General features: G+C 52.4%; 54 protein-coding genes and 3 pseudogenes (1 of these 57 only partly in view). 37 read left to right on the forward strand and 20 right to left on the reverse strand.

The window, feature by feature from the left end; translation table 11 throughout:
• Positions 1-133: 133 nt before the first annotated feature.
• Both ABD796_RS01705 and ABD796_RS01710 read right to left on the reverse strand, forming a co-directional pair.
• Complete coding sequence (locus tag ABD796_RS01705) at positions 134-487, reverse strand: DUF2834 domain-containing protein (RefSeq protein WP_344901869.1); 354 nt, start codon at positions 485-487, stop codon at positions 134-136.
• Positions 488-669: 182 nt separating this feature from the next.
• Positions 670-1,350, reverse strand: coding sequence for a stalk domain-containing protein (locus ABD796_RS01710; protein WP_344901872.1), 681 nt, complete (start codon positions 1,348-1,350; stop codon positions 670-672).
• Positions 1,351-1,491: 141 nt separating this feature from the next.
• Here ABD796_RS01710 and ABD796_RS35585 point away from each other — a divergent pair.
• Positions 1,492-1,623: pseudogene (locus ABD796_RS35585) on the forward strand (Tn3 family transposase); the annotation flags it as partial.
• Positions 1,624-1,833: 210 nt separating this feature from the next.
• On the opposite strand, the gene ABD796_RS01715 reads toward ABD796_RS35585, so the two are convergent.
• Together ABD796_RS01715 and ABD796_RS01720 are read right to left on the reverse strand one after the other, a co-directional pair.
• The gene (locus tag ABD796_RS01715; protein ID WP_344901875.1) at positions 1,834-2,091 is read right to left on the reverse strand and encodes a hypothetical protein; all 258 of its coding nucleotides are present in this window, start codon (positions 2,089-2,091) and stop codon (positions 1,834-1,836) included.
• A gap of 155 nt (positions 2,092-2,246) precedes the next feature.
• Complete coding sequence (locus tag ABD796_RS01720; protein WP_344901878.1) at positions 2,247-6,011, reverse strand: LAGLIDADG family homing endonuclease; 3,765 nt, start codon at positions 6,009-6,011, stop codon at positions 2,247-2,249.
• Positions 6,012-6,480: 469 nt separating this feature from the next.
• Between ABD796_RS01720 and dat the strand changes: the two genes are divergently transcribed.
• Entirely contained in the window at positions 6,481-7,311 is an 831-nt protein-coding gene (dat, locus tag ABD796_RS01725; RefSeq protein ID WP_344904139.1) for a D-amino-acid transaminase, read from the forward strand.
• 46 nt (positions 7,312-7,357) lie between these two features.
• The gene (locus tag ABD796_RS01730) at positions 7,358-7,708 is read left to right on the forward strand and encodes an MmcQ/YjbR family DNA-binding protein (RefSeq protein ID WP_344901881.1); all 351 of its coding nucleotides are present in this window, start codon (positions 7,358-7,360) and stop codon (positions 7,706-7,708) included.
• A gap of 171 nt (positions 7,709-7,879) precedes the next feature.
• Here the strand turns inward: ABD796_RS01730 and ABD796_RS01735 are convergent, their stop codons facing one another.
• Positions 7,880-8,731 (reverse strand): lipoate--protein ligase family protein, encoded by an 852-nt coding sequence (locus ABD796_RS01735; RefSeq protein WP_344904142.1) that lies wholly within the window; start codon positions 8,729-8,731, stop codon positions 7,880-7,882.
• 286 nt (positions 8,732-9,017) lie between these two features.
• On the opposite strand from ABD796_RS01735, the gene ABD796_RS01740 reads away from it, so the two are divergent.
• Genes ABD796_RS01740 through ABD796_RS01750 form a run of 3 tightly spaced genes read left to right on the forward strand, consistent with a single transcriptional unit; the run spans position 9,018 to position 12,045 of the window.
• The gene (locus ABD796_RS01740; protein ID WP_344901884.1) at positions 9,018-10,055 is read left to right on the forward strand and encodes a tripartite tricarboxylate transporter substrate binding protein; all 1,038 of its coding nucleotides are present in this window, start codon (positions 9,018-9,020) and stop codon (positions 10,053-10,055) included.
• Positions 10,056-10,077: 22 nt separating this feature from the next.
• Complete coding sequence (locus ABD796_RS01745; RefSeq protein ID WP_344901887.1) at positions 10,078-10,539, forward strand: tripartite tricarboxylate transporter TctB family protein; 462 nt, start codon at positions 10,078-10,080, stop codon at positions 10,537-10,539.
• A 9-nt stretch (positions 10,540-10,548) separates the two neighbouring features.
• The gene (locus tag ABD796_RS01750; protein ID WP_344901890.1) at positions 10,549-12,045 is read left to right on the forward strand and encodes a tripartite tricarboxylate transporter permease; all 1,497 of its coding nucleotides are present in this window, start codon (positions 10,549-10,551) and stop codon (positions 12,043-12,045) included.
• Positions 12,046-12,055: 10 nt separating this feature from the next.
• Here the strand turns inward: ABD796_RS01750 and ABD796_RS01755 are convergent, their stop codons facing one another.
• Positions 12,056-12,940, reverse strand: a complete 885-nt coding sequence (locus ABD796_RS01755) for a LysR family transcriptional regulator (protein WP_344901893.1) — start codon at positions 12,938-12,940, stop codon at positions 12,056-12,058.
• A 163-nt stretch (positions 12,941-13,103) separates the two neighbouring features.
• Between ABD796_RS01755 and ABD796_RS01760 the strand changes: the two genes are divergently transcribed.
• The 6 genes and pseudogenes from ABD796_RS01760 (at position 13,104) to ABD796_RS01785 (ending at position 17,532) form a co-directional block, all read left to right on the forward strand.
• On the forward strand, positions 13,104-13,790 hold the full coding sequence (locus ABD796_RS01760) for a carboxymuconolactone decarboxylase family protein (protein ID WP_344901896.1): 687 nt from the start codon (positions 13,104-13,106) through the stop codon (positions 13,788-13,790).
• A 24-nt stretch (positions 13,791-13,814) separates the two neighbouring features.
• Complete coding sequence (locus tag ABD796_RS01765) at positions 13,815-15,188, forward strand: LLM class flavin-dependent oxidoreductase (RefSeq protein WP_344901899.1); 1,374 nt, start codon at positions 13,815-13,817, stop codon at positions 15,186-15,188.
• A gap of 7 nt (positions 15,189-15,195) precedes the next feature.
• Positions 15,196-16,041 (forward strand): sulfurtransferase, encoded by an 846-nt coding sequence (locus ABD796_RS01770; RefSeq protein WP_344901902.1) that lies wholly within the window; start codon positions 15,196-15,198, stop codon positions 16,039-16,041.
• Between the two features lie 302 nt (positions 16,042-16,343).
• Positions 16,344-16,679 (forward strand): DUF1801 domain-containing protein, encoded by a 336-nt coding sequence (locus ABD796_RS01775; RefSeq protein WP_344904147.1) that lies wholly within the window; start codon positions 16,344-16,346, stop codon positions 16,677-16,679.
• Between the two features lie 28 nt (positions 16,680-16,707).
• Positions 16,708-17,019, forward strand: a pseudogene (locus ABD796_RS01780) (ArsR/SmtB family transcription factor); the annotation flags it as partial.
• Positions 17,020-17,037: 18 nt separating this feature from the next.
• On the forward strand, positions 17,038-17,532 hold the full coding sequence (locus tag ABD796_RS01785; protein ID WP_344904150.1) for an SRPBCC family protein: 495 nt from the start codon (positions 17,038-17,040) through the stop codon (positions 17,530-17,532).
• Between the two features lie 210 nt (positions 17,533-17,742).
• On the opposite strand, the gene ABD796_RS01790 is transcribed toward ABD796_RS01785, so the two are convergent.
• Positions 17,743-18,822, reverse strand: a complete 1,080-nt coding sequence (locus tag ABD796_RS01790; protein ID WP_344901905.1) for an NAD(P)/FAD-dependent oxidoreductase — start codon at positions 18,820-18,822, stop codon at positions 17,743-17,745.
• A 316-nt stretch (positions 18,823-19,138) separates the two neighbouring features.
• Between ABD796_RS01790 and ABD796_RS01795 the strand changes: the two genes are divergently transcribed.
• Complete coding sequence (locus tag ABD796_RS01795; RefSeq protein ID WP_344901908.1) at positions 19,139-20,080, forward strand: NAD-dependent epimerase/dehydratase family protein; 942 nt, start codon at positions 19,139-19,141, stop codon at positions 20,078-20,080.
• Positions 20,081-20,317: 237 nt separating this feature from the next.
• On the opposite strand, the gene ABD796_RS01800 is transcribed toward ABD796_RS01795, so the two are convergent.
• Complete coding sequence (locus ABD796_RS01800; RefSeq protein WP_344901911.1) at positions 20,318-21,082, reverse strand: SDR family oxidoreductase; 765 nt, start codon at positions 21,080-21,082, stop codon at positions 20,318-20,320.
• A 188-nt stretch (positions 21,083-21,270) separates the two neighbouring features.
• Between ABD796_RS01800 and ABD796_RS01805 the strand changes: the two genes are divergently transcribed.
• Positions 21,271-21,732, forward strand: a complete 462-nt coding sequence (locus ABD796_RS01805) for a MarR family winged helix-turn-helix transcriptional regulator (protein WP_344901914.1) — start codon at positions 21,271-21,273, stop codon at positions 21,730-21,732.
• 199 nt (positions 21,733-21,931) lie between these two features.
• Entirely contained in the window at positions 21,932-22,810 is an 879-nt protein-coding gene (locus tag ABD796_RS01815; protein ID WP_344901917.1) for a haloalkane dehalogenase, read from the forward strand.
• Positions 22,811-23,033: 223 nt separating this feature from the next.
• Here ABD796_RS01815 and ABD796_RS01820 read toward each other — a convergent pair whose 3' ends face one another.
• Positions 23,034-24,308, reverse strand: a complete 1,275-nt coding sequence (locus ABD796_RS01820; protein WP_344901921.1) for an MDR family MFS transporter — start codon at positions 24,306-24,308, stop codon at positions 23,034-23,036.
• A gap of 136 nt (positions 24,309-24,444) precedes the next feature.
• On the opposite strand from ABD796_RS01820, the gene ABD796_RS01825 reads away from it, so the two are divergent.
• Together ABD796_RS01825 and ABD796_RS01830 are read left to right on the forward strand one after the other, a co-directional pair.
• The gene (locus tag ABD796_RS01825; RefSeq protein WP_344901924.1) at positions 24,445-24,933 is read left to right on the forward strand and encodes a GNAT family N-acetyltransferase; all 489 of its coding nucleotides are present in this window, start codon (positions 24,445-24,447) and stop codon (positions 24,931-24,933) included.
• 80 nt (positions 24,934-25,013) lie between these two features.
• Complete coding sequence (locus ABD796_RS01830; RefSeq protein ID WP_344901927.1) at positions 25,014-25,421, forward strand: GNAT family N-acetyltransferase; 408 nt, start codon at positions 25,014-25,016, stop codon at positions 25,419-25,421.
• 125 nt (positions 25,422-25,546) lie between these two features.
• Here ABD796_RS01830 and ABD796_RS01835 read toward each other — a convergent pair whose 3' ends face one another.
• Positions 25,547-26,185, reverse strand: coding sequence for an NADPH-dependent F420 reductase (locus ABD796_RS01835; RefSeq protein ID WP_344901930.1), 639 nt, complete (start codon positions 26,183-26,185; stop codon positions 25,547-25,549).
• A 119-nt stretch (positions 26,186-26,304) separates the two neighbouring features.
• On the opposite strand from ABD796_RS01835, the gene ABD796_RS01840 reads away from it, so the two are divergent.
• Complete coding sequence (locus tag ABD796_RS01840; RefSeq protein ID WP_344901933.1) at positions 26,305-26,640, forward strand: winged helix-turn-helix transcriptional regulator; 336 nt, start codon at positions 26,305-26,307, stop codon at positions 26,638-26,640.
• Between the two features lie 28 nt (positions 26,641-26,668).
• A complete protein-coding gene (locus ABD796_RS01845) occupies positions 26,669-26,908 on the forward strand; it encodes a hypothetical protein (protein WP_344901936.1) in 240 nt (79 codons plus the stop codon).
• Positions 26,909-26,971: 63 nt separating this feature from the next.
• Here ABD796_RS01845 and ABD796_RS01850 read toward each other — a convergent pair whose 3' ends face one another.
• The gene (locus ABD796_RS01850; RefSeq protein ID WP_344901939.1) at positions 26,972-27,523 is read right to left on the reverse strand and encodes a TetR/AcrR family transcriptional regulator; all 552 of its coding nucleotides are present in this window, start codon (positions 27,521-27,523) and stop codon (positions 26,972-26,974) included.
• Positions 27,492-27,917 carry a DUF5360 family protein gene (locus tag ABD796_RS01855; RefSeq protein WP_344901942.1) on the reverse strand — a complete coding sequence of 142 codons (426 nt, stop codon included), beginning with the start codon at positions 27,915-27,917 and terminating at the stop codon, positions 27,492-27,494. The genes ABD796_RS01850 and ABD796_RS01855 overlap by 32 nt, the downstream gene beginning before the upstream one ends.
• A 129-nt stretch (positions 27,918-28,046) precedes the next feature.
• Between ABD796_RS01855 and ABD796_RS01860 the strand changes: the two genes are divergently transcribed.
• From ABD796_RS01860 to lgt, 14 genes and pseudogenes are all read left to right on the forward strand, one after another.
• Positions 28,047-28,523 (forward strand): DsbA family oxidoreductase, encoded by a 477-nt coding sequence (locus ABD796_RS01860; protein ID WP_344901945.1) that lies wholly within the window; start codon positions 28,047-28,049, stop codon positions 28,521-28,523.
• 443 nt (positions 28,524-28,966) lie between these two features.
• The gene (locus ABD796_RS01865; protein ID WP_344901948.1) at positions 28,967-29,938 is read left to right on the forward strand and encodes an ABC transporter substrate-binding protein; all 972 of its coding nucleotides are present in this window, start codon (positions 28,967-28,969) and stop codon (positions 29,936-29,938) included.
• A gap of 303 nt (positions 29,939-30,241) precedes the next feature.
• Complete coding sequence (locus ABD796_RS01870; RefSeq protein ID WP_344901951.1) at positions 30,242-31,525, forward strand: helix-turn-helix domain-containing protein; 1,284 nt, start codon at positions 30,242-30,244, stop codon at positions 31,523-31,525.
• An 80-nt stretch (positions 31,526-31,605) separates the two neighbouring features.
• Positions 31,606-33,510, forward strand: coding sequence for a squalene--hopene cyclase (gene shc / locus ABD796_RS01875; protein WP_344901954.1), 1,905 nt, complete (start codon positions 31,606-31,608; stop codon positions 33,508-33,510).
• A gap of 95 nt (positions 33,511-33,605) precedes the next feature.
• A complete protein-coding gene (locus tag ABD796_RS01880) occupies positions 33,606-34,178 on the forward strand; it encodes an isochorismatase family protein (protein ID WP_344901957.1) in 573 nt (190 codons plus the stop codon).
• Positions 34,179-34,486: 308 nt separating this feature from the next.
• Positions 34,487-34,825, forward strand: a pseudogene (locus tag ABD796_RS35590) (ribonuclease domain-containing protein); the annotation flags it as partial.
• Entirely contained in the window at positions 34,822-35,106 is a 285-nt protein-coding gene (locus tag ABD796_RS01890; protein ID WP_344901962.1) for a barstar family protein, read from the forward strand. The pseudogene ABD796_RS35590 and the gene ABD796_RS01890, both read left to right, overlap by 4 nt.
• A 125-nt stretch (positions 35,107-35,231) precedes the next feature.
• Positions 35,232-35,918, forward strand: a complete 687-nt coding sequence (locus ABD796_RS01895; RefSeq protein WP_344901965.1) for a winged helix-turn-helix domain-containing protein — start codon at positions 35,232-35,234, stop codon at positions 35,916-35,918.
• A 1-nt stretch (position 35,919) separates the two neighbouring features.
• Positions 35,920-37,236 (forward strand): sensor histidine kinase, encoded by a 1,317-nt coding sequence (locus ABD796_RS01900; protein WP_344901968.1) that lies wholly within the window; start codon positions 35,920-35,922, stop codon positions 37,234-37,236.
• 91 nt (positions 37,237-37,327) lie between these two features.
• Positions 37,328-38,014 (forward strand): ABC transporter ATP-binding protein, encoded by a 687-nt coding sequence (locus ABD796_RS01905; protein WP_344901971.1) that lies wholly within the window; start codon positions 37,328-37,330, stop codon positions 38,012-38,014.
• Positions 38,011-40,839, forward strand: a complete 2,829-nt coding sequence (locus ABD796_RS01910) for an ABC transporter permease (RefSeq protein WP_344901974.1) — start codon at positions 38,011-38,013, stop codon at positions 40,837-40,839. Before ABD796_RS01905 ends, ABD796_RS01910 begins: the two co-directional genes overlap by 4 nt.
• Positions 40,840-40,901: 62 nt before the next feature.
• Complete coding sequence (locus tag ABD796_RS01915; RefSeq protein WP_344901977.1) at positions 40,902-41,333, forward strand: BlaI/MecI/CopY family transcriptional regulator; 432 nt, start codon at positions 40,902-40,904, stop codon at positions 41,331-41,333.
• A complete protein-coding gene (locus ABD796_RS01920; RefSeq protein WP_344901980.1) occupies positions 41,330-42,130 on the forward strand; it encodes a M56 family metallopeptidase in 801 nt (266 codons plus the stop codon). The genes ABD796_RS01915 and ABD796_RS01920 overlap by 4 nt, the downstream gene beginning before the upstream one ends.
• Before the next feature lie 59 nt (positions 42,131-42,189).
• Positions 42,190-42,975, forward strand: coding sequence for a prolipoprotein diacylglyceryl transferase (gene lgt, locus ABD796_RS01925; protein WP_344901982.1), 786 nt, complete (start codon positions 42,190-42,192; stop codon positions 42,973-42,975).
• A gap of 38 nt (positions 42,976-43,013) precedes the next feature.
• Here lgt and ABD796_RS01930 read toward each other — a convergent pair whose 3' ends face one another.
• On the reverse strand, positions 43,014-43,781 hold the full coding sequence (locus ABD796_RS01930) for a class I SAM-dependent methyltransferase (RefSeq protein ID WP_344901985.1): 768 nt from the start codon (positions 43,779-43,781) through the stop codon (positions 43,014-43,016).
• A 234-nt stretch (positions 43,782-44,015) separates the two neighbouring features.
• Complete coding sequence (locus ABD796_RS01935) at positions 44,016-44,612, reverse strand: TetR/AcrR family transcriptional regulator (RefSeq protein WP_344901987.1); 597 nt, start codon at positions 44,610-44,612, stop codon at positions 44,016-44,018.
• A 177-nt stretch (positions 44,613-44,789) separates the two neighbouring features.
• Between ABD796_RS01935 and ABD796_RS01940 the strand changes: the two genes are divergently transcribed.
• The gene (locus tag ABD796_RS01940; RefSeq protein ID WP_344901990.1) at positions 44,790-45,194 is read left to right on the forward strand and encodes a VOC family protein; all 405 of its coding nucleotides are present in this window, start codon (positions 44,790-44,792) and stop codon (positions 45,192-45,194) included.
• Between the two features lie 158 nt (positions 45,195-45,352).
• On the opposite strand, the gene ABD796_RS01945 is transcribed toward ABD796_RS01940, so the two are convergent.
• Both ABD796_RS01945 and ABD796_RS01950 read right to left on the reverse strand, forming a co-directional pair.
• The gene (locus tag ABD796_RS01945) at positions 45,353-46,252 is read right to left on the reverse strand and encodes an AraC family transcriptional regulator (RefSeq protein WP_344901993.1); all 900 of its coding nucleotides are present in this window, start codon (positions 46,250-46,252) and stop codon (positions 45,353-45,355) included.
• Positions 46,253-46,376: 124 nt separating this feature from the next.
• Positions 46,377-47,447, reverse strand: coding sequence for a 2,3-butanediol dehydrogenase (locus ABD796_RS01950; RefSeq protein WP_344901996.1), 1,071 nt, complete (start codon positions 47,445-47,447; stop codon positions 46,377-46,379).
• Between the two features lie 295 nt (positions 47,448-47,742).
• On the opposite strand from ABD796_RS01950, the gene ABD796_RS01955 reads away from it, so the two are divergent.
• Complete coding sequence (locus ABD796_RS01955; protein ID WP_344902000.1) at positions 47,743-48,768, forward strand: LacI family DNA-binding transcriptional regulator; 1,026 nt, start codon at positions 47,743-47,745, stop codon at positions 48,766-48,768.
• A gap of 100 nt (positions 48,769-48,868) precedes the next feature.
• Here the strand turns inward: ABD796_RS01955 and ABD796_RS01960 are convergent, their stop codons facing one another.
• The 4 genes from ABD796_RS01960 to ABD796_RS01975 all read right to left on the reverse strand — a co-directional run bounded on the left by ABD796_RS01960 (position 48,869) and on the right by ABD796_RS01975 (position 54,075).
• Positions 48,869-50,701 (reverse strand): glycerophosphoryl diester phosphodiesterase membrane domain-containing protein, encoded by a 1,833-nt coding sequence (locus ABD796_RS01960; RefSeq protein ID WP_344902003.1) that lies wholly within the window; start codon positions 50,699-50,701, stop codon positions 48,869-48,871.
• Between the two features lie 96 nt (positions 50,702-50,797).
• Positions 50,798-52,702, reverse strand: a complete 1,905-nt coding sequence (locus ABD796_RS01965; RefSeq protein WP_344902006.1) for a M56 family metallopeptidase — start codon at positions 52,700-52,702, stop codon at positions 50,798-50,800.
• On the reverse strand, positions 52,695-53,066 hold the full coding sequence (locus tag ABD796_RS01970) for a BlaI/MecI/CopY family transcriptional regulator (protein WP_344902010.1): 372 nt from the start codon (positions 53,064-53,066) through the stop codon (positions 52,695-52,697). The genes ABD796_RS01965 and ABD796_RS01970 overlap by 8 nt, the downstream gene beginning before the upstream one ends.
• A 229-nt stretch (positions 53,067-53,295) precedes the next feature.
• Complete coding sequence (locus ABD796_RS01975) at positions 53,296-54,075, reverse strand: YheC/YheD family protein (protein ID WP_344902014.1); 780 nt, start codon at positions 54,073-54,075, stop codon at positions 53,296-53,298.
• A 324-nt stretch (positions 54,076-54,399) separates the two neighbouring features.
• Between ABD796_RS01975 and ABD796_RS01980 the strand changes: the two genes are divergently transcribed.
• Together ABD796_RS01980 and ABD796_RS01985 are read left to right on the forward strand one after the other, a co-directional pair.
• On the forward strand, positions 54,400-56,688 hold the full coding sequence (locus ABD796_RS01980) for an AraC family transcriptional regulator (protein WP_344902017.1): 2,289 nt from the start codon (positions 54,400-54,402) through the stop codon (positions 56,686-56,688).
• Positions 56,689-56,925: 237 nt separating this feature from the next.
• Positions 56,926-57,671 carry the 5' portion of a type 2 periplasmic-binding domain-containing protein gene (locus ABD796_RS01985; protein WP_344902020.1) on the forward strand. The gene runs 853 nt beyond the window's last position, so the window shows 746 of its 1,599 coding nt (coding positions 1-746); the start codon lies at positions 56,926-56,928; its stop codon lies off the right edge, out of view.

Consider the following 57,671-nt stretch of genomic DNA (forward strand, 5'->3'; position numbering starts at 1 on the left):
GTTATTAGATACGAGTCAAACGATTCCTCTTTCAACCAATTTATCGGCGTAATAAAATGACTTAACCATTACGCTATGCTGCCCGTTAGCACAGCGAGGCCACCGAATCGTCCCGGCAGCCCCGCCATATCAATTATTTCGTTAGCTCAAAAGTGCTGAAATTCAGCCTTTGTAATTTCTTTTCGATGTGTATTTCACGAAGTAATAAAAATAAAGGAAGGCCTAATGAAACACCTGCTACAAGAGTACCTATAATCGGCAACCATAACGACCTCATACCCTTTCTTTTGCCTTCGAAGAGAATGAACCCAATAAGTACAATTGCTGATACTAAAACATCCATCCATGCAAATGATCCAATGCGCGTCTGAGTTATTTCTTCAACTAATTGAGACATATCCAGGCCATTCTGAATGATCCATGGAAGAAATTGCGAATACGGTAACACAACTCCCAAAACCGCTAATATTCCATAAAAGTATTTCAACGAAAAGCCCTCCGCAACTACTTTAAATATAAAATATATCCCTTTAGTATTTCTCATATCTTATCTATTTTCCTTTATTTTCAACTAAATTAACCTGCCAGTTAGTTGTACGAAAAACAAAAAGGCCGCATCAGCAGCCCCCATTGCACCAAACTTGTATTAGCTTCCATTCCTTTCGAACTTTATTTGTAGTACGACGTCGTCAAAGGAATGACAAATCCGCCGCCGGACCCTTTGATCTCAATATACACATCGGAGATGCCTCCGATATTGGCTTCAATCGTTTTCATCTTGTCTTCGACAGTTACCGTATCCTGCTTGAGCAGTTTGAGCGTGCCGCTTTCATAAATGCTGATCTCGAACTCTTTGTTTATAGCGGCTGCCTGCAGGTACAACTTCTGATATTTTTTATCCGGGGTAAGCATAAAAGAACCGCTGCCATTGCTGCTGTTATCCTCTACATTGTTATAAAGCACTTCTTTATAGTCTTTGTTCTGATAGATCGTGCGCTTCGGATCGGACGTAAGGTAGCTGCCGCCGTCATACTCTTCGCCTGTAATGGAGATACCGTCGACTTTCTCGCCCAGAAGCACGGTTGTTGTAGCCACGTCGTAATCAACAGCAACTCCTAACGCATTTGCAATTGCTCTCACAGGCAAGTATGTACTGCCTTGATATGTAATTGGTACAATGGCGTTCCCTTGTTCGTCGTTCAATTGTGCCGGCACTCCGTTCACCTTAACGGTCAAAGTATGATTCAAATAAGCTTGAATCGTCTCAAGATTGGCGCCTGCATAAACGCCAGCGCTAGCTCCCAGCAGCAAAGATATCCCTGCGACTGAAGCGATTAGTTTCTTTCTCATGAATGCTCTCCTCCCGATATCAAATGATGAAACTATAATTATATACGTCTCTGAAATAAACAAGGTTGCAAAACTAAAATTTTTTACGGAGTTTGCAACACAATATTAATTGTGTTGTGCTAGACTCTATCGAATGGTACGCGACTTCATGAAGATGCCATGAACAAGGCGCAAGCTATTCTTGTCAATTACCACCATAAGCTGTCGCTGCCTTCTTATTGGGGCGATGGCACTACGTCCTCATCAGACGGGATGCGCGTTCAGATCGGAATGCCTCGCGAAGCAACTTGCCTATTTGAAGAGAATGGAACACGGAAGAAAAACGAGACTGGTCAGATAGAAAGATGGTGTACCATTGAGATTACACACCTTTCTTTGTTTGCATGGTTGCTCGACACTTCCATGATATCAAACAAAGAGGGTGTTTTTTTGTCAATCAATAGAAAAAGAGGTCTTGGCTCTTAGAACTACAAGGGATTCGACCTATTTTGTTACTGCGAAAGTTGAGTTAGTTATGCTAGATAGTTTAGTGGTATCTATGTTCATATTTTGATTTTTATTTATAACTCGTTCAGCTTGCCAAGATATTTCATGATGATTTGCAAGTGAAAATCTATATAGGTAACTAACTAAACTTTCATCCTCAATGACCTCTGGAACAAAGGGCGTTTTTAGTTCTCCTTTCAGTAGTATCATTAAATATTGCTCGATAATATAGAAAGGCAGACGATTAGATTTCACCGTCTGCCTCGTTGTATAATATTTATGCACTTTGTTGAATAACACCACGATCTAATCAAATCTGCAACAAAATTTCTAACGAATTATGAAACAATTCTAATTAATTATGGAATTTCACAGTTATAGTATGACAAAACAAAAGGATCATCCCCCGCTCAACACTTGCTATACCCGCAATTGGCGCATGTTTTGCAGCCCTCGGTGTTGATCAGCGAGGCGCTGCCGCAAGACGGGCATAGATCGGTGGAGACGTGGCTGCCGGGGTATACCGGCGGCTTCGCTGCGCCTGCGCCGGAGCCGATCGTTTCCACAGTTGCCGTGACTTCCTGCGTAGCGGTGACGTACGGCTCCGACTCGTCGCCGCTGTGCATCTCGAGCGCCTTGGCGACCGCGTCGGCGATCGATTCGACCCGATTGGCGCCAAACCCGATCGCCCCGGAGCCGCCGATGCCTTTCAAATGCTTGATAAGCAGCTGCACCTTGTCGCCATGGTCGCCATAACGCAGGAATAACGAGCACACGCGGCCAAGCGCCTCGGACATCGCGAATACGTCGGAGCCGGCTTTGCCGACGTTCAGGAAGATTTCGCTCGGCGTGTCGTTCATGTCGTTGATCGTAATGTAGGCCATGCCGAACGGCGTATTGAATTTGTAAGTGGCGCCGCGCAGCGTCTGCGGCCGCTTCTTGTACTGCTTGTCGAACACCTGCTTCGTTTGCGGATCGATGCCGACGGTCAGCGTGTCGGACAGCTTCGTCAACGACGGGTCATCCCCGGACTGTGCGGCAGGCTGCTCGGTCGCCGGCTGCGGAGCCGGTTCGACAGACGCCGTCTGCGCTCCGCTCGCTTCCTTCTTGTCTTCCTTCTTCTCGGTCGACAGCACCTGCACGTCGCGGCTGCCGTCGCGGTAGATGGTCACGCCTTTGCAGCCGAGATCGAAAGCCAGCTCGTACAGCTTCTTCGTCTCCTCGACCGTAAAGTCCGACGGACAGTTGGCCGTCTTCGAGATCGAGCTGTCCACCCACGTCTGGATCGCCGCCTGCACGCGAATATGGTCCTCAGCGGACAAGCTCATCGCCGTAACGAAGTAGTCCGGCAGCTCCTCGTCCGGATGACGGTCCTTGTATTCCTGCGCGATCGGCACGTATTGCTTGTCGAAGCCGAGACGGCTTTGGCGGTAATATTCGAAGGCAAAGTAAGGCTCGATGCCGGTCGACGTGCCGACCATCGTTCCCGTGCTCCCCGTCGGCGCCTGCGTAATGACGGTGACGTTGCGCATGCCATTGTCGCGAATCGCCGCGCCCACCTCCGGAAACGTGTCCGTCATTCGTTTCATAAACCCGCTTTGCAAAAACTTCTCGGTATCGAAATGAACGAACGATCCTTTCTCGCCGGCGATATCCGCAGAAGCCAGATACGCCTCTCTGGCCATAAAGCCGTACAGCTTGTCGAGAAACTCGAGCGATTCCGGGCTGCCGTAACGCACCTTCAGCTTGATCATCAGCTCGGCCAGCCCCATGGTGCCCATGCCGATCCGGCGCTCGCCCTTCTGGTTGATTTCGTTCTCCTCGAAATGATAGGGCGTCCGGTCGATGACGTTGTCCAGAAAACGGACGGAATAGCGGACGGTCGTACCGAGCTCGTCCCAAGCCACATCCTGTTTGTCCTCATCGTAAAACTTGGACAAATTGATGGCCGACAAGTTGCACACGCCCCAAGCGGGAAGTCCTTGTTCTCCGCAGTTATGAGCAACGAATCCGTTCGCTACGAGCGAGTGCGTGACCGGCTCGGTCACATCGTATACCGTGACGATCTCCCCCGCCTCGACGCTTTCCACGGCCGACTGGAATTTCTCCGCTTTGCGGGAAGGACGCGCAATACGTTCGAGCGCCTGCTGCTTGCGTGCGATTAACCCAAAACCGATATTTTCCTTAAAAGCAACGATATTGTTGCCGCTCAGGATCAGCTCGTAGAACATGCTGCCGGCATACTCCCGCTCTTCTCCCGCTATGGTCGTATAGGTAAATGCGCGTTGGTTCGCTTTCGGACGGGCATATATATGACCATGTACGCCAAAGTTCAGAAGCAGCAGCTGCACGTCCTGAAGCAGCTTGCGGGATGCGGATGTCAAACGAACGCTTCGGTGCATGTCGTCGTTCTCGTATACGCATCCGTCCGCGCTGAACAAGGCGCGCAAATAAGCCACAACGGTCGTTCGCGATGCCGTAAACAAGGCGGAAGGAACGGCCTTTTCCGGCGCCTTTACCCGTTTCACGCCCAGCTCTTCCAGACGATCGACCAGTTCCTTTCTCCACCAAAATACTTGCGAGGTTCCATTCGCTCGCGTGTACACCTTCGCATCAACTCCCGAGACGGATTGCCCCGCAGCCAACAGCGTCTCAAGCGCTTCCCGGTCATCCCGCCCGAACACCATGCCAATGTCGCCGCGCGCTGCCAGCCAGCCATCGCCCGTCAGCCAGCCAAGGAACGTCCCCCATGCTTCGCCAAGTTCATCGCGTTCGGCAAACGATCCTTCGCCGGATTGGATGTACACCCTGTCATGCGCCGTCAAATGCTGCGCTTCCTTCCAGCCCTTGTCCGTATACAGGCGATGCTCCGGCGTCACCTTCAGCTCCATCCCGTTGCGCAGCTTGACGATCAGGGTTTGTTTGGTCCCCGTCGGAAAGACAGTGGCGCTCCGCATCGTGACGCCATTCCGCTCGTAGGAACGCCCGTTCACCACTGCTGCCATATGGACAAGACGATCATCCGTAGCGGTCATGAACGACGCGCTGCCCGCTTTGCGGTACAACTCCTCAATGGTGATCAGTCCGAACTCGGTCGAAATGCGCGTTTCCGGATGAAAGCATGGATTCGTACAAATAATCGGGTTGAAATACCAGCTGTTGGACATCTGGTTGTAATATTCCATAAACACGACGCCCGGCTCGGCCGAACGCCAGGCGGATTCGATGATGGTATGCCACACTTCGCGCGCCTTGACGGTGCGGTACGGCTTAACCGCCTTGCCAAGCGCTTTCCATTTGGCCAGGTCTCCGTCCCACTTCTCGTTGTACTCGGGATCGGTCGTATCCGGGAACGCGAGCTCCCAGTCGAGATCCTCCTTGACAGCCTGCATGAAGCCGTTGCTGACGCATACGGACAAGTTGGCGTTCGTAATCTGCCCCATGGTGGATTTGACGGTAATGAAATCGACGAGATCGGGATGCCAGTCGTTGATCATGAGCATTAACGCCCCACGGCGGCTGCCTCCCTGCTCGATCAAACCGGTCGTATAGCTAAACAGCCCGCCCCACGATACGGCGCCGCTCGACGAGCCGTTGACGCCTCTCACCACCGAGCGGCGCGGACGCAGCGAAGACAGGTTGATCCCGACGCCGCCCCCGCGGGACATAATCTCGGTCATCTCCGATAGCGTGGCCATGATCCCTCCCCGGCTGTCGTGCGGAGACGGAATGACGTAACAGTTGAACAGCGTCAGCTCATCGCTCGCTCCCGCTCCGGCGGCAATCCGCCCGCCTGGAACCAGCTTCCAGTCGTCGAGAATGGTCCGGAACTTGTCCTGCCATTCGCGCTGCTTCTCCTCGGTGCGCTCCACCGAAGCCATCGCCGCCGCCAGACGGTCCCAAAGCTGCTCCGGCGTCTTCTCCTTCGTGAGCGTCAGCCGGTCCACGGTCGATTCGAACAGCTCGCCGCTGCGCAGCCGAATGGTCACCTGACGTCCGTTGCGGGCGACCACCTCGCCGACTTCCTTGGACGGAAATTTCGGATCGTCCTTGGTCAGGACGAGCACGACGTCGCCGACGACGGTATGATCCGTATCCGCATCCTTCCACGCGTAACGATCGAGAAATATTTTTTCGCTGAGCCCTTCCAGCCGCTTGGTTTGTACCGTTTCCAATGGATAGCCCTCCCGGAATAAAAATAGATCCGCCGGGCATGCAAAGCCTCTCCTTTGCAGAAGCCCAAACTCGGATCAAGCACAATATATTGGTTAGAATTCCATTATACAATACTACATATTGTGTATCCATCGCATAAACTGCGGAAATGGGCGGGAATATCGCCCCTGCTTGACCCAAGCTGCGATTTCCTCCGTCCACCTCGCTTTTTCGCCCCTAAACATGTTGCCGAACCGTCGACAAATTCCGCTATTTCGGCGAATTCCTGCGCTGTTTCGTCCTGAAAAAACCGTCCTTCCGACAGATGCGGAAAACGTTTTCAGCATATTATACAACGCTGCATTTTTATACTGCCTTCCGCCATTTGAATTTTGGCTCATTTTGACTTCCGTCCCATTGGTTTGCTAGTATATTTCGTAGCATGCCTGAATGCAACCGATGTTATTCCGTGAGGCGAGGTGCTTGCCCTTGATATGGATCGACGATCGTTTGGTGCCCGAATCCGAAGCCTCCGTGTCTTATCTGGATCGCGGCTACTATTTCGGAGATGGCATTTATGAAGTGTTTCGCGTCTATGGCGGTCAACTGTACGAAGCCGAAGCGCATTACGACCGTCTGGAACGGAGCGCCGGGGCCATCGGCCTGAGGCTCCCCTATACGCGGAAGGAGCTTGGCGGTATCCTGCGTTCGCTGCTGGACAGCGAGCAGGTGCAGGACGGCTCCGTGTACATGCAGATCACGCGCGGCGTCGCCCCGCGGGCGCACGATTTCCCGGCCGGCGTTCGGCCCGTTCTGCTCGCTTACTGCACCGCGTCCGCCCGTCCGCTCGCCATGATGCGCACAGGCGTGTCCGTCATCACCCGGCCGGATATACGCTGGCTGCGGTGCGATCTCAAGACGCTGAACCTGCTCGGCAGCGTCCTCGCCAAGCAGGAGGCGAAGGAACAGGGCGCCGACGACGTTATTTGGCACCGGGACGGCACCGTGACCGAATGCAGCGCCTCCAACCTGATGATCGTCAAGGACGGCGCCGTGCTGACGCATCCGGCCAACCATCTGATTCTGCATGGCGTAACGCGAGCCGTCGTGCTGCGTTTGACCCGGGAGCAGGGCATTGCCGCGGAGGAACGGGCTTTTTCCTTGGAGACGCTGGCGCAAGCCGAAGAAGCGTTCCTGACCGGGACGACGATGGAGATCGTACCGATCGTACGCATCGACGGCATGCCGGTCGGCGGCGGAGTACCCGGCCCGGTAACGCGCCGGCTGCAGCAGGCGTTCGAAGCGACGCTCCCTTCCTGAATTCGGCGCAGCCAATTATCCGACAAAAGGAGGCCAAGACGGACCGATGGACTACAAGGAACTTACGGCCTACTGTTTGAGCAAAACCGGCGCTTACGAGGATTACCCGTTCGGACCGGACCCTTTGGTAATGAAGGTCGCATCCAAAATATTCGCGTTTTTTTCCGTTGTGGACGGTTGGATCCATATCGCCCTCAAGTGCGAGCCGGAGGCGGCGGAATTGCTCCGCTTGGAATACGCCGCGGTCAAGCCCGGTTACCACTTGAACAAGAGGCATTGGAACACCGTCGTGATCGACGGCACGATTCCCGCCGAGGAGCTGCGCGGCATGATCGACCACTCGTATACGCTCGTCGTCCGCAAGCTGACCCGGGCGGAGAAGGAGCGCATCGGCTGAGGCAAGCTCCAAATGCATGACCCGACGCCGAAGTTCGCGTCCGTGGGGCTTCTTCCGCTCCATACACGATGAATGGGGCCCGGACGGCCTGCAGTGCCCTATGCCTCTAATGCCAAAAACCCCCTTTCGTTCGGACGATTCTCCGAAAAAAGGGGGTTTTCCTGTTGAAGGCTAGCGGCGCAGATTCCAGTCGTCGCTGCCGTATTTGTCCGCTGCGAGCGAAACGGCCAGCTCTTTCTCGTAGGCAGTCAGCTCGCCTTCCACGAGGCGTACGTTCAAGCCTTCGCCGATGCCGGCATGGAACGCCGCTTCCGCCTCCGCATAGGTGACCGGCCCTTTGCCCATTCCCCGGCAAATGTCGCCGATCGATACCGCTTTGGTGTGGAACGATTGCTTAAGCCGCTCCTTAACCCGTTCGTTGGAAAACCGCAACAGCGAGAACAGCTGCTCGACGTCCATCTCCAGCAAAATCGAGCCGTGCTGCAAAATGACTCCCCGCGATCTCGTCTGCGCGCTTCCGGCGATTTTCCGCCCTTCCACGACAAGCTCGTACCACGACGGAGAGTCGAAGCACGCCGCCGAGCCGGCCGTCGACGTATATTTCGCCTTCTCCTCCGAAGACCCGAGATTGACCATCTCCGCGCGCAAGCCGAGATGGCGGAAGCCGTGCACGAGCCCTTCGCTTAGTACGCGGTACGCCTCGTTGACCGTCGACGGCATGTCCGGGTACTCCTCCGAGACGATCATGCTATATGTCAGCTCGCGGTCGTGCAGCACCGCGCGCCCGCCTGTCGGACGCCGCACGAAGCCGACTCCCTGGCGCTCCAGCTCGTCCAAAGCGATCTCGTCCTCGGCCTTCTGAAAGTAGCCGATCGACAGCGTGGCCGGGTTCCAGCCGTAAAAACGGACCGTCGGCGGCGTCTTGCCCTCGCTATGCGCGATCAGCATCGCTTCGTCTATCGCCATATTGTCAGCGGGCGTCCCTGCGCCCGATCGGATAAATCTCCATACTTGCTCTGTCATGCTTCCCCGTCTCCCTTCCCGTGCCCCGATGCGGAACGAAAGCTTTGCTGGGCTGTCGCGCCCTTCATCTTCGCCGCTTCGGCACACTTTGCCGCTCATGCTGTCATTCTTCCTTATGGTACTACGTTTCCGACGGCTTTTCAAAAACGGCTCGACGCAATTCGCTTTTTTCGATAGATCGTATTCGATATTTCCATTTTACTTCTGCGCCCGCCGACTCTATAATCTGAGTAATCCAAGCGATATACAATGAATTAAACGGAACGCAAAAAGGGAGGAACACAACATGAAACGCAAATGGAATACAGCCGCTTTAGGTTTATCGGTCCTATTGATGACCGTCGTCAGCGCCTGCGGGCAAACCGCCTCTAGCACGGCGAATACGCCTGCAAGCAAAACCCCGGCAACGACGGGCGCAAGCGCCGCTCCGACGCCCGGCAGCGATTACCCGACCAAGGCCATCCAAATTCTCGTCCCCTTCTCCGCCGGCGGGGCAACGGACTTATCCGTGCGGGCGCTCGCTCCCAAGCTCGAGAAGGTGCTCGGGCAAAAGGTTGAGGTGGTGGACAAGCCGGGGGGCGCGGGCGCTCTCTCGATGAACGAAGTGATCAAAGCGAAACCGGACGGCTATACGATCGGCTTCACCTCGGTCGGCCCCGGAATCATTACGCCGCTGACGACGGAAGTCGGCTATACGGCCAAAGATTTTGACGCGGTTGGCGGCTATATGGACAACCCTTACGCTTTGGCCGTATCGTCCGGCAGCAAATACGGCAAGCTTCAGGATCTTGTCGACGATATAAAAGCAAACCCGAACAAGGTCAAGATCGGGACAACCGGCCCTTCCTCCCCTTCTTTTATCGGCTTGCAGAAATTCGCCGAAACCCAGGGGCTGAAGTTCCAGCTGATCCCTTACAACGGCGGGGTCGATGCGGTCAACGCCTTGCTCGGCAACAACGTCGACGCGATCGTCAACGTCGATTCGGAAATTTTATCCTACGTCAAGGACAACAAGTTCAAAGCGCTCGCGATTGTCACGAAGAAGCGTTCGGCCATCCTTCCCGGCGTGCAGACGTCGGACGAGCAAAATCTGAAAGGTCTTACGTTCGCCCCGCCTCCAGGGGGTCTAATCGTGCCGAAAGGAACGCCGGCCGCCGTCATCGCCAAGCTGGAAGCCGCCTTGAAGCAGGCCACCGAAGATCCGGACGTCAAGAAAAGCTTCGATAACATCTTTATCGAGCCGATCTTCTCCACCGCGGCGGATTTCCGCAAAGCTTACGACGATGCAAACGCCCAATACGCGCAAAGCCTGAAAAAGCAATAATCGCTTGAAAGGGTGCCTGACCGTGAAAGCTTCCCGCTTCTTCCTTTCCATCGTCAGCGGCTTCGTTCCGCTGGCGGTGGGACTGTTTTTTTTCATCCTGTCCCGAAAGTTGTCGTTCGGCACCTGGAGCAATCCGGGACCGGGGCTGTGGCCGACGTGCCTGAGCGCGCTGATCCTGCTCGCCTCGCTGGCGCTGATCGCCTCGAAGCGCGTACGCGAGGACAAGGAAGCGTACACGCGCGAATCCCGCTTCCCGCTGTACGGGGTGTTGAGCCTTGCGGCATTCATCCTGTTGTTCGAGCGTCTCGGGGCAACGCTGCCCTGCTTCGCTTTGTTTTTGTTCTGGATCCGCTTCCTCGGCAAAGAGCGCTGGATCGGCGCGGTTGCCTGCTCGGCCGGGATTACGGCGGTTCTTTATCTCATTTTCGCCTGGGGACTGCACATTCCTTTTCCCGAGGATAAGCTGCTGCTTCTGTTCCGGTAGGAGGACAAGATGGATACTTTAGACGCGATGCTGTCCGGCTTTCAAGTCGCATTGTCATGGCACAATTTGTTGTATTGCCTCATCGGCGTATTGGTCGGCAACATGATCGGCGTGCTTCCCGGCCTCGGTCCGACCGCAACCATCTCGCTGCTGCTGCCCTTTTCCTTTACCCTGCCGCCGGAAAGCTCGATCATCATGATGGCCGGCATTTATTACGGAGCGATGTACGGGGGCTCGATCACCTCGACCCTGCTCGACCTGCCGGGCGAAGCCGCTTCGGTGGTGACGACGTTCGACGGCTACCAGATGACGAAGCAGGGCCGCGCCGGAATCGCTCTCGGCATCGCGGCCATCGGCTCGTTTATCGCCGGCACGTTCTCGGTGCTGGGCTTGAGCTTCCTCGCGCCGGGGCTGGCCAACTTCGCCGTAAGGTTCGGCGCGCCGGAGTATACGGTGCTCACCTCGCTCGGCATTCTGCTCGTTGCCTATCTGGGAACGAAATCGTTCGTCAAAAGCGCCGTCTGCGCCGCGTTCGGTCTGCTGATCGCCACGATCGGCCAGGACCCGATCACCGGATCGATTCGCCTTACCTTCGGCTCCAACGACTTGCTCGGGGGGATCGATTTCGCCGCGATGGCGATGGGCGTGTTCGGGGTAGGAGAAATTTTGCACAACCTGGAGAAGCTGTCGCAGGGCAACGCGGTGATGACCAAGGTCGGACGGATTTGGCCGACGGTAAAAGATTTTTCCCAGGCGAAATGGGCGATCGTGCGGGGGTCGATTATCGGCTTTACGGTCGGTATCCTTCCGGGGGGCGGTTCCATTATCGCCACGGTGGCGTCCTACGGTGCGGAGAAACGGCTGTCCAAGACGCCGGAGCGATTCGGCAAAGGCGCTATCGAAGGCGTGGCGGGACCGGAGTCCGCCAACAACGCCGCCGCCGGGGCGGCCTTCATTCCTCTTCTGACGCTGGGTATCCCGTCCGACGCGGTGATGGCTCTGCTGTTCGGCACGCTGCTGCTCAACGGGATTACGCCCGGGCCGCAGCTCATTACCGAGCACGGGGATTTGTTCTGGGGCGTCGTCGCCTCGATGTACATCGGCAACGCCTTGCTGCTGCTGCTGAATTTGCCGTTCGTCGGCCTGTTCATCCAACTGCTGAGAGTGCGCACGAGCATCCTTATGGCGTTCGCCGTCGTGCTGACGATGATCGGCGTGTACAGCCTGAGCAACGACAGCTTCAATATGTGGGTCGTGCTGTTCTTCGGAGCGCTCGGCTATATCATGCGTAAAGCCGGCTTCGATCCGGCGCCGATGGTGCTCGCGTTCGTGCTCGGCAAAATACTGGAAAGCTCGTTCCGGCAATCGATGATCATGTCCAACGGCGAGTTCGGCATCTTCGTCTCGCGTCCGCTGTCCGGCGGGCTGCTCGCCATCTTCTTCGCTCTCGCGCTGATCTCGGCAGCGCGCTTCGTTTGGAAAAAAGCAAAGCTGAAAGGAGCTTGACCGCGATTCGTCAAGCTCCTCGAAGTTCCTGCCGGACGAAGGAGACGAGCCGGCGAGCCGCCGCTCCGAGCAGCTCCGTATCTTTTTTGATCAGCAGGCCGGTCACGAGTCCCGTATTCAGATCCTCGATGCGCCGGACGACCGTTCCCTCGGGCGGGGGCACAACCGTTATGGACGGCACCGCGGCAATGCCGAACTGCACCTGGACGTAATATTTCAGCGCCGCCATATTGCCGATCTCGATCTTGCGGTAAGGCGTCCCTCCGTTGTCGTGCAGGGCGATCTCCAGCTTGCGGCGGAACGGGCACGTGGCGTTGGTCAGCAAAATATGCTCGTCGCGCAAATCGTTCAGGCTGATGCGCTTCTTGCCTACCAGCGGATGGGACTCTGGCAGCAGCAGCACGATCTCCTCCATGAACAGCGGTTCGAATGTCGTGCCCAGCCCGCTCTCCGGGGTGGCGCATATCGCGAAATCGACGGAGCCGTCGCTCACCATCTGATTGAACATATGGCTGTTATGGATTTTGATGCTAATGTCCACATGCGGGTATTGGGCGGCGAACTTCTTCAGCAAAGCGGGGATGCGATAGCTGGCCGCCGGCTCCATGATGCCGATGCTGACGGTCCCTTTCTCGCCGTCGTTCAGATCGGTCATCGTCTGGTGCAGGTCGTGAAAATTGCGGATCAGCTGATCCGCTTTCTCCATAAACACTTCGCCGGCATGCGTCAACCGTATTTTTTTCCCCCGTTCCAGCAGCTTGACGCCCAAGGAGCTTTCGAGGTTTTGGATTTGCTTCGTGACGGTCGATTGGGCGTATTTCAGCTCCTCGGCCGCCTTCTGAAAGCTGCCCGTTCTGACGATAATCTGGAAAGTCTCGATATTGCGGATGTCCATGGCCGGGTATCCTTTCTGCCGTCGGATTCGATAAAAGGAAACGAACGCATTCCGTATTTCAATTATACAAAATCGTGATCCGATGCTATTATAGCATTAAATTTCATATTAAGCACATTGTTTTACTAGGATATATTCCCATAACCGATGCGGAGGAATGACCATGACAACCCCTAACGACAGCCTGTACGCCCGATCCTATTATACGAAATACGCCGCCAAATTCGTTCCGTTCGCGCCGGATACGTTCAAAGCGTTCTCCGAGTTCAACAAGCTGGCTTTGCAGGACGGCTCGCTGTCGGGCAAATTCAAGGAGCTGATCGCGATCGCCGCCGGACACGCTACCGGCTGCCCGTATTGCATCGACATCCACGTGACGACCGGCCGCAAGCTGCAGCTTCGCCAAGAGGAAATTTTCGAGGCCATCGCCGTAAGCGCGCTGGTGAAGGGCTTCTCCGCATTCTTTCACGGCCTCAACACGCTCAACGCTCTGGCGGAAAACCCGGACGACGAGCTGTATCGCCGCTCCTCCCTCTCCCGGCTCGATCAGTTCGAGGAGATCAATGAACCGCTGTATACGGCCATTCAGGAGTTCCGCCGGCAGGTGCTGACCGGCTCCTCCCTTGTCACCCGCAAGGAGAAAGCCGTCATCGCCGTCGCCATCGCGCACATTACGGGGGACGCCTACAGCATCGAGCATTTTACCGGCCTCGCCAAAGAGGAAGGCGCCACGCTCGCGGAGCTGGCCGAGACGATCCTCGTCGCCGCCGCTCTCAAAGCCGGTTCGGCGCTTGCCCATCGGGTCAACGCCTACCATGCCTACACTCGAGACGAAGAAGCGCAAGGCTAATCCCGCCAAACGGAGGTAACCGATATGACCGACAACCGCATGAGGCTCGGCACGGCGTTTCTCGCCACCGGGGAGCAGATGGCTTCCTGGCGGTATCCGGGCACGCCTGCGGACGGTGCCGTCAATCTCGACCATTACGTGCAGATGATCCGCAAATCCGAGGAAGGCAAATTGGACTTTGCGTTTATCGCCGACGGATTGTATATTAACGAAGTAACGATGCCGCAGTATGTAAGCCGGTTCGAGCCGGTTACGGCCATCTCCGTGCTGGCGGCGCACAGCACCCGGATCGGCCTCGTCGCCACCGTGTCGGCCACGTACAGCGAGCCGTTCACCGTCGCGCGCCAGTTCGCCTCGCTGGACGTGCTGAGCGGCGGACGCGCCGGCTGGAACCTGGTCACGTCGGCGCTGGACGGAGCGGCTCTCAACCATAGCCGCGACGGGCATCCGGCGCATGCCGACCGCTACGAGCGGGCCGCCGAGCACTTAAGCGTCGTGCGCGGACTGTGGGACTCGTGGGAGAGCAACGCCTTCATCCATAACAAGGAGACCGGCGTATTCTTCGATCCGGACAAGATGCATCGTCTCGATCATCGCGGCAAACATTTTTCCGTACAAGGGCCGCTCAACATCGGCCGGACGCCGCAAGGGCACCCCGTCGTCTTCCAGGCCGGTTCGTCCGAAGCGGGCAAGGAGCTGGCGGCGCAAGGCGCGGAAGCCGTGTTCACCGGCATGGGCGGCGTATCGACGATCGCGGAGTCGAAGCGGTTCTACGAGGACGTCAAAGGCCGGCTCGCCAAGTACGGCCGCACCCGGGACGAGCTGAAAATTTTGCCGGGCATCTCCCCGGTAATCGGCTCCACGGCCAAGGAGGCGCAAGCCAAATACGAGCGGATCGCCGGGCTGATCGACATCGAGACCGCCTTGCGCTACTTGGGCCGGTGGTTTAATCACCACGATTTTACCCAATATCCGCTGGACGAGCCGTTTCCCGAGCTGGGCGACACGGGCAGCGAGAACTACAAGAGCGTCACCGACCGGATCAAGCGAAACGCCAAGGAGCAAGGCTTGACGCTGCGCCAGGCGGCGATCGGCAACGCTACCCCGAGGGGACCGCTTGTCGGGACGCCCGAGCATGTGGCCGATGTGCTGGAGCAGTTTTTCCGAGCTGGGGCGGCGGACGGCTTTATTTTGCTCGGTCACGTGCTGCCGGAAGGATTGAACGACTTCGTCGATCATGTCGTCCCCCTGCTGCAGGCGCGCGGGCTGTTCCGCACCGAATACGAGCATGCGACGTTGAGAGGGAACCTCGGATTGCCCGAGCCGATCAACCGTTATGCGCAAGCGTGGACCGATTCGGCAGCCTCACGCCCAAGCTATACAACCGGAAAGGAATGAGATCATCGTGAAACATACCGTATCCCAACAATGGCTCTCCGACCGTCTCGGAGAAGCCGGTCTGGCTGTCGTCGACGCCCGCTTCGTAATGGGCCAGCCGGACGCCGGACGCCAAGCTTATGAACAATCCCATATCCCCGGAGCGGTCTATTTCGACCTGGAGCGGGACTTGTCCGCGCCGGTCGGCGTGCACGGAGGCCGTCACCCGCTGCCCGATCCGGATGAGCTTGCCGCGAAGCTGGCGAAGGCGGGAATCGGCAACGACACCCGCGTTGTCGCCTATGACGATCAAGGTGGGGCGATGGCGTCGCGCTTCTGGTGGCTGCTGCGTTATTTGGGCCACGAGCAGGTGTATGTGCTCGATCAAGGCTTCGCCGCCTGGAATAACGACGGACTCCCGACCGAGTCCTCCCTTCCCCAGCCGACTCCGGCTTCGTTCGCGGTCCGTCTGCAGGAAGAGCTGCTTGCCGGCGTAGCGGATGTGCAGGCCAAGCTCGGACAAAGCGATACCGTGCTGCTGGACTCCCGCGAGGCTCCGCGATACCGCGGCGAAACCGAGCCTTTGGATAAAGCGGCCGGACATATTCCGGGAGCGGTCAACAAGTTCTGGAAAGGGATTTTGAACGATAACGGCCGGGTCAAGGACGAGGCCGCTTTGCGCGAAGCTTTCGCCGACCTGCCGCGCGACCGCGACATTATCGTCTACTGCGGCTCCGGCGTAACGGCTACGCCGAACGTGCTCGCCCTGAGCGAAGCAGGCTTCGAGCGCGTCAAGCTGTATGCGGGCAGCTGGAGCGATTGGATCTCGTATGAGGGGAATCCGATAGCGACAGGTGAGGAAGAAAAGGCGTAAGGCCGCGTCGGACACGGATTTGGGGGCTGTGACAGGTTGCCGGTGGGCAGGCTGTTGCAGTCCTCTTTGCGCTTTTCTGTCAACAACTTGCAAACAGGAAGCCGACGAAAGAAGTTGCAAGAGGTACGGAGCCAGTCACAGTCTGGCAGTCGGGTCAGGTGATTGTTGAATGGCTTCAACATGCCAAAATGGTTACCGCAAAAATAATAATAAAAATTCCTTTACAGGAATATTCCCTATATGGTATATTCGGTTTGTGGAAAAAACAACCAGTTGAATGAAAAGGAGTTGATAAGGAAGTGATGAACGAAGAGGTTACTGCCTACATCGAGAACTTGGGAACATGGCAAATTGAACTTGCTAAGCGGCTGAGAGAGATCGTTCACCAAACCATCCCAGCGGTTGAAGAGCGGATTCAATACAAGAAGCCTCATTTTCTGAAAAACGGTCACTATGCTGCGGTGATTTCGCCTTCAAAGGATGCGATTGCCTTCATGATCATGAACACCGCTGGCATGGAGTTTCCGAAGGGCTTCGAAGGCCCGCCGGAACGGAAATGGATCAAAATGAAAGAGGGAGCTTCTCCGGACTATACCTTGCTTTCCTCTTTACTTGCTCAAGCCTCCCAAGCGCTCTGATGAAGAGACGGCTTTTTGGGGGGATGAGATGGATCCGGATACACTTGGTGCTTTAGCTGAACCCACTCGTTTACGGATAGTGGAGCTGTTGCGCAATGGCCCTCTTACCGTAGGGGATATTGTGGAGAAACTTCAAATCCGGCAACCGCAAGCATCCAAACATTTAAAAGTGCTTAACGAGGCACAACTCGTAGAAGTTCATCCTGTTGCCAATCGCCGGTATTATAAGCTAAGATCTCAGCCCCTTCAGGAGCTGGATTCCTGGCTGAACACGTTCCGCAGTCTGTGGGAAAACCGGTTTGACCAGTTGGAAGAATATCTATTACAGCTTCAAAACCAAAGGCCGGGAGGAATAGAAATGGAAAACCATGAAGTAATGTTGACTCGTGAATTTAACGCGCCGCGCGAACTCGTATTCAAGGTGTGGACGGAGGCGGAGCATTTTGGCAAATGGTGGGGACCAAAGGGATTCTCGCTCGAAATAAGTGAGATGGATGCTCGTCCGGGAGGAAAGTTTCTAGGTTGTCAGAAATCCCCTGATGGGATGATTATGTGGGGAAAATTTGTTTATCAAGAGGTGAACGCGCCAGAGAAACTCGTGTTCGTTCAATCATTCAGTGATGAACAAGGGAATACAGTGCGTGCGCCATTCAACCCGAATTGGCCGCTTGAGATTATTAACATCCTGACCTTTACCGAGGAAAATGGAAAGACTACAGTAACATTCAGCGGCGGTCCAGTGAATGCATCGGAGGAAGAAGTGGCAGCATTCGAAGCCATGAAGCCGATGGTCAAGCAAGGGTTCGGCGGTACATTCGAGCAGTTGGACCAATACTTAGCCAGCCAACAATAAAGGGGAAAGCGACGTTCCAATTATGGAATGTCGCTTTTTGATATTAATCCTCCTGCCCATTCGCCCTCCGGGTGCTACCTTGCATCACTTGTCTTGGCGTTGATACCACTGTTGCACAAGCCTCGTCGGTTACGGGCTTCTTGCTCACTAAGTACTCCCAACCGCAGCCAAGGATAGCGGTTCAACATTGCAGTTGCATTGCCATCAACCTCACGCCTGAGAAACAGCGGGATCCTCCTTCGAGCGGTCCTTAAATCGGGAGAGCCGACAAGGGTCTAATTCGCTTCTTGATTCCCGATCGATGATCTCACTTGCAGCAAGACGCGCAATCAGCGGCGCCAGTGTAATCGCAGAATGCATCACAGCCAGATAAAGTCCCTTCATGTGATCATGGAAGCCCACGATCGGATAGCCGTCTTCAGGCATTGGTCTCATCCCGACCTTGATGCTTTCCAGTTCCAATTGGTTCCCGCCCTTCAGACTGCGACGCAACGTCTCGAACGCTCGCTTGCCTACCGCCTCTGGCCCGTTTTCCTCCGACTCGTCGAGATAATCTTCCGCAGCCAGCAGCGTATGATCCGTCAGTTGACGGGCTTCAAATTGCGCATTTGAGATTAAGGTGCGTATCAGCCTATTCGCAGTTTTCATCCGAATCAATATGGAAGGCGACGGCGTTACCGGCACGTGACAACCTAACGGGTCGCAAAGTTCGGGTACGCCCGTGCCTGCGGCCAATACCACGACATCCGACTCCAGAAAGCCCGTGGACGTATGGACCCCGACCAAGCGGGAATCTCCTTGCTTCAGCTGTGTAACGTTGGTAGCGAACTGAACCTTTGCTCCATACTTCTGCGCTTTACTCAACAACAGCTCCGTTAACCCTATGGGATCCACCGCACCTTCTTCGCTGGCAAACATCGCTTCATCCGGATATTCCTTCAAATTGGGTTCCAATACCACTAACTGCTCCCGGTTTAATTTTTGCAAACGAAGTTGCTCCCTTAGGGTGGGATTTCCCCAAGTCAGTGCTCCGTGCCAATGAATTTGCAGTTCGGACAGCTCTTGCTGAAGCGCATGATATTCTTCCACAGCCGCATCATACAAATGCCAGTATTCGGGAGCAGTCCTATGCGTCGTATGGATCCAGGCAAACGATTTTTCCGTGACTTCTCGCGCAGCGGCGGGGTGTCGTTCAATAACTGTTACATCTTGATTTCGTTTGGCCAGCTGATAAGCCATGGATGCCCCGACAATCCCTGCGCCAATAATCACGATTTTTTGTTTTCTCAATAATGACTCCCCCTTGTCACCCTATTGTAACATAGGCATCATGGTAATCCGCCGTCATAACATACGAGAGCAACTGGAGTAAATGGACTTCGTATGAGGGAAATCCGATTGCGACAGGAGAAGAGTACAGGCATAAGAACGGTTCTCAGTGACATGTGTGGATGGGGATATCAGCAAATGGAGTATAAAAAGAATGCCGAGGTCAACAGAGGTTAGCGTTGCTTTAATATTTATTGTAACGGAACTACACTAATTTTCATTTTTTTGTGATACTATCTAATTGCTCAATGATTATCATCAAAAAATGGAGAATCCTATGCATATCCTTATAACAGGTGGAACAGGTTACATTGGGACCGTGCTCGTAGAAGAATCAGTAAAGGCTGGGCACAGTACGTATGTATTAACGAGAAATAAAGAAAAATCACAAGCTTTAGAGAAGCAAGGCGTCAAAGTAATAATTGGAGATATGTTGCAGGATGGACAGTGGCAGCAAAAGATAAATGAAATGGATGCGGTTATTCATTTAGCAGCTCCACCAACGTGGGGGAAAAAAGTAACCAAAAAAGTGGCGCTTTCCTATGCAGATGGGCATTTGCAGTTAACAAAACGCCTTTTTGAAGCGATTGATCCCCAGCAGCTGAAGCGTCTTATTTTTGTTGGTGGTACAAGTTATTTTGGTGATTCAGGTAATAAATCTCCTAAAACAGAATCCTTCCAAGCTGAACCAAAGGGTTGGGGGCCGTATATTTCGCCTTCAATTAAATATGCAAAAGAAAAAATTACGGAAGGATATCCGGCCTCCATTGTGTATCCTGCACAAATTTATGGACCTTCTTCATGGATGGAACAACTATATTTACAGCCGTTATTTACCAATAAACCGGTTACATCTTTAAAGGGCTACAGTCCTTATTTTTCACCTATTCATATTGAAGATTGTGCACGTGCCTTTTTACATTTAATTGAGTATGGTGAAATTGGAGAAGATTATATCATTTCTGATCTACAGCAGCTGCCTTCCGAAGTGTTAAGAGATGAAATTATAAAGCTAATGGGTGTGACTGATCCTAAAATCCGTGCAGTCCCTCGTTGGTTGTGTCAATTAGTGTTAGGACCCGTTCTAACAGAATATGCCACTGCCCACACTAACTTTTCAAGCAAAAAACTTCAGGAAACAGGGTTTAAGTTCCGTTATCCGACGTATAAAGAAGGTTTGCCACAAGTCGTTGAAGCATGGCTTAAGATGCAATCCTAGCAAAACGCTTGCATGATCGGACTTCGTCTTTGAAAAGTAGCAGTTGCTTTTTTCTGTACGACGAGAGTGGTTGCAGGAAACCCGAAGCCAGCCACATCAGGGCGGTCGGGACAGGTTGATCTTGAATGCTTGTCCCCCTTGTCTCGGTCCATCCAGAACAGGAGCGGTGAATTCTTCTCAACCTGAGCAACGATGCACCCCAAGTGACTGCTACGATGATGCGATTTTTCCGTTACTTTACAGATGAGATCCGCCACTTGCATCAATGAATTGACCCGTGACCCATCGGCTGTCCGACGAGGCTAGAAAGGCAGCAATATCTGCAACATCTTCAGGCTCTCCCCACCTTTTGAAGGTTGAAAGACCAGCGGCAGTTTTCTGTCCATTGGGATTTTGCAACGTCCCGGCATTCATCTCTGTATTAATGATGCCAGGTTGGATGGCGTTCACCGTAATATTACGGCTCCCAAGCTGTTGAGCCAAGACGAGCGTAAGCGTATCGACTGCCCCCTTCGACATGCTGTAGGCGAAAACACTGGGGGAGGCCACACGTGTTACAAACGAAGAGATATTGATAATATGGCCTCCATCTCTCAGACGCGGTAAAGCTTGTTGGGTTACAAAAAGCGGTGCTTTGACATTAATGTTCATGACCTCGTTGAAAGATTCTTCCGTCGTTTCTTCAAAGGTTACAATTTGTCCGATTCCAGCGTTATTCACAAGAATGTCAAAACGATTATCGCCTGTACGTTCCCGAAGGGCTTCATCCAAAGTCCCGTATAAATCATGAATGCCGTTAAGGGTACTTAAGTCAGCACCGATCTCGAATGCTGCCCCTCCACTCTGCTCGATCTCGCGAACTACTTCTTCTGCGGCATCCTGGTTTTTGCCATAGTGAACGGCCACTAAAGCCCCTTCTTGTGCCAAGCGTATCGCAATGCCACGACCAATCCCCCGGCTTGCACCGGTTACTAAAGCGATTTTACCCTTCAACTTACTCATGCCTTCATCTCCTTGTTTGGAATTCATGGTTAATTATATTTCAAGGTGACATTTCAAATGTTGCTCTCTCATTCGCCATTCATGTTTGTCGTCAATAGCTACGGGCAAATAAATTAGTTGCAATAACAGGGTATTCGGCGTATGATGAAATTAGTTGCAATAACATCCTATTCACAGGGGGGAATAACGTGAGCGAGCATTGGAGGCAGAATGACAAGGGCGCCGTGGAATCGCACGGTCAATACATCTCGGCGATCTACCGACACATGCAGGTATTGATCACAAGCGAGCTGGCACCCTATCGAATCGGAAGCGGACAGTATATTTTTCTGATGGCGATCGCGCTTCAGCAACCGATCACTCAGAAGGAGCTAAGCGAGAAACTGCTTATTGACAAAACGACTACCGCCAAAGCGATTTCCAAGCTGGAAGCAGAAGGTTACGTATGGAGGGAAGCCGATCCCGCCGACAACCGCTATCATCTGCTCTATTTGACCGAATCGGGACGTCAGGTGGTACCTGAGGTGCAGGAAGCGCTGGGTCACGTTAAGAATAAAACGCGGAAAGGCATTACCGATGAAGAGTATGACTTGTTAATAAATTTGCTGAAAATCGTGCTTCGCAATCTGACTGAGCAGAAGGAAACGTAAGATGGGCGGGTACGCGAGAACAAACTTGACGGAAGAGCTGTTGACTTGGGCCGGCGTTACAAAGCATCCGCATCGGTTCGGAGGGGTGGAATTTTAAAACTGGGTATCCGTTTATTTAAATACCGAGCAAGATATTGATTGTGCCATTGAAATCGCTCGTTCTAAATACGATCGAATAAAAGTGAAGGGTGAGATGTAAATGATTAACGAGGCATTCCCCTATGAGAAAAAGCGAATTCAAGTATTCGGATCAGAGATGGCTTATGTGGATGAAGGAAACGGCGACCCGATCGTCTTCCTGCACGGCAATCCGACATCCTCCTTTCTCTGGCGCAACATTATTCCTTATGCCCAGAAGTTTGGCCGCTGCATTGCGCCCGATCTCATTGGAATGGGCGATTCCGCAAAGCTTCCGGAAAGCGGTCCTCACGCGTATACCTTTGCCCAGCACCGCCGTTATCTTGATGAACTCCTTGATCAGCTTGGCATAGGCGAGCGTGTGACCTTCGTGGTGCACGACTGGGGATCGGTACTGGGCTTCGATTGGAGTAAGCGCCATCCGGACGCGGTCAAAGGCATCGCTTATATGGAAGCGATTATTAAGCCGCGCCTTTGGAGTGACATGCCGGAGAATGGACGTAAAATCTTCCAAACGCTCCGGACGGAGGAAGGAGAGCAGCTGGTGCTGGAGCAAAATTCGTTCATTGAGTTCAACCTGCCGGTCGGTATATTGCGCAAGCTGACCGATGAAGAGATGGCTCAATACCGCAGGCCTTTCCTGGAGCCGGGCGAAAGCCGTCGTCCCATGCTCAGCTGGGCACGCCAGCTTCCGTTCGTTGGAGATCCGACTGGTATACCGGAGATTGTCACCGAGTATGGAGAATGGCTGGCGCAAAGTGCTGTTCCCAAACTATTCATTCAATGCGACCCCGGCTTACTGCCGCAATCCCACATCGATTTCTGCCGTACATGGCCATCGCAGACCGAGGTTACTGTGCCGGGTCGCCATTATCCCCAAGAAGACGCACCCGACGAAGTTGGCGAAGCGCTTGCCGTATGGCTGAGTAATTTGAATTAATTTTGCGTCGAAGCAATAACCTTAATGGGGTGCGTCCATCCTCCTGGCCATCCACCCTTCCAGGTGCTACCTTGCATCACTTGGCATTTGGTTGGCGTTCCGTTCGGCTCGACCCAGCCACAGGGGAATCCTTCCCCTTGGCTCGAGCCATACTGTTCCGCCAGCCCCGTCGTCCACGGGCTCCTTGCTAAGAGACCCTACATTTGTTTCTGGACCTTCCAATCTAGCGTTCATCGGATAGCATTGCGGCTTCCTTCTTTCCGTAGTCTACGGAAATCATTTTAAATACTTGTACATAAAGGATAGAGCTGACAATGGTCGCCAAAAAGATGAACCCGAATACCATTAGCGGAGAGAACCACGACGACAGAAAAATGGTGGCGGGCGCTATCAGCCTGCCAACATAAAACTGAAGATTGGCCGCACCCATATACTGGCCTCTGGCATGGTCAGGCGCATATTTACTGATGAAGCTATCGGTTACGGGGCTCCGCGAAAGCTCGCCGAACGTAAATACAATCGTGAAAAGAAACAGCAGCCATACATACGTCGTGAGGCCAATCATAAACATCCCCGCTCCGAACAGCAGCGAAGACAGGATCAGGACGTTGCGTTCGGGCCATTTTTCAAACCATTTTGTCACCGGCATGACACACAGCACGAACAATAAACCGTTAAGCCCGAGCATCCATCCGAACACTTGCGCACTGCTGAGGGATAACGTGAGGTGAGAGAATGCAAACAACGTCTGGGTAGGCACATTCTCTTTGACATATAGCGCCAAATACATATCCAATTGCATAAAAGCAAGGGTGACCAAAATTCCCGCAACTATATAAAGAGCAAAAGCCTTGTCCCTAAAGATAACCCCATAACTTTGCGCTTGTTCCTTCAGAATGCCGAGAAATTTGCTTTCGGACCGTTTCGTATCGGCCGATGACGGCAGCGTCTCGCGGATCCAGACCAGGATGGCGATGAAATACAATAAGGTTATGGTTGTACAAGCCCAAAGAAGGCCATTCCGGTATTGGAAAAAGAAAACGGAGCCGAGAGCCGGCCCAAATACCGCTCCGATATTCCGGCCTGTCACAAACGTGGCGAACACCATCCGCCTGTCCTTTTCCGGCGTCACATCCGCCACCATTGCCGAACTGCCCGGCGTGTAAATCGCTCCCCCCAAGCCAAGCCCGATATAGGCCAAATAATCAAGCCAGTGTGACGAGGATAGCGCAAATCCGGCAAACATGGAAGTTTGCAGAAAAGCGCCCAGCAGCATGGCGGGCCTTCGGCCCCATCGGTCGGACAAATACCCGCCAAACAAGCTTCCCAGCAAACTGATCAAGGGAGGCACCGCCATCAGCATGCTCGCTATGGATTTGCCAAATGCGTCGCTAAAAAACAGCATCATGAACGGAAAATACATCCAGAAAAACATACTGAAGAGCGAGTCGCCGATCAATCTGATTTTTAAATTAAGGTCCCATTTGGACCAGTACATGTAGTTTTCACCCCCACTCCTCCCGCTTCCGGTGCCGCCCGACTTTGCTTACACCGTTTACCGCTGTTTGTGAAAAGGATTCCTTTCTTTTCTGGCGAAATGAAGGGTATAAAGGCGTAAAGGAGGATAATGGAAATTGATTCAACTCGTTCCTGTATCGAAAGCGGACAAGGAAATTCTTCATCATCTTTATCAGTTCTATCATTATGATTTTAGTCAATTTACCCAAGAAGATATCAATAGCTTTGGGCTATATGAGGTCCGTTTGGAAGTTTACTGGCAAGATCCTCGATGGAACCCCTTCTTTATTTATTCATCTGGCAAAATTGCCGGATTTCTAGTTGTTTTATTTGAAAATTATGACGTTGATCCAGATCCCACACATGTCATTTATGACTTTATGGTTCTTAGAAAGTATAGAAGAAGTGGGATAGGGAGGCAAGCCGCGAAACAGGCATTTGATTTATATAAAGCGAATTGGAAAACTGCCCAAATGAGCACGAATGAACCCGCCATTCTATTTTGGCGTGACGTGATTAAGGAATATACGGCGGGTAGTTATACCGAATTATTTAGAGAAGACAAAAATAAATATGTACAGATGTTTAGCACCAAAGAAACATAGCGAACGTTTTAACCCATTACCAATCCCATCTGCTATATTCATGAGTGTTCCGAAAAGAATGTTTCGCGAGGAGAGATACTATGAAGATGGAGTTTGCAACAGAATCAGACTACACATACATACTTGAACATGACAAACATGTGCTAGATGCCCTCATCTTATCCAAGATACATGGAAAGGAAATAATTATGCTGCGGGATCAGGAAGATGCCACTATCGGGTGGGTGCGCTACGGATATTTTTGGGACAATACTCCCTTTATGAATATGATCTGGGTTGACGAGGAGTACCGGAAAAAAAGGATTGGAAAGCAAGCCGTACTCTTTTGGGAAAATGAAATGAGAAAAATGGGGCATAAACTGGTGATGACTTCCACCTTATCTAACGAGGAAGCCCAGCACTTTTATAGGAAATTAGGTTATAAAGACGCTGGTTGTTTGTTGCTGTCCAACGAGCCCTTGGAGATCATAATGACTAAAGATCTTTGAGAGTTATAACGGAGGCTCAACAGCTTGCAACAAGAAGCCGAAGAAAGCAGTTACAGGAACCCCGGAGCCAGCCACATTCCGGCAGTCGGATCAGGCGGTTGTTGGCTCCGAGGAATCTCCCTACTCTATTGTCTCAGCAACGCAAATGCGGAATGTGGCGCTTGTAATTGAATTTCGCTAATGACACAAGCAAGCATGATGGATTCTTGCAGACGGCTTTGACCAATGTCACCCAAGTCCACAATCATGGACCAGCCCAGATCTATAAGCAGAGTTCTAACCTGATCTTTGGACGGGTTATCGTTCCCGGACATAAACATGATCGGAGAGCCTTCTTTAAAAGACGGATGAATCATGACTTTCTCGCTAACTGTATTGAGTGTCTTAACAACATGACTTTCTGGCAGCAGCTCCTGGACGATTGCCCCTGCCGATGTATCTTCAAGCAGTAAGCGCGGTCCTTTGTCGACATATAGCGCATTGCTTACATCAATGACCGTCTTGTTCTTCAGCTTGACCGGATCGATGGTTTCAAGCACATCCTTTAAACAAGACCAAGGGAGCGCCAGGATCATCATCTCGCCAAACTGGGCGGCCTCGTCATATGAAGTAATGTCTCCCGACTCGCCTACTTCTTGCTTCCAAGGAACATGCTTCGGATTATGGGGCTCCCGGCTGCTGATTCGCACCTGATAACCAGCCAAAGCCAATCCTTTCCCCAACATTTTACCTACATGGCCGGCCCCAAGTATTCCAACTCTCATCGCTATCACCTCCTCGTTACGAACGATTATACAAATTTGGCATGCTGCCAACAATTAGGCACTTTTTAGTTTCCAAGCGTGCCAGGAGATCATGTATAATACGGAAAAGAGGTGGGAACATGCCTGTTCAACGGAATGATTGCCCGGTCGAAGTTGTATTTTCGATATTAAGCGGGAGATGGAAAATTCCGATTTATCGTTATTTATATAAAAGCAACAAACCGGCTCGTTATAGCGCGCTGCTGCGGCATTTGCCGGCTATTTCGAAAAAAATATTGACGGAGCAGCTGCGCGAGCTTGAACGTGACGGGATCATCGAAAGAACTTCCTATCCGGAGCCTCGTCCAAGAGTCGAATACAAGTTAACTGCCCATGGACTTTCCATGATTGAATTCCTCGATAAAATGAGCGAGTGGGGCGAAACGTATATGTTGTCAGGGGGAAAACGATATTAAGAAGCGAGTTATAGTTTCAGGAGCTGTCTTGATTTTCGCTTTATTGGTCATCACCACGATTACATGGCTGCCTGCACACAGCTTGATAAAAGTGCCATTTTCAGAGAACCGATATGTTATGAAAACCGTGAATGCACAGCTTGTTACGCGTGAAAACGAGCTTTTTGAAATGTACGTGGAACAAATGAGAGAAAAGGGATATGCCTATGTACAAGAGGAACGGATGGGAGCCTTGTGCGCTTTTGAAAAGAACGGCGAAATCCATTAATTTGCTTATCCCCGAATCAAGCCATTCAAATGGTTTATTTGAGCGTACGCCCTCTTCAGAGAGCTACTTTACGATCCCGTACAGAAGCATATCGACCATCCGGCGCAAAGCCTCTTCTAAGGATAGCCGGCCTCCCTCTTTCGTTTTCCGGTCCATCAATTGATACAGGGCTCCGGTATACATATCGATAAACAACCCGATATCGAACGGACGGATCGACCGTTCTTGAACCCCTTTGTCGACAAGCAAACGGATATTCTCCCATCCTTCCTGCACGTACGCCTCCACGAGCCTCCACTGTTCCGGATACAATTTCTTCAGCTCGTCCAATGTCCGGATATCCGTGAAGGCAAATGCGTTCGGAAGCATCATCAGAGCCCTCTCTATCTTCTGAACGACGGGCAAGGAGTCCTCCTGCATCATTTGCGCTTCGGCATCTTTCATTTCTTGGATAGACTGCTCGATCAAAAACGTGATGAGTTGTTCTTTGGAGTCGAAATGCTGATACAAAGTCTTCGTACTCATTCCCAACCGGCTGGCGACATCTCGTATTGCAAATTTTAAGCCGCGTGCCTTGATTTCCTCAATGGCCGCGTCCGCGATTCGATCCTGCATCGGAAGTGCGTCCCCCTTTCATGACGTTGCCGAGGAAAAAGAGCGGATAAAGAAGAAGAAACAGGTTGGGTATCCACCACATGATATCGAAATCGCGCCGAATCACCCAGAAAGCAATGGCTTGCAGCCCCGAACACGAGGTTAGCAGCAAAGACGTCATGCACAACGACGACCACAAGGGATTTCTCCGATGATAGTAGTGGAGGCTTAACAAGCCCGTAGCTGAAATGATCAAATCTAACGGAATGAACGACAAATTCCAAGCTACAAGCAGCTCGTTACGATAGTCTAGATAAAGATAGGATTCGGGGATCAAACCCGAAAAGGTAACGGCCCAATACAACACAAATCCAATGTCCGTAAACCACATAAGACCTTTCAACGTTTTTCCCATTTCTTCTCCCCTAATCGGAATGCCCGGAAAACATATAAACCATTTTGTTTTCCTTGATTTCCATCATACATTCCGCTGCATCCATAATCAAGCTAATCGTTTGTATACAAGCAAGCACAAGTAGCCGAAATGATTAAAAAAGAAGCCGGACTGGACGTCCATTATGATTCGGTTATTGTGGCAAATACGTTTGATGCTCATCGTTTGGTTCATTTTGCAGCCAAAGCGGGAAAAGGAGCGGAGTTGACAGAACGGCTTATTCGCGCTTACCTTTCGCAATCTTTGAATATCGCCGACCACAACGTACTTGTTTCCTTGAGCGGCGAGGCGGGGCTTGATGAAAAGGAAGTAGCGGAAATGCTTGAATCCGATGCTTACAAAGATTCGGTCCAAGCAGACATGGCCGAGGCTAGAAGGTTGAAAATTTCAAGCGTACCCACCTTCGTGTTTAATAACAAATACAGCATTTCAGGCGCTCAGTCCGAGCAAGTTTTTTTGAATGCGCTGAACTCGATCTGGGAGGAAGAAAAAGAACTCCAACAACTGGGTGACAAGAACCGATCAGAAGGTGATGATAGCTGCTCTGACGGGATTTGCCATGTGTAATTGGGTCAGACAGTCCGGGAATGATGGTAGCCTGGAAGCACAGCAGCTTGTCGAGCGTCATGCCGATCCTGCCGATCGGCGGGTTGTCCGGGTCCGGCTTTCGGATAAAGGGAAAACGTATATCGATCGCATTAACGAGGCCCGCCTCCATCTGTTCGTTGGTCTCGCCGAGCATCTGGGGAGGAAGAAAGCCTGCTCTTCGCCAAGACGATGAGAAAGGCTTCGGACTATTTGCGCAACCAACAGGAATCTTATATCCGAAGCTTCTTTGTCGATGAACCTGGCGAGAAATAGAAATAAGTTCAGAGTCTGCAGGACGTACCCCATCTATTGAAGTCCAAATGATGCATGCAGATGTCCGGATCACGCATGTTCGATCGATCAGGAATCTGTTATACTAGCTTCGTTGGGAATGATTATCATTATAGATAAGGGGTTATAACATGAAGTTTCGTTTATCGCGAATAGCAATCTTTCTTATGGCGATCACCGTTATTCTCTCCGCTTGCGGGACCACCAAGAGCAATCCGGGCAGCAGCGAAAAACCGCAGGCCGAGGCAAAAGCGGAAACACGTATATGGACGGACGGCAGCGGTCGTAAGGTGGAAATCCCCGTTAAGCCGAAGCGCGTCATTACCACTCAATACTTGCCGGAAATGCTCGCCCTTGATGTAAAACCGCTCGGCGTGGCGCGTCACTTGCTGACGAACTTTGCATCGGTTCGCGGAAAAACGGACGGCATCGAGGATTTAGGCGCAGTGAACGAGTTCAATGTGGAAAAGGCACTGGCCTTGAATCCGGATCTCATCGTGGCAATGGAAGGCAACGATGAACTCATTAATAAATTAAGCAAAATCGCTCCGACCGTTGTTGTGACATGGGACGGTAAGGATGCATTCGACCATCTGCGAGATACCGCGAATGTGCTGGGCATACCGGAGAAGGCGGATAAATGGATCGCGGACTACAAGAAAAAAGTGGATAAAACCAAAGAAAAGCTGTCCACTCTTGTTTCCCCGAATGAAACGTTCGGCACCGTCGTTATAGGCGGATTCAAAAAAGGACAGCTGCGCGTGTATGCGGACCAGAACGTCGGCTATACCTTTTTCAAGGCTTTGCAATTCCCGATGACCGATAAAGTGAAGAACGAATGGAACAAGGAAAAACGCAGTTTAGGCATGGACATCTCGATGGAAATGCTGCCGGAATTCGCTTCCGCCGATCGTCTGTTTGTAGTACAATTTGATAATGATCCCGATTTCTTGAAACAAGTTTCGAGCAGCAACCTATGGAGTAATTTGCCGGCAGTGAAAAACAACAAGGTATACACCTTAGAAAATGCACTATGGTTCCCGCTTGATGTGCTTTCCTTCGATCAACAGCTGGATGATCTGGTGAAGGTAATGACACGTTAGTAAGGGGACGGGTAAGGAGTTTTAGGTATGATACTGCACCGTATCTACATGTGGACGGATATGGCTCTTCTTACGGAAGGGGACTATCGCTGTTCCGGCTCGCCGGCTCTGCTTTTGCCCATTGCCGGAAAAGCAAACTGGCGGATAAACGGTCAGACCGCAGAACCTATGACGGCAGACGCCTATGTTCTGCCTCCTCATACAGCAGTAAGCTTCGCAAACGCTTCAGGGTCTCCCTGGAGCGCTTTTCTCATTTCCTTTCAAAGTATACCGTTGGCGGGTCATGAGCCAAGCAACGACTCTATGGCGGCAGATTGGGTACAGATGCTCTATACGGCCTCAACGAGCAGCATGATCCGACTTGCCGAGCAATTGTACGAGTGTCGTCATGCTGCGAATGAAGCCGATGCATACGGACTGCACGCTCTCTTTCAGAAGATCATGCATCTGGCGCTCGAGGCTGTCGCTGCAAGCGAACAAAGCCATTACGAGCAGGCGCTTCCTGCCGTGAGGAGAAGCATTGCCTACATTGACAGCGCGTTTTCGGAGCCGATCCAATATATCGATCTAGCGAAGCAATACGGGCTATCGCCGAGGCATTATTCCCGCATTTTCCGAAAGCTGACGGGGTTCAGTCCGATGAATTATATTATTCACCGTCGGGTCACGGAAGCCAAAAGGCTATTAACCTCGACCTCGGAGCCTGTACAACAGGTTGCCATTCGAAGCGGGTTTAGCGATCCGTTTCATTTTAGTCGTACCTTTAAACGGCATGTGGGCCTCTCCCCTCGCCTTTATGTTCATTTGCACAGAGAACAGAGCCGCGTTGCCGTCTATCAATATTTGGGAGAGCTTCTGGCGATCGGCGTGAAGCCGGTAGGCGCCCCCAAGCCGCTGCTATCCGGCAAATACGTTCGTCATTTGGTAGATGGAATCGTCGAAACGGGCAGCACGGTGGTCATGCCCAATCTGGATCGGCTGAAAGGGCTAGAGCCTGATGCGATCTTTACGTTTGACGGATATCACTACGATCAATACAGTCAAATCGCGCCGACCCTGAACATTCCATGGTCGCAGCCGGCCTTTAACCGATTCAAGCTTGTTGCCTCCCTTTTGGGCAGGGAGCATCAGGCCGAAGCCTGGATTCAGCGCTATGCCGATCATGTTCAGCATGCGCGGCGGCGGCTGAAAGAGCGAATTGGACCGGACAAGACGGTTTCTTTCTGGTATATCCGAGAGTTCCCGAATCGATTTGACGTTTACTATGAACGGGAAATGATGTATGACGATCTGGGACTGCAGCCTCCCCCTGCCATTGAGCGCGCAAGAAAAGCGCGGCCCCAGCTTCCTTTTAAGCAGAGCAAGGAAGTATCGGAGATGCCGCTTTATGCAGGAGATCATATGTTTGTCGTGGTTGACAGCAAGGCCAGGGTCCTGTTCGAGGAACTGCGGCAAGGGCATATTTGGCGAAGCTTGCCTGCGGTACAGGCGGGGCGCGTGTACTTGCTAACGAGAGACTGGTTGTTTGTAGACCCCATCTCCAGACTGGGGCAGCTCCAAGAATTGCCGGGACTTTTCAAGCAATGAAAACACGGCGTTGCCGCACCTCATTTTCCGCCTCCGGCACTCATATAATGATTTATTATATCTGGGGAGGTCACCGGAAAATGAGCCAGACCTTGACTAATATCGAGCGGGAAATCGCCCGGCTGACAGCGGACCTCCTGCGTCAACAGCGGCAGGACGGCGCATGGGAATTCTGCTTTGAGAACGGGACTACTATTGATGCGCACGTCATTATTTTGCTGCGGTCGCTGGATATGGACGATGAGAAGCTGATCCGGCAGCTTCATGACCGGATTCTCGCCGCGCAGCAGCCCGAAGGCTGCTGGAAGCTGTTCCGGGATGAGGATGGAGGGAATTTGTCCGCCTCGATCGAAGCTTATTACGCGCTGCTGTACTCCGGCTACAGCCGCCAATCGGATGAAGCCATGGAACGCGCCAGACGCTATATCCAGTCCAAGGGCGGTCTCGGCCAAGCGACGAGCCTTCTCACGATCGGAATTCTGGCCGCAACCGGACAAACCAAATGGCCGCTTGCGATCTCGTCTATCCCCCTGGAACTCCTGCTTCTCCCTCCCTCCTTTCCGATCAGCTTTTTCGATTTTTCAGGATATGCGCGCGTTCATCTCGCTCCCATGATGATTATGGCTGACCGCCGCTTCTCCGTGCAGACAGAGCGGACACCCGACCTATCCGGGCTCAACAAAAGCAGGACGGACGGCAATGACGAGCTGCCGCGCGGGTTCGGGGAGATGATGGACCAGATCGAGGCAGGCGTGAAGCGTCTAATCGGTCTTCCAGGGCACATTCATGAAGTGGCGACACGCAGGGCCGAGACCTTCATGCTGGACCGCATTGAGCCGGACGGGACGCTGTACACCTATGCGAGCTGTACCATTCTGATGATCTTCTCCTTGCTTGCCTTGGGTTACAACAAAGAGCATCCGGTGATCAGGCGGGCCGTTCAAGGGCTAAAGGCCAAACAATACCGACTTGAAGACGGCGAGCTGACGATTCAGAACTCCCCCTCTACGATCTGGGATACGTCCCTGCTCACCTATGCCTTACAGACGTCGGGACTCGAGGACAATCATCCGTCCATTCGGCTTGCGGCCGACTATCTGTACGGCAAGCAGCACGACAAATTCGGCGACTGGAGCATCCGTAATCCGAATACGCCGCCCGGAGGCTGGGGCTTCTCGGAGCCGAACACGATCTTCCCCGATGTGGATGACTCGACAGCTGCGCTGCGGGTGCTGGCCAGCTTCTCGCGAACCGGCCCGACATGGCTCGAATCATGGAACCGCGGACTCCATTGGGTGCTTACTATGCAAAATAAGGACGGCGGCTGGCCGGCGTTCGAGAAAGACACGGGCAATCCTCTGCTGACATGGCTCGCCATCGACGGTGCCAAGTCCGCCGCGATCGATCCTTCGGAGGCGGATTTGACAGGCCGGGCGTTGGAGTACCTGGGGAATTTTGCCGGACTGAATGCTCGTTACGCCGGCGTCAAGCGTGGAACGGAATGGCTGTTGCACCATCAAGAGAAGGATGGGTCGTGGTATGGAAGATGGGGCGTCTGCTACATTTACGGAACTTGGGCCGCGCTTACCGGACTGGTCGCCGCCGGCATTCCTGCCGGCCATGAGGCTGTGCAAAAAGGCGTGAAGTGGCTGCTTAGCATACAAAACGAGGATGGCGGCTGGGGGGAATCATGCGCAAGCGACCGTCTGTTGCGCTACGTGCCTTTGGGCGCGAGCACGCCGTCCCAGACCGCCTGGGCGCTGGATGCGCTCATTGCCGCCCTGCCTCATCCTACCGCCGAGTTGAACAAAGGCATGAACAGACTGATTGCTTCCTTGCGGGAAGACGACTGGAAGACCGCCTACCCGACAGGAGCCGGCCTTCCCGGCAACTTCTACATCCATTATCACAGCTACCGTTACATCTGGCCGCTTCTTGCCCTTTCCCATTACCGGCGAAAATTCGGGGTAGCGCATAGCGGGTAACGTATCCCCTCCTTGTCTTCACAGGATTCGTCGTACATAATAATAAACATAAAGTTGAAATTAATGATGAAACGAATGAATTTAAGGAGTCGATCATGATGGAACAATTAGTGGATGCCGAGAAGACAGCGCTTGTCGTAATTGATTTGCAAAAATGGATTGGCAAAAACTATGCTCCATATTCGGCAGAGCAGGTCGTCGGCAACGCTGCGGCCTTGGCCGATGCTTTCCGCAATAAGGGCTCTTTCGTCTGTCTTGTTCGCGTATCGACCAAAGACGGCAAAGATATGCCGAAGCCGAAGTTGGATCAGTCTCCCCCACCGCTCCATTTTGTCGAAGGCTGGGATGAAATTGTACCGGAGATGAATGTCTCCGAGTCGGACCATATCGTGACCAAAAAGCAGTGGGGCGCCTTTTATGGAACGGACCTGGATCTTCAGCTCCGCAGACGGGGGATCGATACGATCGTGCTCTGCGGGATCGCTTCCGGCATTGGCGTGGATACGACCGCCAGGGAGGCGTTTATGCACGGGTACCAGGTTATTTTCGCCATTGATGCCATGACGGGATTTACACAAGCCGAGCATGACCATGTCCGGGATACGATATTCCCGCGCATCGGACGAGTCCGCACGACCGAGACGATTTTGGAAGCCATCCGGCAATAATCGGTCTCCATTTCGAAAAACAGAACAAGATCAGAAGCGAGGAACCAACTACGATGTTTGATGCATGGATGAAACAGATGGGCCGTCTGTCGCGCTCGTGGCTGGCAGCGATGATTGCGATGCTGGTGATTGCGCTGACCGGTTGCGGCAATGGGAGCGATAGTCTCTCTTCAGCCGGCAAACCGTCCGCCCCTTCGGCGACAGGCACCGGTCAGGCCGAACAAAAGCAGCAGCCTTCCAAGGCCGAGCAGCCGCCCCAGTCTACAGAGGGCTCCAAGGCGCAGGAAACTTCACAAGCGCCGCTTACCGGCTTTAAAGATGTATCGGATTATATTCGCCAGCATCAGAAACTTCCGGCGAATTTCATTACGAAAAAGGATGCCGAGCAGCTCGGCTGGGTAGCTGCCAAAGGGAATCTGCATAAGGTCGCGCCCGGTAAAAGCATCGGCGGCGATCGCTTTTCGAATAGAGAGAAGCTGCTGCCCGAAGCGAAAAAGCGGATTTGGTACGAAGCGGATATCCATTACAAAGAGGGGCCGCGCGGCGCGGACCGGATTCTTTATTCGAATGACGGATTGATCTACATGACAACCGATCATTATAAGTCGTTTACGGATATTACGAAGGAAGGCAGTGTCCGCGAATGAGTAAAGTTGTGGAGCTTACACAGTCGGAGGCGGATCGTTACGAGAACGTCCACGATTGGCTGAAACGGGAGCTGGACTTGCCCGAATGGTACGGCCACAATTTGGACGCACTATGGGATTGTATCACCGGCCACCTGCCCAAGCCCTTGCGAATCAGATGGATTGCCGACTCGGAGCACGAAGAACGCTATTCCGCTATCGTGGAGGTTTTTCGGGATGCCGCCGATCAATATGACGACATAAGCTTCGAGTACGTGGCCGGCCGACAGGAAGGCGGATAAGCGGGATCAAATTTAGTTCCGAGAATACGATTGGGCTCGATACACCGCACCGCCTACAGCGATACTTGGCTTGGGCGGTGTATTGTTTTGCCCTATAATCGAGGATGTTACGGAGGAATAATGCTGTGAAGATTTTATGGGTTGAGGATGAACCGAGAATCGTCGTGGATGTAATTTCCTTTTTGGAGCAGGAAGCTTGCACCGTCACCCATGTGCTGACTTCAGCTCAAGCGCTCGCGAAGCTGCAAGCCGGCTCCTTCGATATGATGTTGATCGATTGGATGCTTCCCGATATGCCCGGCACGGAGCTGTGCAAGGAAGTACAGAGACGCTGGCAGATGCCTGTTATTATGCTGACGGCAAAATCGGACGAGTGGCATAAAGTCATTGCGCTGGAGATTGGAGCGGATGATTACGTGATCAAACCATTCGGCATGCGAGAGCTGCTTGCCCGCATGAAGGCGGTGCTGCGCCGCACCTCGGCGAGCAGACAGCCCGAGGAGCAGCTTCTGCATGTCCATAGCTTGACGATCCATATTTCGGGACATGAAGTAACGAAACAAGGCCGGCCGATCGCCTTAACGCCTACGGAGTTTGATTTGCTTGTTACGTTGGCCAAGCAGCCAGGCCGGGTGTACAGCCGTTTGCAGCTTATCAACGATACGTTGGGAGATAGCTACCCCGGGTTCGAACGAACAGTGGACTCCCATATACGCAATTTGCGGCAAAAAATCGAGGATGACCCCTCCCAGCCGAAACTCATTGTTACCGTATACGGAGTCGGCTATAAGCTGAGTCAAGAGGGGGGCTAGGATGAAGCTCCAAAGCCTGAAGCACGTCATTCTGATATCGTTGGCCGTGGCGGCAGCCGGCTTCGTTGCGGTGTATGGCAGCCTTGTCTGGATGCTCGCAAAAGCGAATCAAACATATGCCGGGCAGCAGACGGTGCAGACGTCCCTTCTGCTCAGCTCGTCCTATGAGCTGTACGGCAGTTGGGACAAGGCGGCAGTCAAGCTGGGCGAACTCCCTTTGCTGCAGGAGCACCCGCTGCAAATTTGGACGAACGCCAATGAGCTTGTGTGGACCAAGCAACCGCCGCATAGCCGTACGGACGAAGCAAATTGGAGCAGCCGCCAGCCCATCCTGCTTCACGGTCAAGTGATCGGCACGTTCAGCGGCAGCTTCGCACCGACGCCGCTTGCTTTCTCTTATCCCCATTGGATTGCCGCTTGGAGCGGGTTAGGAATGGGCTGCTTGACCTATATTGCGCTTCGGCAGCAAAGGACGGCTTATGAACGCCGCTTCGAGCAGATCCGACTGCAGCTGCATGAGATCGACGCGCCTTACACAGCGGATTCATTTGCCAAGGAGCAGGACCAGCGCAACTTGGAACGGATCGACGTTTCGATTCACAGGCTCGGCGACCGCCTGCAACGGCTCGAGACCGTGCGCAAATCGATGGTAGCCGATATTGCCCACGAGCTGCGCACCCCGCTTACCGTGTTGCGCACGAAGCTTGATTATGCGCTGCAGCACGGACATTCGTTGAGCCATACCGAGGTTGTGCTCCTTCAGGACGAGGTATACCGGATGAGCAAGCTGTTGGGCGATTTGCAGCAGCTCGCCTTGGCGGAGTCGGGCCATTTGCAGTTGGACCGCCGATGGTTCCCGATAAGCGAGCTGATCGGGCAGCTCGTTTCATTATTTGCGATACAGGCCGAAGAGGATGGCATAACCATCGTCTATGACAGCCCGCTTGCTCTATCCATTTATGCCGACGAAAACCGCTTAAAGCAGGTCATCCTCAATCTCCTCGGCAACGCGCTGAAATACGCAAGAAGCAAGGTTGTCCTTACCCTTGCTTTGGAACATGACCAGTACGTGATCACGATAGCGGACGATGGCCCGGGAATCGAGGAAGAGGAGCTCCCGTATTTGTTCGACCGTTTTTATCAGGGGACTTCCAAGCGGCGCAGCGAGCCTGCAAAATCGTCCGCCGGCTTAGGCTTGGGATTGTCCATCGCCAAAAGCCTCGTGGAAGCGCATCGGGGAGCCATATCCGTCTCCAGCCGCTGGCAGGAAGGGAGCAGCTTCCGCATCGCGCTGCCGGTACTGAACGAAGGAACGTGACCTGCACAACTTCTCCACATTTTCTTCATTATATATGGATACGGGTCTGTTACATTTCCTCTTAGGATCGAAGAACAAGGGAGGAATCACGATGATCCAGGCAAATCAGTTATCGAAATCGTTCGGAGAAGGCGAGTCGCTGGTTCGCGCACTGAAGGAAATCGATTTGCGAATCGAAGAAAGCGAAATGGTGAGCATTGTCGGACCGTCCGGCTGCGGAAAAACGACTTTGCTGCAAGTGCTCTCGGGTATCGACGAGCCTACAGCCGGGAAAGTATGGATTAACGGCTTCGATGTATACGGCGCCAAGGAGCGGGACCGTTCAGCCTTCCGGCTGCAGCATACCGGCTTTGTCTTCCAAGCCTTTCACCTGATTCCCGTGTTGTCCGCTCTTGAAAATGTAGCGCTGCCCCTTATCGGACAAGGCATACCGTCGAAGAAAGCCAATGAGCTTTCGCGTCATGCCCTCGAGCAGGTTGGTCTGGAAAGCAAGCTTGCCGCCTTGCCTGCCGAGCTGTCCGGCGGACAAAATCAGCGGGTAGCGATTGCCAGAGCCATTGTGTCCAAGCCAAGCGTCATTTGGGCGGATGAGCCGACAGGGGCGCTGGATACCGATACGTCGCATCAGATCGTCGGGCTGCTGCGCCACATCAATTTGACGATGGGCACCACGATTGTGATCGTGACGCATGATCCGAAGGTAGCCGGGCAATGCGACCGCATCATTCGGATGGAAAACGGCCGCATCACGGCCGGCGCAAAGAAGGTGAGCGAATGAAGCCTTCTGTGTCGCCCTGGATATATTGGAAAATAGCGTGGCGCAATATGTATGCGCAGAAGAGACAAACCTTGCTAACGATGATAGGAAGCTGCATCGGCGCGGCGCTGATTATGGCTTCTACGATCTTCTTCCAATCCTTCGATGAAAGTGGAGCAAGATGGCTGCAGCGGCATTACGGGCCAATCGAATGGGAGCTTCAGCCGCAGCAGCATAAGCCGTATTTCAATTCCGCCGCGGAAATGACCGAGATCGAAGCGCATTTGCAGCTTACCCGGATAAAGTCCATGAAGGTTGTTTCCTTTGAGACCAAAGCAAGTAAGGTCGACGGCAATCTCTCCCCTCTCCATTCGGGCTTGCGGTATTTGGCTATTGGCGTGGACGGGACGCAAGCCGCCGAGTTCGATCCGGACAATCCGTTATGGCGGCTTTCATTGGCGGAGGATCAGATTATCGTCTCGGAAGCGGTGGCCAAGCCGCTTGATCTGCAACTAGGAGATACCGTTATGCTGCCCGATGCGGGAGGCGGCGCTCATTATTTTCAAGTCAAAGGAATTGCGGAGGAATCGGGGATTAGCGGCTATAGAGGAAGCGCGAAAGCCGAGGGCACCCTGCTCGTAACGATGTCCGCTGCGAGGAAGCTTGCCGGGCTGCCGGAGGATGCGCATACTTCCTATTTCAGCCGACGGGAGGGAGTTTCTCTCCAGGCGAAGCCAACGTATTTCCCCAGTCCTCTTCCGCTGTTTACGGTGTCGGAGCAAAAACAGAGCGATTTCAAACAAGTCGATCAGATGAAACAAAAGTATGGAGCTACCTTCGTTCTGTGCAGTGTGACCGCGGTCATTGCGGGTACCGTTCTGATGCTTCAGGTTTTATTCATGCTGACAGATTCCCGCAGGAAGCTATTGGCCGTGCTGCGGGCAATCGGCTTTCAACGCGGTCAAATTCAGCGAATCTTTCTGATCGAGGCGATGCTGATCCAAATCTGCAGCCTGGCAGCCGGACTGCTTGCCGGTATTCCGATTGGCTTTGGCATCATCGCGTTGTTCCAATGGCTGAATCGCGAGCTTTTATTGGCCTATAGCGGGAAAATGATTCCGATCTCGCCTTATCTCGCCTTGTCCGGCGTATTATTCGCAGGCGTGATCGTCTTCTCTCTCTTCGCCGCCGCCGCTCTTTTCTCCAGCATCAAGCTTAGACGGCTGCCGATTGTTGCAGCGCTTCGCGAGGATAGTCAACTGGCTCGGAGGGCCCGATCGGTCAAGCAGCGTATGATCAGGCTCGGACTGACTGCCGTGTCCGCCGTAACGGTGGCGCTGCATATCGGCATGCTGGCCTCGGGTAAAGCGACTGAATTGATTTTGTCGCAAAATCCCTCTTCGAACGGGCATGGCATTTTCGTTTTCGCCGTATGGTTTCTCGCTTCCATAACCTCCCTGTATGTGATCGCTCGGCTTCTGCCGGTTATTCAAAAAGGGCTGAAACCGCTGCTGCGACGAATCGGTGTACAGGAAGCGGCCCAACTGCTCGCCTTCCGTTACCCGGCCGGCAATGTGCGAAGAACGTTTCTGATCATGCTTTTGTTTAGCTGCTGCTTTATGCTGCTCACTCTCGTTATTCACATTACCCGCCAATACGATCGTACGGTGCAAGAGAAAACGTATACCGTCATGGGCTACCCGGGTTACATCCTTTATCAGACCGACGAGGACAAGCAAGAGATTATGAAGCGGCTGAATCAGGATAAGGAGCTGTCCGAGGTGGCCAAGCAGGCGGCTGTCATAGAGCCTTATCTGCTGCAGACTACGTCCGAAGGATGGCTTGCAGACCGTAACCAATTGAACTTCATGGCCCCTGACGATGCCTGGATACAAGCCGGGAAAGCGAAGCTGACAAGCCGGGCGCCGCAATTCGCGTCCGATCGGGAGGCGTGGGAGGCTGTCATGCATGATCCGGAATATGTGCTGGTTGACCGTAAGTTCAGCTATCCGCCGGAGCAATGGCCTGCAGTCTTCCGCATGAGTCATCAGATGGTGCGGGGCTTGCAGGTAGGCGAAAAGATCCCTTTGCAGCTATTCGAGAAGCCCGCGCTGCCGAATACCCCCGATTTCGGCAAGGAGCCGCAGATAAAGGAAACAATTTCGGTGACGATCGCCGGCTTTGTGGAAAGCGATGCGGGGCTTGAGTTTTACAACCAGGTATTCGTCAATCCCGGGCTGCACGACCGGTTCAAGACATATGGCTACCGCTGGGAGTCGACTCCCGGGAAAGGATATATTCTGCTGCCGCTCGCTTCCGATCAAGCCGTTTATTTGCGGCAGGTGGAGCAGCAGTTAGACCGCCTGAATATTACAACCTTCCATGCCCCCTCTATTTCAGAGGCTGGAGAGGACATCAGTCTGATTCAAATGCTGTGGATATTTAACGGGTTCATGATTATGACGATGGGCATCGGATTGGCCGGTCTTGCGATTGTCCAGCTGCGAGCCGTGCAGGAACGCTCCAAAGTGATGGCCATGCTCCGCTGTATCGGGCTCGGGTCGCGAACGGTACGGCAAATGCTGCTTATAGAGGGGACGCTAGTGGGCTGGATCGGCATTATCAACGGGCTTATCTTCGGCACCATCGGCGGTTATTTGGTCCATAAGCTCATAGAGACGAGCAAAAAACCGACGGATTCGCTGCTGCCCTTTTCCTTCCCGTGGGAGCTTCTAATGCCCGTCACCGTATGTTTGCTTTTGCTGACATTATGGCTGAATTTGGCGCCTTCCGGACGGATTTTACGTCTATCCCCGGGTGAATCGATCCGTCGCGCTGAAGAATAACGCACATATTGACATCCTAAAGTCGGTATACTACAATCTGTAGTATGACGGGATGTGATAGGATGCAGATAAAAAGGCTGAATGTTGGCGGAGAGGGACTGAATCGCTTTTTTGGACCGCTCGAAGCCAAGATTATGGACATTCTGTGGTCTTCCGACGGTCTGAGCATCAAGGAAGTGCAGTCGATCCTCAATCAGGAAAGTCCGATTTCCGTTAACGCGGTAATGACGGTCATGAACCGCCTGCTCGACAAGGGTCATCTTACGAAAGTCCAGACCGGAACCGGTCGAACCCAGGCAGCACAGTTCAGCACCGTGCAGTCGAGAGAACGGTTCCTCTCGGAACAGACGAGAGCGGTATCGCAAGGACTCATGCAGGACTTTGGAAGCTTAGTCGTGAACCATATGATCGATGCGCTTGACGATGTCGATGAGGAAACGATCGCCAAGCTGGAACGCAAATTAAGCGAAATCAAAAAAGGAAAAAAAGAATGAACGCTCCGGTTAAGCTGAAATGGCTCTGTGCTCTGATGATCGTCTTTCTTGCCTTGTTCAGCGTGAAGATGGGGCTGCTGGTCGCTCGCCAGTTGGAAGACGGCAAGCTGCAAGCTGCTATCGTGACCTACATCGTATTCGATATGATCATCGGCTACACGCTCGTCAGGGTAGTGTGGCGAATCGTTGCGCAAGCGTATTTATCGCGAAAATGGCATAAGCTGCTTCGCTCCAACCAGCACGACGCGCTAACAAAACGTCTGAATGAAACATACCGCAGTTTGGGGACGGAAATCATGGTCGTGCGGGACGGAGCGTTCGTCGCGCTGGCGATCGGGATCTGGAAACCGAAAATCGTTGTGTCCACCGGGGTTCTCGATATGTTCAGCGACGATGAAATCGAGGCGATTTTGCTGCACGAATGGCATCATTGCCGTAACCGGGATAATGTAAAAATGTTTCTCATGACTTTGCTGACGGAAGCTTTCGGGTATTGGCCGATCATGAAGCCGATTTTTCGCTACTACCAGACATGGACAGAGTTGCTCGCCGATCGCTTCGCGATCCGTCGAATGGGAACAGAGCTGCATTTGGCCGGCGTTCTTTTGAAGGTGTCAAAACTAGGAAAAATGCAGCATGCTGCAGCAGCGGTTCATTTTGCGTCGACGACGATGCAGTATCGAATGATGCAGGTTCTAGAGCCGGACCAGACCGTGAAGGTGAAAGTCGCTTTGCTTAGACCTTTGCTTGCTTCTTTTTCACTGCTGCTGCTATTGATGCTGGGCGGGGATTCCTAGCCCCTTTTTTTAAACAATCATACTACATAACGTAGTATAATCATCGGGAGGATAAGCGGATGAGAGTTGTTTTATTTACGATTGGAGATTTCCAGGTCCACTCCTATGGGGTCGTCGTCGCTTTGGCTGTGCTGCTGGCGTTGGGAATGGCCCGGTATTTGGCCGAAGGCACTCCGTATCGGGAACATCTATCCAACATGGTGCCCTATATGTTCGTTGGCGCGATTTTGTTTGCGCGCATCTGGCATGTTTTCTTTTTTCAATGGGAATATTATTCAAAGCATCTTACGGAAATCGTCTATATTTGGCAAGGCGGCATTGCGATTCAAGGAGCGTTGATCGGCGGATTCATCGCGATGATCGCGTATACGAGGAAGCATCGTTTGTCGTTCTGGAGGATGGCGGATATTTTGGCTCCGGCGATCGTATTGGGTCAGTCGATCGGCAGAATTGCCTGTTTTCTCAATGGCGACGCATACGGCTCGCCGACCGGATCGGGGTTCGGCATTGTTTACCCGGAAGGTTCGATGGCTTACGATGCTTACGGCTCGCAACCGCTGTGGCCGGCGGAAATTTGGGAGGGACAATGGGATCTGGTCGTATTCGTCCTGCTGATTTTGCTAAGAAACCGAAAATGGCCGGCCGGGGTACTCTTCCTGACCTACAACATCATGTATGCGTTCGGGCGATTTGCCTTGGAATGGCTGCGGGGAGATTCGCCGCGCTACGCGTTCCAATGGACAGCCGGACAATGGACCAGCTTTAGCGTCATTACGGTCAGCTTATGCATGATCGTTCTCCACGTCATGCTTGAGCGGAAAAAGACGCCGCTTCCGGCCCAATAGCCGCTGGATTACACCTTTTTATTCGGTCTTGCCACATGTTATTTTCGAGTCGCTTCAAAGGCGTATTTCTGCTTTCCGTTTGTCGGTGCTTTGCCATAGTCAAAATCGGCAGATACGACGACATCCGTAAAACCGATGCTTTCCAAAACGAGTTTAAATTCCTCGATCCCATACCAACGTAGTGCAAAACGCTGCAATTCGGTTTGGATAAGCGCACCGGCCCGCCATTTTTCATATTTCAAATAGGACACTTTGTATTGATGATAGAAATCCGCTTCAACCAGCTTGCTTTCCATGGTGATGATGTCTTGATTCGGGAAGTGGAACGTTGACGTTCCTCCAAAATGACCGTGCTCGAAGGTCGTGTCGGGCAGGAAAAGATCCAGCATAAGACGGCCGCCCGGCTGAAGATGTTCATACAGGCGTTTTAAGGCGTGAAGGGACTCCTCGCGTTTTTCGATTAACAAAAAGGAACCACCGGGAATAAGGATAGCCTCGTACGTTTCGGGCAAATTAAGTTCTTGGAGATTGGATTCATACAAACGAACGTCCAAATCCCGTTCTTCACAACGCTGACGGCAAGAAGCCAGCATTTCGGGGGAATAGTCCACTCCGTCTACAACCAGACCGGATTCGAGAAGCGGAATGATGACACGGCCAGAGCCGACCATCGCTTCGAGAATACGCCCCTTGCAAGTCTTCAGTCTGTCGCGATAATATTCTATATCACCGTCGAAGGATTGACCGATTTTCTTCGTGAGGTCATACACCTCTGTACATAGCTCTCCATAATAACTAAAAGACATACACGATTCCTCCGTCGATTGAATGGACCGCGGAAAGGATTGTATAGGTTTTCCCTTCCGCAAAGAATTATATCAATCATAGATACTAGGCGACATTGAAGCAATAGGAAGAAACCGTTAAAAACAAAAATGACCGGGAAGTCGGTTTCGCCCGGTCATTGCTTTTAAATCGTTATCTTGTTGTTTTGCTGGTCCGCCATCGATGTTCGGCCAAGCAGTGATAGGTGTCTCGTACTAAAGTGAAGCGAGTACGCCTTTGATGATCGCCTTTACGAACGGGTCATCGATCGGTTCACGTGAGAACCAGCGGCGGTAGAAGAGTGGCCCCAGCAGGGCTGCGACGATAGTTGACACGTCGGCGTGTGCCGACAGCTCGCCTCTGCCTACCGCGCGCTGCAGGACCTCTCGCAGGGGGGCGGCGTGTCCGCGCTGAATCCGACTGTGGATTTCCGCGAACTCCGGATTGCGCTCGGCTGTGTCGACGATTGACGGCAGGACGAAGGACCAATTCGCCGTCGGTAGCAGGTGCGCGATTTCCACCAGGATAGCCGTGACGTCACCTTCGAGTGAGCCGGTGTCCGGCGTTTCCTGCTCGGCAATCATCCGTGAGCAGGCGTCGATCACCAGTGCTTCACGCGTCGGCCAGTGACGGTAAATGGTCGTCTTCGCGACCCCGGAACGACGCGCCACCTCGTCGACGGAGAAGCTAGCCACACCGCCTTCGCTGAGCAGTTCAAACGCAGTGGTCAGGATGGCATGTCGTGAACGCTCGACGCGTCTATTCAAATTGGCCGACGGCACACGTTCAGACTTCTTAGACGTAGTCACCATCTTCCCTCCATCATAAAAGTACTTAGACTTGGTTTCGTTGCCTTAAAATAAAAAGTCCTTCACATTATACCATGAGAGCATCCTTGGCGCAGGGTCACTTGTATTCTCTAGGTCAATATGATATTATACGATACGATACTGTATCGTATCGTTATATTATTGAAAGGATGATGTCTCGTGAATTTCGCTTCTGTACGCATAATTACTGACGATTTGGATCGACTCGTCGAGTTCTATGAGAAAGTCACAGGTGTTTTGGCGAAGCGCCCCGCGCCTGTCTTCGCTGAGTTCGTTCTGCCATCGTGTACCCTGGCGATCGGCCACTCCCAGACGGTGCAACTGTTCGGCGCCGGTTCCGCCCGCCCGGCCGACAACTACACCGTCATCCTCGAGTTTCGCGTCCACGACGTCGATGCCGAGTACACGCGCTTGAAGCCGCTTGTCGACGAGTGGGTACAGGGACCGACCACGATGCCATGGGGGAACCGCTCTGCACTGTTTCGCGACCCCGACGGCAACCTCATCAACCTCTTCGCTCCGGTTACCGAGGAAGCGCTCGAGCGGTTCAGCGACAGGCCTTAACGGACAGCGTTTCTACGCTGTTAGTTGAATGACAAAAGCGGCAGGTCTAAGACTATACTTTCTAGTCTTGGTCCGCCGCTGTTTCTTTAAACGAATCAAATGTAAAACTTATTTTTCAAAAGCCGACGATTCTTCAATTCACTTGTGTCATTCCACGTTCATGCCTTCTGCTTTATGGGAATGTAGATGTCCATTTCCAACAACTCGCTGCGGTCGGGCCAGCATCGCTCATCGTAATATTCGAATTCAGCCGCCGCCGCATGCTCATAACCGGAGTTCGGGAACCATTCGCTGAATACGGCGTTCCAGGTGCTCTGGATCGATTCGACGAACTGCTCCGGCTTGACCTTCGGCGTTGTAAATACGACATAGGTCTGCTCCGGATAATGACGAACGATCGCCCCCTCCGGCACTTCGGCGCCCTCTCTTGCTTCCACTCCGATCACGTAGCTGAATTCGCCCGAATCCATATCGAAGTCACTGCAAATGCCATACTCCGCATTCGAAACGGCTAGCCCGTACAAGCGCTCGCCCATCTTCTCTTGCTTGTAACGCTGCCAGAAGGCCGGAATGTCCCGGCTGTTCTGACCATCGGCGTTCCGGGTACGAATCGAGTAGCCGATAACATCGAAACCCGGCTTTGTCACTAGACGATACTCCATGCGAATTCCTCCTAAATAGGGATTAAACCTCCGTTGAAGCACGTTTACCTTGGCGTAAGCAGGGGGCCGAAAACCTCTCTTCCGATATTCGCCCGGTGTCATACCATACATTTTGCGAAAGGCGCGAATGAACGTTTCCGGCGTGCCAAAACCGCAATTCAGAGCGATATCCAACAGCCTTTCATTCGTATAGGCCACACGGGACGCCGCATGAACGAGCCGACGTTTGCGAACGTACTCCATTACGGGCAATCCGACGATCGATTGAAAGACCCGATGGAAATGAAAGTCCGAGAAATTCGATAGCTTCGCCAACTCGGAAAACTTCAATTCCTCGCCCAATCGGACCTCGATCTCATCCACCACTCGTTGAATCAAGCTTTCGTAGGTTGGCATCCGGCTATCTCCTTCCTGCTCTATTGTAACCCGATGCCGGCCTTTGTTCTTGATCTTTTTTGCTATCTAAAGAGAAGCAGCCCCGACCTCACTGGTGGGAGCTGCTTCATCCTATTGCCCGAACTCAAGCTTCAATGGACTTCAGGGGTTTGGGCGAAACCATAATTTTAACCTGATTTTTTTCCTTCAATAGGGCTTCAAAGCCTTTCTCCACAATATCGCTCAAGGCGATGCGCTTGGTAATCAGCTTTTCTGCCGGGAAATAGCCTTGCTGCATCAAGCTGATCACCGCCGGGAACACCCCTCGATAACCGATAATGCCGGCAATGCTTCTTTCCTTCATGACGATTTGGTTCGGGTGAAGCGAAGCCTCCCGTTCAAAAATACTGACAATCATCACCTGACCGCCTATTCGGGCGGATTGAATCGCCTGATTCAGTACGACCGGAACGCCGGTCACCTCGAAGGCAACATCCACGCCGCCGTCGGCAAGCTCGATAATTTCCTGCACGGCATCCTTCTCCGCCGGATTAATGCCGATTGCTCCGAGCTCCTCGGCTTTGTTTCTGCGTTCTTCCGACAGCTCAACGGCATAGATCTCGGAAGCGCCCGACGCTTTGAGCGCCTCGATAACGAGCAGTCCGATCGGACCTGTTCCGAATACGGCGGCACGATCTCCCACCTTGAAGGTGCTGGAGCGAACCGCATACAGTGCTACCGCGGACGGCTCGACGAGTGCTCCCTGCTCATAGGAGAGGTTGTCCGAAATTTTGTGAACCATACGCTCGTCGACGGCCACGAACTCGGAGAAGCCTCCTCCTCCTCCGGCCAGTCCGAGAAATCCCATTTGCTCGCACAGGTTATATTTGCCTTGCCGGCAGGCCGCGCATTGGCCGCATGCGAATATCGGCTCGACTACGACCCGATCTCCAACCTGTAACGAGGATACCCTCTCCCCGATCTCCACAATTTGACCGGAGAATTCATGCCCCATGACGATCGGAGCTTGTTCATTCGTCAACGGATGAGGCTTTCCTTCGGGAATGAAGATGGGCCCCGCCGCATATTCATGCAAATCGCTGCCGCAAATACCGCAAGCTTCGACTCTGATTTTAACCTGATTGTTCCCAACCTCGGGCTCATGTATCGTTTCGACGCGCAAGTCCTTCACGCCATGCCATCGGAGCGCCTGCATGTAAGTCATCTCCCCATACCTTGTTAAATGAATAATTGAGTAAACTTCATGTAAAACCGGAAACGTTTCCGATAAATATCATGTCACATTTTGTTCAAAGTGTCAAATGAATTGTGCCGTTGCCGGTGCGCGCTTGAATAGGCAAGCTGAATATGTTTAACCCGCTCCCATCAATCTGGAAAATGACGAGGCGATCAGGCGGGCATAACAGAGCCCTGCTATGCTATAATAAGGGCAAGCAAGGAAGCCAGCAGGATTAAACAGGAAACGTTTCCGTATGGAAAGGGATATAGAGATGGCAAATCGAAAGAAAGTGACGATTGAGGATGTCGCGAAAAAAGCGGGTGTGGGCATTGCGACCGTTTCCCGGGCGCTCAATAACCAAGGGGGAATCAGCGCCGCGACGAAGGCGAAAATTGTTCAGGTGATCGAGGAAATGGGCTTCACTCCGAACACCTCGGCGCAAAGTCTCAAAATACGCCAGACGTATCAAATTGCGCTGGCCGTTCCGGATATCCGCAATGCGATCATACCGGATATCGCCTGGTCGGTGGAGCAAGCCGCCAAGCAGCACGGGTACAGAGTGGTTCAGATCAATACGCTCGGGAATGCGCGACTGGAGCTGGAGACGCTGCGCGAGATCAAGAAGCTGCATGTGGATGGATTGGTTATGATGCCGCTGGCCTATCCCAAGCAGTTGGAAAGTCTGATCAATCAGACAGGAATGCCGATATCCGTGATCAATTATAGTAAACGGCTCGGGGCGGATTTGAGGGCGGATGTGGTCGGCTTGTCCCGCCAGGAAGGACGCCTCGTGATGGAGCATCTCAAGCAGATCGGGAGAACGCGGATTGCGTACGCCGGCGCTCCGAAGGACAAAATAGAAGAACGATATTTTGCCTATGAACAATCTTTGCCGCATGTGGATGTTTCGTTGGTTTATTTTGGCGAGGACTTTTCCTTTGAGACGGGCAGGCAGGCGGCCAATTACTTTTACAGCCTCAAGCATATGCCGGATGCCATTTATGCGGTCAATGACATGGTTGCAATCGGAATCGTCAACCGGTTCAAAGAGCTGGGCGTCCGTGTGCCCGAGGATGTCGCCATTGCCGGGATCGATAATAACCTGTGGTCCACAGTGACTACGCCGCAAATCACCTCGGTTTCCATCATGGGCAGCGAAGTCGGCCGGTTGGCTGCCGAGCTGCTGTTAAAGCGCATCCAATCTGCGGGCGCGACGGAATATGAGCGTGTAGAGTTTGAGCCGCGGCTCATTGTCAGAGAGTCTAGCGTTGCTGCGAACTATTATACCCGCCCATAGTCAAGAGCTGCCAACCAAGCGATGCAGGGGGCTCTTCATTACTTGAAGGAGCCCGCGTCTCGATGATCGAGCTAGCAGAGCGCCGCACCGCGTCCCCTGCTTAAAACTTCAGGCTGTTGAGCCACTGCGTAAAGGCGGCCCAGAATCCGCCGCGCAGTTGTTCGGCAACGGAGATCGCATCCTCGGGATAATCCGTAATGATTCCGTCGACGCCCATGCCGAAGAACCGTTCCATACTATCCTTTGTGTTTACAGTCCATACGTATAGCGGTTTGTGATGCAGCTTGGCCGAAGCGACGACCGATTCGTTGACCATATATTGTTCCATGACGACAAAATCGGCGCCAATCCGTTTAATATCCGGTACGCCGGCGAACATAATATAGCCGACCTGAAGGCCCGGCTCCGCGGCTTTGATCTTTTGCACGATGTCATAGTCCAGAGACTGGACGACGCATTCCGTCTGGAAATGATTGTTGCGTATGGTCCGGATGACTGTATTCACCAAATCCTGTTCTTTTCCGTGCGTCTTGACTTCGATATTCAGCTTGATTTTTCCTCTGGCCGCATCCATCACTTCCGCAAGACTGCTGATCCGGCCAGTCATATTCCCCTGCTTCACTTCCAGCTTCCTTAGTTCCTCCATCGTCAGGTTGTACACCTCGGCATTGCGGCCGGTCAGCCTTTTCAGATTGGTGTCGTGGATGACCGCGAGCTCTCCGTCCTTCGTCTCCAATATATCGATTTCCGCAAAATCCGCGTTGGCCTCTATAGCGCCTTGAATCGCTTCGAGCGTATTCTCCGGGCCCTTGGACGTGTATCCCCGGTGGGCCATAATCGTCGCTTGCTTATCGTCAAGCTGGACTTCACCGATGGCCGGCACAAGAACGAGTGCTGTCGCAACCGCGGTGATCAGACCTAGCGCGATCAGCTTTCTTTTATGCTTGTGCAGCAATCCGCGATTTTGGGAGGATCGGCTTTCCATGGCGTTCCAGTCCGGCTTTTGCAGCACGGCATGAGCCGGGTCCGCTTTCGCGGTATACATTGCGGTGAGGGTGGTCACGTAAAGCGGCGTCAAGAACAAAGTAGCCATATACAGACAAAGTACAGCACTCTTCGAAAGGATTAATCGGACGAATTCCGCATATCCGGTCTGTTGAGGCCATGCGAGATAGACGAGGATCACAGCCCCCAAGACCACAGCCATCATCAAGATCACGACGAGCAGATACAAAAAAATGACGCATAGAGTAACCACGGTCATTCGGATATAGCTTTTTTTCTGGATGGCGGCACTCTTTTTGGCGGCATTCCAGAAGCTAACCGTTCCCTCGATGACGATCATGTGCAGCAGGAACGTCCACCGAATGTTGAAATAAGTTACGACGGCGATTACGCCCACAAAGAGCAGCGTGCCTCCGCCTGTTTTGAACAGTTCTCCCGAGATAAAATCCGGAATTTCCAGGGACGGCAGCAGGGAGCCGAGGCCCGAACTCAGCAGAGGGAGAACGAGCAGCAAGTAGAGCGCCCAGCCCAAAAACCCGTATTTGAAAAGCGACGGGAGATAGGCGAGCGATTGCAGAAACGCCTGAATAAGCCCGATTCTCTGTTTGTTTTGACCGTGGTAAGCAATGATGATCAAAATCGAGAATTCCAAAAAAATGAGAATCGTAGCGACCGGAATTAAAATAAGCATGCATAAAAAACCGTATCGGCTGAGAACGAAATGCAGCAGTTCGTAATTCGTGGCCCCGGCAAACCCGCCCAAACGAAGCAGATTGTGAAAGATGAAAGTAATCGCCGGAATAAAAATGAATAGCGTAAGCGTCTTGTACAGGAGCTCGAACATGAAAACTTGCCGGGAAGTAAAGGCCAGCGTTTTGAATATGCCGGCAATCAGCTTATGTATAGGTGTCTTGGATAATTTGTTCATTTTTTCATTTTATCACACGACCATAATGAAAAAAAACAGACCCCGGAATGATCTCAGGGCCTGTGCTAGTTATGGCGTTTAGCGGGACTCGGACTTTTAATGCAGAATTCCGATTCGCGGACTATCCCTTTCGGGCAGCTTGGTTTCCTCTTCTCCGCTTTTATAAGTGAAAATTTCGACTTTAACCGTATCTTCCTGTTCCCCGCTTGCCACTACCTTGAAAGAATGGTTCGCGTTCTTTTCCCCTGGCGTATAAATATGGCGGTAACCGCTGGAAGTCCCGGGACTCCAGTATGCCACTTGCCCCGTCGTCTCGTCGATGACAGCCAAGCTAACGGTCGGCGTGATGTCCGTCGTTTCATGGACATTGAGCGCCAAAGTTTCCCCGGTCTTTATGATAAAAGCTTGTCCGAGCTGGACGCCCTGGGTGCCGTCGTTGTCTTCGCCAAGCACAGATTGGGGGACCGTCACGCTTTTATTGAAAATATCCGTTATTTTTGCTTTCTTGTCATAGGCCGTTAGCGGTTTGTAGCCGGCTATGCCTGTGTCCATATCGTATAACCAGAATGCAAATTGTTTCGGGAATAAAATCTCATAGAAAACGTAGGCTCCGCGCTGGATAAGCTCGTCGATAAACGCGGCATGATCGTAATCGAATTTTCGGTCCTTGTTGTAGCTTTTCAATTCAAACGCAATCTGATTCGTTACCATTTTTTTAATGACGCTATCGTCTTTGTAGGCCGCTGCTTTCTCAGTGAAAGCGACCGTTACGTTCCGGTCCTCTATGGAAAACGTTTTTCGGGTCATGCCGGCAACTCTGGGGTCGTCTTTGTCCATCCACTGGATCCCCACCTTGTAATAAGGCTCGGTGCGGTTGAAGTAATCCACTTTCAATCCCTTTTCATCGACATACAGCTCTCCCCAAAAAACTCTCGCGTTTCCTTGGGAAATACCTAGCGTATTTAAAACATTTTCTTCCAAATCCATATTTATAGCGTAATAGGTTGTAATGCCTCCACTGAACTGCGTAATCGGTTGGGGCGCCTTCGCAAATACGACGGCCGATGTGAGGAGGGACACAGCCGCAATCATGACGGCGATTATAGTGCCGAAGAATGCTTGGCCTCTTCCCCCTCTTCGATTCAGAATAAGCTTAAATCTTCTGTACAGCAGCTTCTTGGGCTGAGTCAGGCCGCTATTTAATGCGGGAGAAGCCTGGGAGGCAAAATGTAAAATCATTTCGCTATAACGCTTCTTATCCGTAGACTTCATCGTTTTGGACAGGGTCTCGTCCACCGAATATTCGCAGGCTTCGCTAATATTGGCCAAGGCAAGATACGAGATCGGGTTAAACCAGTGCAGGCAGTTTACCGTCACGGCAAATAGTTTGAACCAGGCGTCTTTTTGCTTATAGTGAATCAATTCGTGCTTTAACGCCAGCTGGTAATCCTCCGTACTCATGTTCGTAAAGGGGAATACGATCTGGGGTCTAACGAATCCGATCAGCATCGGCGAATGCACGTAACCGCTGGCGAGTACATTCAGGCCTCCCGCCTTGTCGATCAGAACACCTTGAAGCGCTTTGCGTTTGAATCGGAAGTAATTGAAGAAGTAACTGCCCAACATGATGACAAAACCGCCTAACCAGATGCCAACGATCCATACGTCCGCCGATAGAGACGAAAGGCTCGCTTTGGCGGTCTCCGCGCTGACGGGCAAAGGTTGTTCCGATGCTATCGTCTCTGCCGCGGCAGCCGTATTTTCGGCAAAGCGAGCCGGTACGTTAGTTTCCGAAAACAGTGATTGCGGAGCAAGGAAAGGAACATTCACATTCATATTGATATTGATATTCAAAGGCACAAGAAACAGCAGCAGCGCCGACAGACAAACCAAATAATACCAGCGGCCTCCGTATTTTGCCGATAGCTTCGTTTTCAGCAAAATGAGACAAAGACTCGCGATACTGCCGGCAAGCGAGGTCATAAGCAGCCATTTAATCATGGGAATCCGCCTCGCGGTTAATGAACTCACGAAGCTCGTCGATATCTTTTTTCGTGAGATTCTCGTCCTGGAATAAAGCGCTGATCAGGCTTTTGGCAGAGCCGTTATGAATGGAACGTACGAAGCTTTGCGTCTGCAATTTCTGATACTCTTGTTCGCTTATGGCCGCCCAATACTCAAAAGCGTGGGAGCGCCCGAGTTTGATGGAATGCAGGGCGCCTTTGTCGATCAGTCTGCCTGCGAGGGTAATAATCGTCGTCGTTTTCTTATCCGGCAATTTCTCCGCTATTTCCTTGGTGGTGATTCGCCTATCGCTTTCCCACACTACCTGCATGATCTCCATTTCCGCTTTGGTAATTTGCATGGCAGCACTTCTCCTTTTCATTCTACATGTTGTTTTTTATTATACAAGATGTAGAAGCGAACGGCAATACACCAACAAGTTTCTTCTGCAAGCAGGTACGCTTCGGATTCCGGCCGGCCTTTAATAACTGCCAGTACATCGGATGAACCATTATCCGTACAGCGGCCAAACAAAAAAACCGGTCGCCTTTCACCGGCGATCGGTTATTTATGGTCTTTGGCAGGATCAACTACCTTTTTTTTGCCGGAATCCGCCCAAGCTTTCGAGCGTAATGAAGCACTTTGCGATAGACGCTTCGGTCCTTCAGATGCCGGAAAATGTAAGGGTCCGGATTCGTGTTCAACTCGATGATCCATGGCTTCAACTCGGAATCGACGCCGATATCGGCACCCACCATATTAATGCGCGGGTACTTGTGGCTTAAGGCGACGGCCGCATTTTTTCCTACCTTGGCAAGTCGGCGTTCATATGCTGCCACTTTGTCGCCTTTCAGCCAAGGAGTCAGCAAGGGACGAATATCCATGGGCGTCCCGCCGCCGTGGTAATTCGTAATGATTTTGGCCGGATGCGCCACGCGTCCGATGATGCCTGTCGTTTCCCATTGTTTGCCGGAATTGCGCTGGACCATGACCCGGATATCGAAGCTGCGTCCGCGGTGCTTTAACAGCCTGATTCCTTTTTGCGCCAAATAAGGACGTTTTCTTTTATGCTTCATAATGGACCGGTACATAGCATCGAACGAAGGAAACGAACGCTTCTTCTGTTCATGCTGATACGTGTACACGGTTCCCCGCGCTCCGCCCTTTTGCTCCACACGCATGACTCCATTTCCGAAGCTCCCCGATACCGGTTTAATATAAACCATGGAATATCGGCGAAGCATCCGACGCAGCGAGTCCGCATTCATCAGGCGCGTTTCCGGTACGAGCGGCTGCATTTCTTTATGGCGCAGCAGCGCTTTTGTTTTCGTCCATTTACTCATCACGTGTATGCCCTTCGCTTTTTTCACTGGATCTCCTCCCCCCACACTGTATTCCGGCAGTCGCCCCGCCGAATTGGGCATTTGTGGATTTTGAGCCCGGCCAAGACGGAAAGATCGCCGGGAAGGTCGGCACATTCGAACCATGAAGTCTCGTGTTGTGCCAACCATTACGGATGATGTAGAATAAACCGGTATCCCCGCCAGCCATTCGCACAAGCGAAATACTCATTATAGGAAACAAGAAATGTGATAAGGTAGGCTTAATAAGAAAACGTTACGGTCTTATGAATTGATAACGCTTACTGCAAGCGACGAGCGCTAGGCAGCTTGATTACTACGGAGGGAATACACATGAGAATTTGGAGGAAAACCATAAGAACTTTGATCGACCTGCCTTACAGACGCAAGCTTTATGTGTATTCCGTCGTTTTAAGCCTCGTTCCGGTGCTTGCGCTAGGCCTCGTTTCCTCGTACGTGTCTACGAACAGCATTCAGGAAGAGGTGGAACGAAACCATCGGATTATTTTGCGGCAGTTGGAGACGCAGGTAGATACGTTTCTCATGAGTCTTGACCAAGCCTCCTTGCAGCTTTCCAATAATGGCGTTGTTCAAAAATCTCTGGATGTAGGAATCGAGAAAGATCGCGTGGAGTCTACCCTGTCTATGATGGATGTAATCGAGAAAGCGATCGGCTACTCGGAAATCAAATTTGAAGTATCGCTTTACTTCAACAAATATGGCGTCGTTTACTCCTCCCAACAAGGAATCATGCGCGAATTGAATGCTCCGTACAGCGACATCGTGCATTCGGAAACGATCAAGCCTTTTGCGGCAACGATCATTCCGGCCAATACGTATGCGAATATGCCGGAGATGCTGCTCATGCGCACGGTTCCGCTTCAATCGTCGAACCCGGACGGTTTCGTGATGCTTCATTTGGACATGAACAAACTGAAAATTTATCTCAATCGTTTGGACCTGGGCGACAATCGGAAGCTCTGGATCATTGACGGAAATGGCGTTGTCGTAACCAGCAAAGAGGAAAAAGAAATCGGAACGAATCTGGCTGCCGATTCCAAATTGCTCGAATATGTAAACAACCCTCAGCTGAGCGGGACCGTTGCGTTTGGGAGGGAGACATTCAGAGCTTCCTCGTTCAAATCCTCCTTCAATGGATGGACGTACATGGCTTTAACCCCTACAAGGGAACTATCCCATAAGGCCGACGATATCCGAAAAATGATGTGGATCCTAATGGGAGCGCTGGCCTCCGCGTGGGCCTTGCTGGCCATCTACAGCACGAGACGCCTTTACTTTCCTATTCAAAGGCTCGTTCGCAAGCTGACTTCCGCCGACGGCGACAAGTCGGGGGACGGGCTGCAGCTCATCGACAACTACATGAGCGGCGTAATCGCAACCAACGAGCACTTGAAAACCGAGCTTGGCCTCCATCAGCGTGAAACCCTTTACCGGAGGCTTCTGCACGGCGAAGTGAGCCATAAAGAATTTCGGGATTTTGCCGAGCAATACGACATAGCCTTGAAAGGCAGCTGGTTCACCGTCTGCGTGATCGATATGGATCATTACGGCGCTTTCCAGCAGACATACAAAGACAAGGATCGCTTTCTGATCATGTATGCCCTAAGGAATTTGATCGAAGAGCAGAGCCAAGCGCTTTCCTCCTATGTAACGGTATCCCCGAAGCCGGGACAAGTCGTGATCGTCATCGGCTCGGACGAGGTTGGCCTACAAACGGCGGAAATCGTCCGGCAAATCAGTAGAAATATCCGAGAAAGCGTCAAATCCTATTTTTCCTTCACGGTGTCGACCGTAATCAGCAACGCCCGCCAAGCGTATCCAAGCATAAACGAGTCGTATCTGGAGACGCTGGAGCTCCTCGAATACCGCTGGATGCTCGGGCCCAACCGGGATATTGCGTCCGACGAGCTGGAGCCTTCCTTAAAGCGCTCCTACCGGCTATTGTTCGAACGGAAAGACGCGGTGTTGGAAAGCGTCAAACAAGGGGATTACGACAAAGCGCGCGCCAACTTGAAGCAAATGGTCGAGGCGGTCCCCCGCTCCCTGCAGCATGCGGAAGCGGTCCTCGGTTTTTTTTCTTACTTAATCGGAGAGATCGAGCTGTATCTCGGTGAGAACGGCTACTCGCTGAACGACAGGTTCGAATATGACGTTCTGGAGCATTTATACCAATCCGCCTCCTTGAACGAAGTCCATGCCTGGCTCTCGGAGCACATAATCCCCGCTGTGGAGCACTTGATCGGAAGCCGGAATATATCCAGGCAGAAACAAATCGTTCCTCAGATGATGACGTTTATTCAAGAGCATTACGAGACCGATCTATCGCTGCAACAGCTGTCCGATCGCTTCGGCGTCTCCATTCCGGTACTAAGCAAAATGTTTAAAGAGGAAACCGGCCTCAACTATCTCGACTATCTCATTCGGTTCCGCATGGAAAAGGCTTGCGAGTGGCTCGTGCAAACGGACATGCCGATTAAAGAAATTACAGACCGGCTCCGTTATACGACGGTCCAAAATTTCAGCCGTATTTTTAAGCAGGTCGTAGGCGTCCCTCCGGGCAATTATCGCAAAATGCACAGAGGAGACCTAGCGCAGCCCTGAACACAGCCGTTCAGGGTTTTTATCTTTATTTCCCGACAGACGCCTTCCTTCCTCCGCTTATCCTATGAAACTCCTTTACTGGCGCGGTTTCCCGGCATATTAAAAAAAGATAATTGTGTTTCAAAATATGGGGTGGGAAGATAACTCACGAAGATACGCCGCTCAGGGAAAGGAGAGACGGATTGAGGCATGTTGCGGCGCGTGCGATGAACAGATGAACTCAAATGGGGGTGCCAAATGAATCAAACAAAGGCTGCAAAACTTGCAATCGCTTTCTTGCTTGGCTCTTCTTTAACATTAAGCGCATGTACCGGCTCGGGAACGAAGCAACCAGAGCAAACAGGCGAGTCGGCCAAGCCGAGCGCGACTGCCGGCGGTACTGAATCGCGGAAAGAAAAACTGACCCTGCAATGGTACGTGCCGGCCCCGCCGAATACGAATTTGCCGGCACCGGACAAAGATTTCGTGAAGCAAACGATCGACAAGAAGTTCAACGTCGATTTGAAACTGGAATACGTCAGCCACGAATATATCAACAAAATCAATACGCTGCTCGCCTCCAACCCTCCGGACATGTGGCGGGACGCGAACGGGGATGGCGGGCTGAAGTATGCTGCGGACGGCCTTCTTGCCGACATGACGCCCTTCCTGTCAACGGCCGCGATGCCGAACTATTTTAAATATTGGATCAACGAAAACGAATTGAAAAACTATCAGTTCCAGAACCAGTTTGTCCGCGCGCCGATTCCGTTCTCCAAAAAAGTGTACAGAAGCTATTATATCCGTAAAGACTGGCTGGACACGCTCGGTCTCGGCATTCCGGCCAACTACGCGGAGTACGTGAACGTATTGCGGCAGTTCCGCCATAACGATCCGGACCGGAACGGCAAAAAGGACACGTACGGCTATACGACAGCCGTTGGCGGGGATGGCATCGGCTTGGATTGGCCCGAATATATCAAGAACGGTCTAACCTTCCCTTT

It is taken from the genome of Paenibacillus hodogayensis, assembly GCF_039536325.1.
Classification (GTDB): domain Bacteria; phylum Bacillota; class Bacilli; order Paenibacillales; family NBRC-103111; genus Paenibacillus_AB; species Paenibacillus_AB hodogayensis.

Excerpts from the sequence above, each read along its gene's own strand:
- ABD796_RS01830 (WP_344901927.1), top strand. The coding sequence starts at position 25,014 with ATGAAGATGGAGTTTGCAACAGAATCAGACTACACATACATACTTGAA.
- ABD796_RS01915 (WP_344901977.1), top strand. The coding sequence starts at position 40,902 with ATGCAGATAAAAAGGCTGAATGTTGGCGGAGAGGGACTGAATCGCTTT.
- ABD796_RS01735 (WP_344904142.1), bottom strand. The coding sequence starts at position 8,731 with ATGACAGAGCAAGTATGGAGATTTATCCGATCGGGCGCAGGGACGCCC.
- ABD796_RS01800 (WP_344901911.1), bottom strand. The coding sequence starts at position 21,082 with ATGAGTAAGTTGAAGGGTAAAATCGCTTTAGTAACCGGTGCAAGCCGG.
- ABD796_RS01945 (WP_344901993.1), bottom strand. The coding sequence starts at position 46,252 with ATGCCAACCTACGAAAGCTTGATTCAACGAGTGGTGGATGAGATCGAG.
- ABD796_RS01865 (WP_344901948.1), top strand. The coding sequence starts at position 28,967 with ATGAAGTTTCGTTTATCGCGAATAGCAATCTTTCTTATGGCGATCACC.
- ABD796_RS01920 (WP_344901980.1), top strand. The coding sequence starts at position 41,330 with ATGAACGCTCCGGTTAAGCTGAAATGGCTCTGTGCTCTGATGATCGTC.
- ABD796_RS01835 (WP_344901930.1), bottom strand. The coding sequence starts at position 26,185 with ATGAGAGTTGGAATACTTGGGGCCGGCCATGTAGGTAAAATGTTGGGG.
- ABD796_RS01960 (WP_344902003.1), bottom strand. The coding sequence starts at position 50,701 with ATGAACAAATTATCCAAGACACCTATACATAAGCTGATTGCCGGCATA.
- ABD796_RS01820 (WP_344901921.1), bottom strand. The coding sequence starts at position 24,308 with ATGTACTGGTCCAAATGGGACCTTAATTTAAAAATCAGATTGATCGGC.
- ABD796_RS01730 (WP_344901881.1), top strand. The coding sequence starts at position 7,358 with ATGGACTACAAGGAACTTACGGCCTACTGTTTGAGCAAAACCGGCGCT.
- ABD796_RS01775 (WP_344904147.1), top strand. The coding sequence starts at position 16,344 with ATGAACGAAGAGGTTACTGCCTACATCGAGAACTTGGGAACATGGCAA.
- ABD796_RS01970 (WP_344902010.1), bottom strand. The coding sequence starts at position 53,066 with ATGCAAATTACCAAAGCGGAAATGGAGATCATGCAGGTAGTGTGGGAA.
- ABD796_RS01755 (WP_344901893.1), bottom strand. The coding sequence starts at position 12,940 with ATGGACATCCGCAATATCGAGACTTTCCAGATTATCGTCAGAACGGGC.
- ABD796_RS01760 (WP_344901896.1), top strand. The coding sequence starts at position 13,104 with ATGACAACCCCTAACGACAGCCTGTACGCCCGATCCTATTATACGAAA.
- ABD796_RS01855 (WP_344901942.1), bottom strand. The coding sequence starts at position 27,917 with ATGGGAAAAACGTTGAAAGGTCTTATGTGGTTTACGGACATTGGATTT.
- ABD796_RS01890 (WP_344901962.1), top strand. The coding sequence starts at position 34,822 with ATGAGTAAAGTTGTGGAGCTTACACAGTCGGAGGCGGATCGTTACGAG.
- ABD796_RS01795 (WP_344901908.1), top strand. The coding sequence starts at position 19,139 with ATGCATATCCTTATAACAGGTGGAACAGGTTACATTGGGACCGTGCTC.
- shc (WP_344901954.1), top strand. The coding sequence starts at position 31,606 with ATGAGCCAGACCTTGACTAATATCGAGCGGGAAATCGCCCGGCTGACA.
- ABD796_RS01740 (WP_344901884.1), top strand. The coding sequence starts at position 9,018 with ATGAAACGCAAATGGAATACAGCCGCTTTAGGTTTATCGGTCCTATTG.
- ABD796_RS01965 (WP_344902006.1), bottom strand. The coding sequence starts at position 52,702 with ATGATTAAATGGCTGCTTATGACCTCGCTTGCCGGCAGTATCGCGAGT.
- ABD796_RS01900 (WP_344901968.1), top strand. The coding sequence starts at position 35,920 with ATGAAGCTCCAAAGCCTGAAGCACGTCATTCTGATATCGTTGGCCGTG.
- ABD796_RS01930 (WP_344901985.1), bottom strand. The coding sequence starts at position 43,781 with ATGTCTTTTAGTTATTATGGAGAGCTATGTACAGAGGTGTATGACCTC.
- lgt (WP_344901982.1), top strand. The coding sequence starts at position 42,190 with ATGAGAGTTGTTTTATTTACGATTGGAGATTTCCAGGTCCACTCCTAT.
- ABD796_RS01935 (WP_344901987.1), bottom strand. The coding sequence starts at position 44,612 with ATGGTGACTACGTCTAAGAAGTCTGAACGTGTGCCGTCGGCCAATTTG.
- ABD796_RS01765 (WP_344901899.1), top strand. The coding sequence starts at position 13,815 with ATGACCGACAACCGCATGAGGCTCGGCACGGCGTTTCTCGCCACCGGG.
- ABD796_RS01910 (WP_344901974.1), top strand. The coding sequence starts at position 38,011 with ATGAAGCCTTCTGTGTCGCCCTGGATATATTGGAAAATAGCGTGGCGC.
- ABD796_RS01880 (WP_344901957.1), top strand. The coding sequence starts at position 33,606 with ATGATGGAACAATTAGTGGATGCCGAGAAGACAGCGCTTGTCGTAATT.
- ABD796_RS01980 (WP_344902017.1), top strand. The coding sequence starts at position 54,400 with ATGAGAATTTGGAGGAAAACCATAAGAACTTTGATCGACCTGCCTTAC.
- ABD796_RS01785 (WP_344904150.1), top strand. The coding sequence starts at position 17,038 with ATGGAAAACCATGAAGTAATGTTGACTCGTGAATTTAACGCGCCGCGC.
- ABD796_RS01870 (WP_344901951.1), top strand. The coding sequence starts at position 30,242 with ATGGCGGCAGATTGGGTACAGATGCTCTATACGGCCTCAACGAGCAGC.
- ABD796_RS01710 (WP_344901872.1), bottom strand. The coding sequence starts at position 1,350 with ATGAGAAAGAAACTAATCGCTTCAGTCGCAGGGATATCTTTGCTGCTG.
- ABD796_RS01840 (WP_344901933.1), top strand. The coding sequence starts at position 26,305 with ATGCCTGTTCAACGGAATGATTGCCCGGTCGAAGTTGTATTTTCGATA.
- ABD796_RS01850 (WP_344901939.1), bottom strand. The coding sequence starts at position 27,523 with ATGCAGGATCGAATCGCGGACGCGGCCATTGAGGAAATCAAGGCACGC.
- ABD796_RS01950 (WP_344901996.1), bottom strand. The coding sequence starts at position 47,447 with ATGCAGGCGCTCCGATGGCATGGCGTGAAGGACTTGCGCGTCGAAACG.
- ABD796_RS01815 (WP_344901917.1), top strand. The coding sequence starts at position 21,932 with ATGATTAACGAGGCATTCCCCTATGAGAAAAAGCGAATTCAAGTATTC.
- ABD796_RS01860 (WP_344901945.1), top strand. The coding sequence starts at position 28,047 with ATGATTAAAAAAGAAGCCGGACTGGACGTCCATTATGATTCGGTTATT.
- ABD796_RS01955 (WP_344902000.1), top strand. The coding sequence starts at position 47,743 with ATGGCAAATCGAAAGAAAGTGACGATTGAGGATGTCGCGAAAAAAGCG.
- ABD796_RS01750 (WP_344901890.1), top strand. The coding sequence starts at position 10,549 with ATGGATACTTTAGACGCGATGCTGTCCGGCTTTCAAGTCGCATTGTCA.
- ABD796_RS01905 (WP_344901971.1), top strand. The coding sequence starts at position 37,328 with ATGATCCAGGCAAATCAGTTATCGAAATCGTTCGGAGAAGGCGAGTCG.